This window comes from Pseudomonas sp. C9D1 (genome assembly GCF_056491235.1).
The window spans coordinates 2,254,888-2,310,875 of record NZ_JBSZIE010000002.1 but is presented as its reverse complement, the minus strand read 5'-3'; the positions used below and the strand labels follow the sequence as shown (position 1 = coordinate 2,310,875).

General features: G+C 67.6%; 52 protein-coding genes (1 of these 52 running past the window's edge). 23 read left to right on the top strand and 29 right to left on the bottom strand.

What is annotated here, in order from left to right; genetic code table 11:
* Positions 1 to 891, top strand: partial view of a LuxR C-terminal-related transcriptional regulator gene (locus tag ACXI0U_RS18875; RefSeq protein WP_479550680.1) — the 3' end only. The gene continues 1,659 nt to the left of window position 1, outside the view; only the last 891 of its 2,550 coding nucleotides appear in the window; the start codon falls outside the window, past its left edge; it ends in the stop codon at positions 889 to 891.
* A 180-nt stretch (positions 892 to 1,071) separates the two neighbouring features.
* Here ACXI0U_RS18875 and ACXI0U_RS18870 read toward each other — a convergent pair whose 3' ends face one another.
* Entirely contained in the window at positions 1,072 to 1,881 is an 810-nt protein-coding gene (locus ACXI0U_RS18870; RefSeq protein WP_316925780.1) for a SirB1 family protein, read from the bottom strand.
* A gap of 123 nt (positions 1,882 to 2,004) precedes the next feature.
* Between ACXI0U_RS18870 and ACXI0U_RS18865 the strand changes: the two genes are divergently transcribed.
* From ACXI0U_RS18865 to ACXI0U_RS18825, 9 genes are all read left to right on the top strand, one after another.
* Entirely contained in the window at positions 2,005 to 3,024 is a 1,020-nt protein-coding gene (locus ACXI0U_RS18865) for a Glu/Leu/Phe/Val dehydrogenase family protein (protein ID WP_043239942.1), read from the top strand.
* A 122-nt stretch (positions 3,025 to 3,146) separates the two neighbouring features.
* Complete coding sequence (gene pdhA / locus ACXI0U_RS18860; protein ID WP_479550679.1) at positions 3,147 to 4,241, top strand: pyruvate dehydrogenase (acetyl-transferring) E1 component subunit alpha; 1,095 nt, start codon at positions 3,147 to 3,149, stop codon at positions 4,239 to 4,241.
* Positions 4,234 to 5,232: an alpha-ketoacid dehydrogenase subunit beta gene (locus ACXI0U_RS18855; protein WP_111260054.1), complete on the top strand. Its 999-nt coding sequence runs from the start codon at positions 4,234 to 4,236 to the stop codon at positions 5,230 to 5,232. Before pdhA ends, ACXI0U_RS18855 begins: the two co-directional genes overlap by 8 nt.
* A gap of 18 nt (positions 5,233 to 5,250) precedes the next feature.
* On the top strand, positions 5,251 to 6,357 hold the full coding sequence (locus ACXI0U_RS18850) for a dihydrolipoamide acetyltransferase family protein (RefSeq protein WP_431482658.1): 1,107 nt from the start codon (positions 5,251 to 5,253) through the stop codon (positions 6,355 to 6,357).
* Positions 6,358 to 6,618: 261 nt separating this feature from the next.
* Positions 6,619 to 7,755 (top strand): PAS domain-containing protein, encoded by a 1,137-nt coding sequence (locus ACXI0U_RS18845; RefSeq protein WP_479550678.1) that lies wholly within the window; start codon positions 6,619 to 6,621, stop codon positions 7,753 to 7,755.
* 9 nt (positions 7,756 to 7,764) lie between these two features.
* Entirely contained in the window at positions 7,765 to 8,139 is a 375-nt protein-coding gene (locus ACXI0U_RS18840; RefSeq protein ID WP_479550677.1) for an STAS domain-containing protein, read from the top strand.
* Between the two features lie 3 nt (positions 8,140 to 8,142).
* A complete protein-coding gene (locus ACXI0U_RS18835) occupies positions 8,143 to 9,207 on the top strand; it encodes a SpoIIE family protein phosphatase (RefSeq protein WP_479550676.1) in 1,065 nt (354 codons plus the stop codon).
* Positions 9,208 to 11,877 (top strand): hybrid sensor histidine kinase/response regulator, encoded by a 2,670-nt coding sequence (locus ACXI0U_RS18830; protein ID WP_479550675.1) that lies wholly within the window; start codon positions 9,208 to 9,210, stop codon positions 11,875 to 11,877.
* An 11-nt stretch (positions 11,878 to 11,888) separates the two neighbouring features.
* Entirely contained in the window at positions 11,889 to 12,992 is a 1,104-nt protein-coding gene (locus ACXI0U_RS18825) for a response regulator (RefSeq protein ID WP_479550674.1), read from the top strand.
* 172 nt (positions 12,993 to 13,164) lie between these two features.
* Here ACXI0U_RS18825 and ACXI0U_RS18820 read toward each other — a convergent pair whose 3' ends face one another.
* A complete protein-coding gene (locus tag ACXI0U_RS18820; RefSeq protein ID WP_316925774.1) occupies positions 13,165 to 13,617 on the bottom strand; it encodes a BRO-N domain-containing protein in 453 nt (150 codons plus the stop codon).
* Between the two features lie 555 nt (positions 13,618 to 14,172).
* Here ACXI0U_RS18820 and ACXI0U_RS18815 point away from each other — a divergent pair.
* Positions 14,173 to 14,850, top strand: coding sequence for a helix-turn-helix domain-containing protein (locus ACXI0U_RS18815; RefSeq protein ID WP_479550673.1), 678 nt, complete (start codon positions 14,173 to 14,175; stop codon positions 14,848 to 14,850).
* Positions 14,851 to 15,108: 258 nt separating this feature from the next.
* Here the strand turns inward: ACXI0U_RS18815 and ACXI0U_RS18810 are convergent, their stop codons facing one another.
* From ACXI0U_RS18810 to ACXI0U_RS18800, 3 genes are all read right to left on the bottom strand, one after another.
* Positions 15,109 to 15,756, bottom strand: coding sequence for a transglycosylase domain-containing protein (locus tag ACXI0U_RS18810; RefSeq protein WP_374978876.1), 648 nt, complete (start codon positions 15,754 to 15,756; stop codon positions 15,109 to 15,111).
* Positions 15,757 to 15,819: 63 nt separating this feature from the next.
* Positions 15,820 to 16,704 (bottom strand): sterol desaturase family protein, encoded by an 885-nt coding sequence (locus ACXI0U_RS18805; protein WP_479550672.1) that lies wholly within the window; start codon positions 16,702 to 16,704, stop codon positions 15,820 to 15,822.
* A gap of 167 nt (positions 16,705 to 16,871) precedes the next feature.
* The gene (locus ACXI0U_RS18800) at positions 16,872 to 17,135 is read right to left on the bottom strand and encodes a YebG family protein (protein WP_316925770.1); all 264 of its coding nucleotides are present in this window, start codon (positions 17,133 to 17,135) and stop codon (positions 16,872 to 16,874) included.
* Between the two features lie 269 nt (positions 17,136 to 17,404).
* Here ACXI0U_RS18800 and ACXI0U_RS18795 point away from each other — a divergent pair, with 269 nt between their 5' ends.
* Positions 17,405 to 17,893 (top strand): phosphate-starvation-inducible protein PsiE, encoded by a 489-nt coding sequence (locus ACXI0U_RS18795; protein WP_021222037.1) that lies wholly within the window; start codon positions 17,405 to 17,407, stop codon positions 17,891 to 17,893.
* Positions 17,894 to 17,915: 22 nt separating this feature from the next.
* Here ACXI0U_RS18795 and ACXI0U_RS18790 read toward each other — a convergent pair whose 3' ends face one another.
* Positions 17,916 to 18,239, bottom strand: a complete 324-nt coding sequence (locus ACXI0U_RS18790) for a DUF3509 domain-containing protein (protein ID WP_021222038.1) — start codon at positions 18,237 to 18,239, stop codon at positions 17,916 to 17,918.
* A 229-nt stretch (positions 18,240 to 18,468) separates the two neighbouring features.
* On the opposite strand from ACXI0U_RS18790, the gene ACXI0U_RS18785 reads away from it, so the two are divergent.
* From ACXI0U_RS18785 to ACXI0U_RS18760, 6 genes are all read left to right on the top strand, one after another.
* The gene (locus ACXI0U_RS18785; RefSeq protein ID WP_374981946.1) at positions 18,469 to 18,963 is read left to right on the top strand and encodes a sigma-70 family RNA polymerase sigma factor; all 495 of its coding nucleotides are present in this window, start codon (positions 18,469 to 18,471) and stop codon (positions 18,961 to 18,963) included.
* Entirely contained in the window at positions 18,960 to 19,913 is a 954-nt protein-coding gene (locus ACXI0U_RS18780) for a FecR domain-containing protein (RefSeq protein ID WP_374978874.1), read from the top strand. Before ACXI0U_RS18785 ends, ACXI0U_RS18780 begins: the two co-directional genes overlap by 4 nt.
* A 163-nt stretch (positions 19,914 to 20,076) precedes the next feature.
* A complete protein-coding gene (locus ACXI0U_RS18775) occupies positions 20,077 to 22,506 on the top strand; it encodes a TonB-dependent siderophore receptor (RefSeq protein WP_374978873.1) in 2,430 nt (809 codons plus the stop codon).
* Between the two features lie 21 nt (positions 22,507 to 22,527).
* A complete protein-coding gene (locus ACXI0U_RS18770; RefSeq protein ID WP_021222039.1) occupies positions 22,528 to 22,824 on the top strand; it encodes a DUF3649 domain-containing protein in 297 nt (98 codons plus the stop codon).
* Positions 22,821 to 24,344 (top strand): PepSY-associated TM helix domain-containing protein, encoded by a 1,524-nt coding sequence (locus ACXI0U_RS18765; protein ID WP_479550671.1) that lies wholly within the window; start codon positions 22,821 to 22,823, stop codon positions 24,342 to 24,344. The genes ACXI0U_RS18770 and ACXI0U_RS18765 overlap by 4 nt, the downstream gene beginning before the upstream one ends.
* Positions 24,344 to 24,667, top strand: coding sequence for a DUF3325 domain-containing protein (locus ACXI0U_RS18760; protein ID WP_021222041.1), 324 nt, complete (start codon positions 24,344 to 24,346; stop codon positions 24,665 to 24,667). Before ACXI0U_RS18765 ends, ACXI0U_RS18760 begins: the two co-directional genes overlap by 1 nt.
* A 269-nt stretch (positions 24,668 to 24,936) precedes the next feature.
* Here ACXI0U_RS18760 and ACXI0U_RS18755 read toward each other — a convergent pair whose 3' ends face one another.
* From ACXI0U_RS18755 to ACXI0U_RS18745, 3 genes are all read right to left on the bottom strand, one after another.
* Positions 24,937 to 27,123, bottom strand: coding sequence for a TonB-dependent receptor (locus tag ACXI0U_RS18755; protein WP_350448768.1), 2,187 nt, complete (start codon positions 27,121 to 27,123; stop codon positions 24,937 to 24,939).
* A gap of 469 nt (positions 27,124 to 27,592) precedes the next feature.
* Entirely contained in the window at positions 27,593 to 28,555 is a 963-nt protein-coding gene (locus ACXI0U_RS18750; RefSeq protein ID WP_479550670.1) for a FecR domain-containing protein, read from the bottom strand.
* A complete protein-coding gene (locus tag ACXI0U_RS18745) occupies positions 28,555 to 29,064 on the bottom strand; it encodes a sigma-70 family RNA polymerase sigma factor (RefSeq protein WP_021222044.1) in 510 nt (169 codons plus the stop codon). The genes ACXI0U_RS18750 and ACXI0U_RS18745 overlap by 1 nt, the downstream gene beginning before the upstream one ends.
* A gap of 170 nt (positions 29,065 to 29,234) precedes the next feature.
* Here ACXI0U_RS18745 and ACXI0U_RS18740 point away from each other — a divergent pair, with 170 nt between their 5' ends.
* Positions 29,235 to 29,633, top strand: coding sequence for a PA2779 family protein (locus tag ACXI0U_RS18740; protein WP_263402730.1), 399 nt, complete (start codon positions 29,235 to 29,237; stop codon positions 29,631 to 29,633).
* Entirely contained in the window at positions 29,633 to 30,589 is a 957-nt protein-coding gene (locus ACXI0U_RS18735; RefSeq protein ID WP_350446972.1) for a PA2778 family cysteine peptidase, read from the top strand. Before ACXI0U_RS18740 ends, ACXI0U_RS18735 begins: the two co-directional genes overlap by 1 nt.
* 460 nt (positions 30,590 to 31,049) lie before the next feature.
* Here the strand turns inward: ACXI0U_RS18735 and ACXI0U_RS18730 are convergent, their stop codons facing one another.
* On the bottom strand, positions 31,050 to 31,922 hold the full coding sequence (locus ACXI0U_RS18730) for an AraC family transcriptional regulator (protein WP_316924939.1): 873 nt from the start codon (positions 31,920 to 31,922) through the stop codon (positions 31,050 to 31,052).
* A 150-nt stretch (positions 31,923 to 32,072) separates the two neighbouring features.
* On the opposite strand from ACXI0U_RS18730, the gene ACXI0U_RS18725 reads away from it, so the two are divergent.
* Together ACXI0U_RS18725 and ACXI0U_RS18720 are read left to right on the top strand one after the other, a co-directional pair.
* The gene (locus tag ACXI0U_RS18725; RefSeq protein ID WP_435635090.1) at positions 32,073 to 32,978 is read left to right on the top strand and encodes a DMT family transporter; all 906 of its coding nucleotides are present in this window, start codon (positions 32,073 to 32,075) and stop codon (positions 32,976 to 32,978) included.
* The gene (locus ACXI0U_RS18720; RefSeq protein ID WP_021220921.1) at positions 32,975 to 33,292 is read left to right on the top strand and encodes a cupin domain-containing protein; all 318 of its coding nucleotides are present in this window, start codon (positions 32,975 to 32,977) and stop codon (positions 33,290 to 33,292) included. Before ACXI0U_RS18725 ends, ACXI0U_RS18720 begins: the two co-directional genes overlap by 4 nt.
* Here the strand turns inward: ACXI0U_RS18720 and ACXI0U_RS18715 are convergent.
* Entirely contained in the window at positions 33,289 to 34,107 is an 819-nt protein-coding gene (locus ACXI0U_RS18715) for an AraC family transcriptional regulator (protein ID WP_479550669.1), read from the bottom strand. The genes ACXI0U_RS18720 and ACXI0U_RS18715 overlap by 4 nt on opposite strands.
* Before the next feature lie 160 nt (positions 34,108 to 34,267).
* Here ACXI0U_RS18715 and ACXI0U_RS18710 point away from each other — a divergent pair, with 160 nt between their 5' ends.
* On the top strand, positions 34,268 to 35,170 hold the full coding sequence (locus ACXI0U_RS18710; RefSeq protein ID WP_431482646.1) for a DMT family transporter: 903 nt from the start codon (positions 34,268 to 34,270) through the stop codon (positions 35,168 to 35,170).
* Here the strand turns inward: ACXI0U_RS18710 and ACXI0U_RS18705 are convergent.
* The 18 genes from ACXI0U_RS18705 to algD all read right to left on the bottom strand — a co-directional run bounded on the left by ACXI0U_RS18705 (position 35,167) and on the right by algD (position 55,360).
* Positions 35,167 to 35,403 (bottom strand): hypothetical protein, encoded by a 237-nt coding sequence (locus ACXI0U_RS18705; protein ID WP_431482645.1) that lies wholly within the window; start codon positions 35,401 to 35,403, stop codon positions 35,167 to 35,169. The genes ACXI0U_RS18710 and ACXI0U_RS18705 overlap by 4 nt on opposite strands.
* A 57-nt stretch (positions 35,404 to 35,460) precedes the next feature.
* A complete protein-coding gene (locus tag ACXI0U_RS18700; RefSeq protein ID WP_431482644.1) occupies positions 35,461 to 35,997 on the bottom strand; it encodes a GNAT family N-acetyltransferase in 537 nt (178 codons plus the stop codon).
* Between the two features lie 242 nt (positions 35,998 to 36,239).
* Positions 36,240 to 36,971, bottom strand: coding sequence for a hypothetical protein (locus ACXI0U_RS18695; RefSeq protein WP_479550668.1), 732 nt, complete (start codon positions 36,969 to 36,971; stop codon positions 36,240 to 36,242).
* Positions 36,972 to 37,155: 184 nt separating this feature from the next.
* On the bottom strand, positions 37,156 to 37,524 hold the full coding sequence (locus tag ACXI0U_RS18690) for a hypothetical protein (RefSeq protein ID WP_021220916.1): 369 nt from the start codon (positions 37,522 to 37,524) through the stop codon (positions 37,156 to 37,158).
* On the bottom strand, positions 37,521 to 38,360 hold the full coding sequence (locus ACXI0U_RS18685) for an SDR family oxidoreductase (protein WP_043239976.1): 840 nt from the start codon (positions 38,358 to 38,360) through the stop codon (positions 37,521 to 37,523). Before ACXI0U_RS18685 ends, ACXI0U_RS18690 begins: the two co-directional genes overlap by 4 nt.
* Positions 38,361 to 38,412: 52 nt before the next feature.
* Positions 38,413 to 38,877, bottom strand: coding sequence for a multidrug transporter (locus tag ACXI0U_RS18680; RefSeq protein WP_431482642.1), 465 nt, complete (start codon positions 38,875 to 38,877; stop codon positions 38,413 to 38,415).
* A gap of 166 nt (positions 38,878 to 39,043) precedes the next feature.
* Positions 39,044 to 40,489: a mannose-1-phosphate guanylyltransferase/mannose-6-phosphate isomerase gene (locus tag ACXI0U_RS18675; RefSeq protein ID WP_431482641.1), complete on the bottom strand. Its 1,446-nt coding sequence runs from the start codon at positions 40,487 to 40,489 to the stop codon at positions 39,044 to 39,046.
* A gap of 140 nt (positions 40,490 to 40,629) precedes the next feature.
* Entirely contained in the window at positions 40,630 to 41,274 is a 645-nt protein-coding gene (locus ACXI0U_RS18670; RefSeq protein ID WP_021220912.1) for an alginate O-acetyltransferase AlgF, read from the bottom strand.
* An 86-nt stretch (positions 41,275 to 41,360) separates the two neighbouring features.
* Complete coding sequence (locus ACXI0U_RS18665; protein ID WP_021220911.1) at positions 41,361 to 42,512, bottom strand: alginate O-acetyltransferase; 1,152 nt, start codon at positions 42,510 to 42,512, stop codon at positions 41,361 to 41,363.
* Between the two features lie 11 nt (positions 42,513 to 42,523).
* Positions 42,524 to 44,080, bottom strand: coding sequence for an MBOAT family O-acyltransferase (locus ACXI0U_RS18660; protein WP_043239986.1), 1,557 nt, complete (start codon positions 44,078 to 44,080; stop codon positions 42,524 to 42,526).
* 173 nt (positions 44,081 to 44,253) lie between these two features.
* Positions 44,254 to 45,360 (bottom strand): mannuronate-specific alginate lyase, encoded by a 1,107-nt coding sequence (locus tag ACXI0U_RS18655; protein WP_271658938.1) that lies wholly within the window; start codon positions 45,358 to 45,360, stop codon positions 44,254 to 44,256.
* Positions 45,361 to 45,373: 13 nt separating this feature from the next.
* Positions 45,374 to 46,804 (bottom strand): alginate O-acetyltransferase, encoded by a 1,431-nt coding sequence (locus tag ACXI0U_RS18650; RefSeq protein ID WP_184487464.1) that lies wholly within the window; start codon positions 46,802 to 46,804, stop codon positions 45,374 to 45,376.
* 11 nt (positions 46,805 to 46,815) lie between these two features.
* On the bottom strand, positions 46,816 to 48,375 hold the full coding sequence (gene algG, locus ACXI0U_RS18645) for a mannuronan 5-epimerase AlgG (protein ID WP_021220907.1): 1,560 nt from the start codon (positions 48,373 to 48,375) through the stop codon (positions 46,816 to 46,818).
* A gap of 28 nt (positions 48,376 to 48,403) precedes the next feature.
* Entirely contained in the window at positions 48,404 to 49,855 is a 1,452-nt protein-coding gene (locus tag ACXI0U_RS18640) for an alginate export family protein (RefSeq protein WP_479550667.1), read from the bottom strand.
* A gap of 10 nt (positions 49,856 to 49,865) precedes the next feature.
* On the bottom strand, positions 49,866 to 51,215 hold the full coding sequence (gene algK, locus ACXI0U_RS18635) for an alginate biosynthesis TPR repeat lipoprotein AlgK (protein WP_479551107.1): 1,350 nt from the start codon (positions 51,213 to 51,215) through the stop codon (positions 49,866 to 49,868).
* A gap of 40 nt (positions 51,216 to 51,255) precedes the next feature.
* Positions 51,256 to 52,425: an alginate biosynthesis protein Alg44 gene (locus ACXI0U_RS18630; protein ID WP_021220904.1), complete on the bottom strand. Its 1,170-nt coding sequence runs from the start codon at positions 52,423 to 52,425 to the stop codon at positions 51,256 to 51,258.
* 26 nt (positions 52,426 to 52,451) lie between these two features.
* On the bottom strand, positions 52,452 to 53,933 hold the full coding sequence (gene alg8, locus ACXI0U_RS18625; protein ID WP_265169681.1) for a mannuronan synthase: 1,482 nt from the start codon (positions 53,931 to 53,933) through the stop codon (positions 52,452 to 52,454).
* Positions 53,934 to 54,049: 116 nt separating this feature from the next.
* Positions 54,050 to 55,360 (bottom strand): GDP-mannose 6-dehydrogenase, encoded by a 1,311-nt coding sequence (gene algD, locus ACXI0U_RS18620; RefSeq protein ID WP_479550666.1) that lies wholly within the window; start codon positions 55,358 to 55,360, stop codon positions 54,050 to 54,052.
* Positions 55,361 to 55,988: the final 628 nt, after the last annotated feature.

Here is a 55,988-nt window from a genome sequence, read left to right as displayed (position 1 = left end):
GCCTTGCGTCGCGGGCGCCTGGCCCTGCGCCAGGGGCGTGACGAGGAGGCCCGCAAGCACTACCAGTACGGGCTGCAGGAAGCGCGCAACTGCGGCGATTACCGCGCCCTGTTCGGCTACCTCGGCCTGGCCACGCTGGACGCCAACCGCCGCGAGTTCGACCGCGCCTTCGACCGCCTGCGCGAAGCCGAGCGGCTGATGCAGATGCGCCACATCCCCGAGCGGGTCTACCGTGCCGTGCTCCTGCAGGTCAGCAGCAGCCTGCTGCTGATGCAGGGCCGGGCCGGCCAGGCCCGCCACGCGCTGCTGCGGGTGCTGCGGCACTTCCGGGGCGAGCACGCGGTGCAGGCGCCCCCGGCGACCCTCGACCTGATCCCGCGCATCGAATGGCAACTGGCCCTGGCCGAGCTCTACGAGGGCGAAACCTTCAATGCCCGCCAGCGCCTGCTGGGCCAGCTGCACAAGGCCCGGGAAAACGGCATGCACGCCCTGGAAGTGGAAATCCACCTGGCCCTGGCCGAGGCGGAGTACCTCGGCGGCGACCTGGACCAGGCCGCCACCACCCTGCGCGACGGCCTCACCCTGGCCGAGCAGTTCAACCTGCACCAGCCCCTGCGCGAACTGCAGCTGCGCCAGCCGGCTATGCTCAAGGCGCTGGACATGGACCCGGGCGAGGAGCCCGACGACGGCCTCGTCGGTGGCCCGCTGAGCCAGCGCGAACTGGAAGTGCTCGGCCTCATCGCCCAGGGCAGCTCCAACCAGGAAATCGCCGAGCGCCTGTTCATCTCCCTGCACACGGTCAAGACCCACGCCCGGCGCATCAACGGCAAGCTCGGCGTCAAGCGTCGCACCCAGGCCGTCGCCCACGCCAAGGCGCTGGGCCTGATGTAGGCCGGGAACGCGTGGTCGTTGGGTGGGGGAGTGAAATGCCTTGCCGTGTAACGATGGGTTTCGTGGGGCTCTACCCATCCTACGGTGGTCGCGTTCACTCGGCGGTTCGGGGTCGTTCCTGCAGTTCGTAGGATGGTGTAGAGCGAAGCGAAACCCATCACCACGGAGCGACAGGCCCACTCAATGCAACGCCGGCGTCGCCTCGTGGCCGAGCTGTTCCAGGCGCTGGGTCAGCAGCAGGCGCTGGGCCGTGTCTTCACAGAGCAGCAGGGCGCGCTGCAGGTCGAAGCGTTCGGCCTGGGGGCATTCCAGCTGCTTGTAGATATCGGCGCGGGCCAGGTGGTCCACCAGGTTGGCAACGCCCAGTTCCAGCACCCGCTCGGCGTCCTTCAAGGCTTCCAGCGGCTTTTCCGCCTGCAGGTGCAGCTGGCGCAGGTTGCGTGACAGCCGCTGCAACTGCTCGCGGGCGTCGCACTGGCGCAGGTGCGAAGCCTGCAGCTCGGCCTTGGGGCCGAGGGTGCGCAGCAGCAGGTCGCGGCAGTCGCGGGTATAGAGGCGGCGACCGCCGCAAGGGTCCAGCAGGTGATCGGCACCGGGTACGCGCAGCAGGAAGTGCCCGGGGAAGTTCACCCCCACCAGTGGAATATCCAGGCGTGCGGCCAGCTCCAAGGCCAGCAACGCGAGGGACAACGGCTGCCCGCGGCGGCGCAGCAGCACCTGGTCCAGCAGCGCGGCACGGGGGCGCAGCGGTTGGTCGTCGTCCTCGTTGAAGTCCAGCTCGCTCAGGCGGCGCAACAGCGGTTGCGCCAGCTCGATGGCGGGCAACTGCGGCAAGCCCGCCGCCACCTGCTGGGTGAGGCTCGCCACATCCCGCAGCACCGTTGCCGGGTTCACCGTCGGGTCATGCTCGGCGGCAACCCATAGCGCCGCCTCCAGGGGGGCGGGCGGGTCGGTTTCGAGGCAGGCGAGGCAACGTTGGCGAGGGTTCATGGCGCATCTCCGGTTCGCCCCACGGTTGTAGCTGGCGGCCGGATTTTCGTCCAGTGGGCGGGCGGCGACCCGGTGCCGCGCCCGCCGCCTATACTGGCTCCTAACCTCACCAAGGGGCTCGCCATGTTCAACATGATGGAGACCGCGCGGCTCGAAGCGCTGCATCTCGCCCAGGACCCGGTCACCGGGCTCAAGGCCGTGATCGCGATCCACGACACCCGGTTCGGCCCGGCCCTCGGCGGCTGCCGCTACCTCGCCTACCCCAATGAAGAAAGCGCCATCCGCGATGCCGTGCGCCTGGCCCAGGGCATGAGCTACAAGGCCGCGCTCGCCGGCCTCGAACAGGGGGGCGGCAAGGCGGTGATCATGCGCCCCGCCCATGTGGATAACCGCGCCGCGCTGTTCGAAGCCTTCGGCCGCATGATCGAGTCCCTCGGCGGGCGCTACGTCACCGCGGTGGACAGCGGCACCTCCAGCGCTGACATGGACTGCATCGCCCAGCACACCCGCCACGTCACCAGCACCAGCTCCGCCGGCGACCCCTCGCCGCACACCGCCATGGGCGTGTTCGCCGGCATCCGCGCCAGCGCCCAGGCGCGTCTCGGCAGCGATGACCTCGAAGGCCTGCGCGTGGCCATCCAGGGCCTCGGCAACGTCGGCTACGCCCTGGCTGAGCAACTGGTGGCGGCCGGAGCCGAACTGCTGGTCAGCGACCTCGACCCCGGCCGCGTGCAGCTCGCCGTGGAGCAGCTCGGCGCCCAGCCGGTGGCCAGCGAAGCACTGCTCACCACGCCTTGCGACATCCTCGCGCCCTGCGGCCTCGGCGGCGTGCTCAACCCGCAGACCATCCCCCAGCTGCGTTGCGCGGCGGTGGCGGGAGCGGCGAACAACCAGCTGGCCAGCGCCGACAGCGCCGACGGGTTGGAGGCCCGCGGCATCCTCTATGCCCCCGACTACGTGATCAACTCCGGCGGGCTCATCTATGTCGCCCTCAAGCACAAGGGCGACGAGCTGCCCGCCATCACCGCGCACCTGTCGCGCATCGGTCAGCGCCTGACCGAAATCTACGCCCACGCCCAGGCCGACAAGCGCTCACCCGCGCGCGTTGCCGATGCCCTGGCGGAGCGCCTGCTCTACCGTTGAGCAGGGCCTCCCGCGCCCGTCGCGGGAGCCGGGACCAGGGCCGTGATCCGGCCCACCGTCCCACCATGCGGCGCCACGAACGCCGCCACCCTTGAAGCACCCACGAGGTGAGGAGGAGTGACATGCACAACCCCAGGATCGACATCCCCTACACGCGCCACCTGGACCCCGAAGGGCGCCTGCTCGGCGAGCTGCCCGCCTGGGCCGACGACTTCAACCTGCTGACCCGGCTCTACCGGCAGATGGTCCTGACCCGCCTGTTCGACCAGAAGGCCGTGGCCCTGCAGCGCACCGGCCGCATCGGCACCTATGCGCCCACCCTCGGGCAGGAGGCGATCGGCGTCGCCATCGGCAGCCTCATGGGCGCCGAAGACGTGCTGGTGCCCTATTACCGCGACACCGCCGTGCAGCTCATGCGTGGCGTGCGCATGGAGGAAATCCTCCTTTACTGGGGCGGCGACGAGCGCGGCAGCGCCTACGCCGATCCGGCCGTGGCGCAGGACTTTCCTCTCTGCGTGCCCATCGCCACCCAGGCCCTGCATGCCTGCGGGGTGGCCACCGCGTTCAAGATCCGTGGCGAGCACCGCGTCGCCGTCACCACCTGCGGCGACGGCGCCACCAGCAAGGGCGACTTCCTCGAAGCGCTCAACGTCGCCGGCGCCTGGCAGCTGCCCATGGTCTTCGTGGTCAACAACAACCAATGGGCCATCTCGGTGCCGCGCAGCATCCAGTGCGGCGCCGCCACCCTGGCGCAGAAGGCCATCGGCGCCGGCTTCCCCGGCGAGCAGGTGGACGGCAACGACATGCTCGCCGTCTACGACCGCATGCGCGCGGCGCTGGACCGGGCCCGCCACGGCAAGGGCCCGGTGCTGCTGGAGTGCATCAGCTACCGCCTGGGCGATCACACCACCGCCGACGACGCCACCCGCTACCGCAGCGCCGACGAGGTGAAGAAGGCCTGGCAGGAGGAACCCATCAAGCGCCTGCAGGCCTACCTCGCCGCCAGCGCGGTGTGGGACGAGGGCCGCGAGCAGGCGCTCATCGCCGAGTGCCAGAAAGAGGTCCAGGCGGCGGTGGAGCGCTTCGAGGCGGCCGGCAACCAGCCGGTGGAATCCATCATCGACCAGGTCTACGCCCGTTGGCCGGCGGCCCTGTCCGAGCAGCGCGAAATGCTCCTGGAGCGGGCTGCCCGTCGCGAGGTGACCCGCCATGAATAAGCCTGTGACCCTGGAAAGGCGCGCCCTGCTGGAAGCCGTCAACCTGGCCCTGCACCGCGCCATGCAAGAGGACGAGAACGTCGTCGTGCTGGGCGAGGACGTCGGCGTCAACGGCGGCGTGTTCCGCGCCACCCTCGGCCTGCGCGAGGCCTTCGGCTTCAAGCGGGTGATCGACACGCCGCTGGCGGAAACCATGATCGCCGGGCTCTGCGTCGGCATGGCTGCCCAGGGCCTCAAGCCGGTGATGGAAATCCAGTTCCTCGGCTTCATCTACGCCGCCATGGAGCACCTGGTGTCCCACGCCAGCCGCATGCGCAACCGCACCCGGGGCCGCCTCGGCTGCTCCATGGTGCTGCGCAGCCCCATGGGCGCCGGCATCCGTGCGCCGGAACACCACAGCGAGAGCACCGAGGCGATCTTCGCCCAGATCCCCGGCGTGCGCGTGGTCATCCCCTCGTCACCGGCCCGCGCCTACGGCCTGCTGCTGGCGGCCATCGACGACCCGGACCCGGTGGTCTTCCTCGAGCCCACGCGGCTCTACCGGATGAACCCGCAGCCGCTGGTGGACGACGGCCAGCGCCTGCCCCTGGACAGCTGCTTCACCCTGCGCGAGGGCGCCGACATCACCCTGGTCAGCTGGGGCGCCAGCGTCCACGAAACCCTGCAGGCCGCCCAGCGCCTGGAAGAGCAGGGCATCAGCGCCGAGGTGATCGACGTCGCCTGCATCAAGCCCCTGGACCTCGACACCCTCGAAGCCTCGGTGCGCAAGACCGGGCGCTGCGTCATCGTCCACGAGGCGCCGCGCTCCTGCGGGGTGGGGGCTGAGATCGCCGCCAGCCTCTACGAGCGCGCGCTGCTCGACCTGCAGGCGCCCATCCAGCGCGTCACCGCGCCGGACATCCCGCCGCCCCTGTACCGCCTGGAGCAGCTCTACATCCCCAGCCCCGAGGACATCCTCGCGGCCTGCGAACTGGTGCTGGACTACGCCTGACGAGCCGAGGAGACGACCATGAAACACTTCAAACTGCCCGACCTTGGCGAAGGCCTGCAGGAGGCCGAAATCGTCGAGTGGCACATCAAGGCCGGCGACACCGTGCACGCCGACCAGATCGTGGTCTCGGTGGAAACCGCCAAGGCCCTGGTGGACATCCCCGCCCCCTACGACGGCCTGGTGGCCAAGCTGTTCGGCCGTGAAGGCGACATCCTCCATGTCGGCGAACCGCTGCTGGCCTACGACGGCGAAGACAGCGACGCCGGCACCGTGGTCGGGCGCCTGGAAGGCGGCGGTGATGCCCGTGCCGATGCCTTTTTCGTCGGCGCCGCCCCCTCTACCCGCGAGCACCTCGCCCCTCGCGCCACCCCGGCGGTGCGCCAACTGGCCCAGCGGCTCGGTGTCGAGCTGGCCGGGCTGCAGGGCAGCGGTGCCGAAGGCCTGGTGACCCGCGCCGATGTCGAGGCGGCGGCGCAGAGTGCCCGCGACCGCTTCGGCGGCGAACGCCTGCGCGGGGTGCGCCGCAGCATGGCGATCAACATGGCCCGCTCCCACGCCGAAGTGGTGCCGGTAACGATCTACGGCGACGCCGACCTGCACCGCTGGGAGCGGGCGCGTGACCCGCTGATCCGCCTCGGCAAGGCCATCGCCGCCGCCTGCGAGGTGGAGCCCATCCTCAACAGCTGGTTCGATGGCCGCGTGCTCTCCATCCGCCGGCACGACACGCTCGATCTCGGCATCGCCGTCGACACGCCGGACGGGCTCTTCGTCCCGGTGCTGCGGGATGTGGGCGGGCGCAGCGCTGAAGACCTCAAGCAAGGCATGGCGCGGCTGCGCGCCGACGTGCAGGCGCGCTCCATTCCGCCGCAGGAAATGATGGGCGCGACCCTCACCCTGTCCAACTTCGGCACCCTGTTCGGCCGCTACGCCAACCCGGTGGTGGTACCGCCCCAGGTGGCGATCATCGGCGCCGGCGGCATCCGCGACGAAGTGGTGGCCTGGGAGGGCAAGCCCGCGGTGCACCCGATCCTGCCGCTGTCGCTCACCTTCGACCACCGCGCCGTCACCGGCGGCGAGGCCGCGCGCTTCCTCAAGGCCCTGGTGGTGGCGCTGGAGCAACCCTGACCCATCGCGCCCCAGGGATGGGGCGCCCGAGCACCGCATGCCCCCGGTTCGGGGCCCGTTCCGTCGCCCCCGGCGAAGCGCTTGTCGATCGTTGGGCACTGCCCCTCGCAATCCGCGCCGCTGGGCTATAACTCCTGTAGCCCTGAGTCAACACCTCTTCCTGTCGGAGAGACCATGGACGTTCAAGCTTCCTCTGATCAGTTCGACTCTGCTTCTGCTTTTGCCTTTGCTCAGGCCCAGTTGGGCGCCGTCGATCAGGTGATGACCCGGTTGGAGGTCTCCCCGGACGGTCGGATACTGGACGCCAATCCACACTTCCTCCGTATCACGGGGTACGACCTGGCCGACCTCCGCGGTCAGTCCCATCGCATCCTGCTTCCTCCTGACGAGAGCCACTCCCCGGCCTACGAGGCGCTCTGGGAAAACCTGCGCAACGGCCAGGCCTGGGAAGGGGAGCTTCACTACCGCGACAGCCAGGGGCGCGACGTCTGGCTGCGTGGTGGCTGTTGCCCGTTGCGCGACGCCGAGGGTCGCACCCAGCGCATCCTCGAGTACGCCATCGACCTGACCGAGAAGAAGCAGGCCACCGCCAACTTCGAAGGCCAGATCGATGCCCTGAGCCGTGTGATGGGCAAGGTCGAGTTCGCCCTGGACGGTACCATCCTCGACGCCAACCCGCGCTTCCTGGAGACCGTCGGCTACCAGCTGGAGGAGCTGAAGGGCCAGCACCACCGCCTCCTGGTGGACCCGGACTACGCCCAGTCGGCGGACTATCGCGCCTTCTGGGACACCCTGCGGCGCGGCGAATACCTGGCCGGCGAGTTCTGCCGGGTGGCCAAGGATGGGCACGAGGTCTGGATCCAGGGCTCCTACAACCCGGTGCTGGACCTGGACCGCAAGCCCTGCAAGATCGTCAAATTCGCTACCGACATCACCGCCCAGGTCGAGCAGAACCGCCGCCTCAAGCAGGCGATGGAGGAGGCCGAGGAAGCCGCCCGGGTACGCGAGGAGCTGCACCAGTCGCTGCAGGAGATGTCCACTCCGGTCACCCCCATCTGGGACGGCATCCTCTTGCTGCCGCTGGTGGGCATCATCGACTCCATGCGCACCGCCGACGTGATGAACAAGTCGCTGACCAAGATCGCCGAGACCCGCGCCCGGGTCTTCGTGCTGGACATCGCCGGCGTCGCCACGGTGGACACCGGCGTCGCCAACCAGCTGATCAAGATCACCAAGGCCACCCAGTTCATGGGCTGCGAGGCGATCATCTCCGGGGTGTCCCCGGCCATCGCCCGGACCATGGTGGAGCTGGGCGTCTCGGTGGGCGACATCCGCACCACCGCCACCCTGCGCGACGCCTTCGAGATCGCCCTCAAGCGAGTCGGGTCCGCGCTCTAGGAGGCGGTCATGGAGCTGGAAAGCAACGACCTGGGCATCGCCGACGTCGCCGATTGCATCGTCGTCAGCATGCGCCCGGACCTGGGCGACGAGGGCATGCAGCGCTTCATGCAGGTGCTGTCGCAACGCCTGCTCTCGGGGCGCCCGCATGCCGTGCTGCTGGATTTCTCTGCGGTCACGCTGCTCGACCATCACGAGTTCAAGCAAGTGCGCAAGGTGGCGGACGTGTGCCGCCTGCTCGGCGCGAACTGCCTGCTGGTCGGCCTGAATCCCGGGATCGCTGCCTTCCTCGCACTGGCCGATGCCGACCCCGGCCCGTTGCGCTGCTTCATCGACATGGACGACGCCCTGGCCCACGCGCGCAGCTGCAAGGGAGCGGCCTAGGCCATGGCCGGGGAACGGGACGCCAGGGAGGCCCGCTACCCGTTGCGCCACGACGTGGACCTGCACCTGGCAGTGATGTCGGTGCGCCGGCTGCCCTTCCTGGCCGGCCTGTCCGAGGTGGACCGCGCGATGCTCTCCACCGTGGTGTCTGAGCTGGGCAGCAACATCCTCAAGTACGCGGTGAAGGGCGAGGTGACGCTAGCCTTCAACCAGGCCGAGGGGCGTCCCTGCATTGACATCGTCGCCCGTGACCAGGGCCCGGGCATCGCCGATGTGGAGCAGGCCGTGCAGGACCACTACAGCACCTCGGGCACCCTGGGGCTGGGGCTGCCCGGCGTGCGTCGGATGATGTCCGAGCTGTCCATCACCCTGCCGCCGGAGGGCGGTACGCAGGTACTGGCGCGCAAGTGGCTGGGGCCGGCCCCGAATACCGCACGCCTCTCCCTGCCGCTGCCGGGGGCGGGGCGGGCGCGCCTGCACCTGGAATGGGCCAGCGAGAACCGCCCCTGCCACCCGGAGCGCGTTTCCGGTGACCTGGCCTTTACGCGGGCAGGGCCGGACGGGGTGTCGCTGGTGCTGATCGACGTCAGCGGCCATGGCGCCTCGGCCCACCAACTGGCCCGAGCCCTCGAGGCGGTCCTGCAGCAGACCCCGGAGCAGGAACCCACCCGCCTGCTGCAGGTATTGCACCATCACTGCATCGGCACCCGGGGGGCGGCGGCCGGCGTGGCGCTGGTCAACGGCGAGCGCGGCGAGCTGAGCTACGCCGGCATCGGCAACACCCGCATCTGCCTGCGCGGTCGCGAGGCCTGGCGTGGTGTCTCCCGCGACGGCGTGCTCGGCGAGCGCTATCCCACGCCCTTGCTGCAACGCCAGCCGATCGATTCCGGGGATGTCGTGATGCTGTATTCCGACGGGATCAGCGAGACGCTGAACCTGCGCGACGGGCTGCTCGACCTGGCCGCCGATCCCGCAGTCCTGGCTCGCCAGGTGATCACCCACAGCGGGCGCAGCACCGACGATGCGAGTTGCATCGTGCTGCGCGTGCTGGCAGGCGAGGGCGGCTAGATGCGGCACGTGGTCGGCGACATCACCCTCAACGGCCCGAGCGCCGCGTTGGCGGCCCGGCGCAAGGTCGCGCAGGTGCTCGCTTGCATCGACCCGTCCCCCGCCTTCATGGCGCCGCTGGCGAGCACCACCTCCGAACTGGTGCGCCAGTTGGCGGCCACCGTGCCCGCCCTGCACCTGCAGCTTTGGCTGGACGACAGGACCCAGGAGGTGGGGCTTTGCCTGTCGGCGGACCAGCCGCTGCAGCACAGGCTGTCCAGGGCCTTGCAGGGCGGCGTTCGCCTGCTCGTCCTGGCGGAGGGGAGCCTCGTCCTGTCCTGCCTGTTGCCGCGCTGGCCCGATACCGAGTTGCAGCAGCGCATGCGCCAGCAGTTCGCCGAGCCTTCCCGTGACGAACTCTTCGCCCTGATGCAGGCCAAGAATCAGGAGCTGGAACAGGCCTATGTCCTGGCGGAAAGCGCCACCCGGGCCAAGAGCGATTTCCTCGCCAACATGAGCCACGAGATCCGCACGCCGATGAACGCCATCCTCGGCATGGCCCACCTCGCCCTGCAGGGCCCCCTCGACCCGCAGCAGTTCGACTACCTCAGCAAGATCCAGCGTTCGGCCCAGCACCTGCTGGGGATCATCAACGACATCCTCGACTTCTCGAAGATCGAGGCCGGCAAGCTGGACCTGGAGCGGATCGAGTTCGACCTCGACCACGTGCTGGAGAACCTCGCCACCCTGGTGGGGGAGAAGGCCGAAGCCAAGGGCATCGAACTGCTGTTCGAAATCGACCACCGGCTGGACACGCTGCTGCTCGGCGATCCGCTGCGCCTGGGCCAGATCCTGATCAACTACGCCAACAACGCGGTCAAGTTCACCGAGCAGGGCGAGATTCTGGTCAAGGTCAACTGCCTGGAGACCTGGCCGGAGGAGGTGCTGCTGCATTTCTCCGTGCAGGACACCGGCATCGGCATGAGCCCGGAGCAGCAGCAGCGGCTGTTCCAGTCCTTCCAGCAGGCCGACACCTCCACCACCCGCAAGTACGGCGGCACCGGGCTGGGCCTGGCCATCTCGCGGCGCCTGGCGGAACTGATGGGGGGCGAGGTGGGCGTGCACAGCGAGCCGGGCCAGGGCAGCACCTTCTGGTTCACCGCGAGGCTCGGCCGGGGGCGGCGACGCGCCCGCTACCTGCCCAGCCTGGACCTGCGCGGCCGGCGCATGCTGGTGGTTGACGACAGCCCCAGCGCGCGCAACATCCTCGCCACCCTGCTCGCCAGCATGACCTTTGCCGTGGATACGGCCGAATCGGGCCAGCAGGCGTTGCAGATGATCGCTGACGCCGAACAGGACGGGCGCCCCTACGACGTGGTGCTACTGGACTGGCACATGCCGGGGCTCGACGGCATCGAGACCGGGCGCCGGCTCATCGCGCGCGGCATGACCAGCCGGCCCCACCGCATCATGGTCACCGGCTACGGCCGCGAACAGGTGTTCCGCGAGGCCGAAGGCGCCGGGTTCGACCGGGTATTGGTCAAGCCGGTGTGCGCCTCCGTGCTGTTCGACACCCTCATCGGCCTGTTCGGCCAGCAGGCGACCTCCCTGCCCCCGCGCACCGCCGCCCCGCCCGTGCCCCAGCGCTTCGACGGCGCGAGGATTCTCCTGGCCGAGGACAACGAGCTGAACCAGCAGGTCGCCAAAGGGCTGTTGCGGCTGGTCGGCGCCGAGGTGGTGGTGGCCGAGAACGGCGCCATTGCGGTGGAAATGGCCGCCCAGGTGCCCGTCGACCTGATCCTCATGGACATGCAGATGCCGGTGATGGACGGCCTGGCTGCGACCCGTTGCCTGCGCGAGCGCGAGCAGGGCGGGGCGCGCATCCCGATCCTGGCGATGACGGCCAATGCCATGGCCGGCGACCGCGAGCGCTGCCTGGAGGCCGGCATGGACGACCACATCGCCAAGCCCATCGACCCCGAGAAACTCTATGCCGCCCTGCTGCGCTGGCTGCCCGCCTTCGCCCACCAGGCCGAGGCGCCGAGCGAGCCGCCAGCCCCGCATCCGGCCTCGCCGGAGCATGGGCTGGAGCCGCTGCAGGCACTGGGCCTGAACGCCGAGACGGCGTTGCAGCGCCTGATGCACAACTGGCAGTGGTACGAGGACCTGCTGCGCAGCTTCGCCCGTCAGGGCAGCCAGCCCATGCAGAACCTGGTCGCCGCCCTGCGGGCCGGCCAGCGGGAGGAAGCGCACCGTCACGCCCACACCTTGAAGGGCATCGCCGCCACCCTGGGCGCCGAGTCGCTGCGGGAACTCTCCGCCCGGCTCGAAGGCGCCCTGTCCGGGCAGGAAGACCTCGGCGGCCTCCTGGCCCTGGCCGAGGAAGGCGTGCAGCTGCAGCAGCGCCTGGCCGAGGGCCTGCAAGCGCTGCTGCCGGCGGAGAACGCCGCCCCGCCCGGGCAGGAGGCACCCGACATGCCCGGCCTGGTGGCACGCCTGATGGCCCTGCTGGCCGATGACGACGCCGATGCCCTGGCCCTCTTCCAGCAGCACCGGCCATCGCTCGACGATGCCCTGGGCGGCGCTGCGCCGGCCATGGCGGAGGCCATGACGCAGTTCCGCTTCACCGATGCCCTGGCACATCTGCACGAACTCCGGACCGCCAGGCCCGACCTGTTCAACATGGAGTGAGGTCACCTTCGATGCTCAACCTGATGGATCCCGACAGCAAACCCACCCTGCTGGTGGTCGACGACACGCCGGAGAACCTCTCGCTGCTCAGCGCCCTGCTGGGGCCCCACTACCGGGTCAAGGTCGCCATCAATGGCCAGCGCGCCCTGGACATCCTCGCCTCGGGCACCCGGGTGGATCTCATCCTCCTCGACGTGGTGATGCCCCACATGGACGGCTACCAGGTGATGCAGGCGCTGCAGGAAATCCCCCAGGCGCGCGGCGTGCCGGTGATCTTCCTCACCGCCCAGGTGGAGGAGAGCGCCGAGGCCCACGGGTTGGCCCTCGGCGCCGTGGACTACATCCACAAGCCCATCACCCCCGCCATCGTCCTCGCCCGGGTGCGCAACCACCTGGAACTGAAGACCGCGCGGGACTTGCTCTACAACCAGAACGCCTACCTCGAACAGGAGGTGGAGCGGCGCACCCGGGAGAACGAGCTGATCCAGAACATCACCATCCACTCCCTCGCGTCCCTCGCCGAAACCCGCGACAACGAGACCGGCAACCACATCCTGCGTACCCAGCACTACGTGAAGCTGCTGGCGGAGGAATTGTGCGACCACCCGCGCTTCCAGGATGAACTCACGCCCAAGACCATCGACCTGCTGTTCAAGTCCGCCCCCCTGCACGACATCGGCAAGGTCGGCGTGCCGGACCGGATCCTGCTCAAGCCCGGCAAGCTGGAGCCCGAGGAATTCGCCCAGATGAAGAACCACCCCATCCTGGGCAAGGAAGCCATCGTCCACGCCGAGGAGGCCCTGGGGGTGGAAGTGGAGTTCCTGCGCCTGGCCAAGGAGATCGCCTGCTACCACCATGAGAAATGGGACGGCAGCGGCTACCCGACCGGGCTGGCCGGTGACGAGATCCCACTCTCCGCGCGGCTGATGGCCCTGGCCGACGTGTACGACGCGCTCATCAGCAAGCGCTGCTACAAGGCCGCCATGCCTCACGAGGACGTGGTGCCGATCATCCTCGCGGGACGTGGCAACCACTTCGATCCGGACATCACCGACGCCTTCGCCCGCATCCACCCCCGGTTCCAGGACATCGCCCGGCGCTTCCACGACGACTAGACCAGGCGGCTCCGGACTGCTCCCACAGCAGGCGGCGTGCCCGTGGTCCGGGCTTCAGCCGGGGAAAGACCGAGCGGTACGAGCCTTCCCCGTGGGAGCGAATTCATTCGCGATCAGGCCTGGGGCACGGGACTTTGCGCTTGAAACCGCTTCCACCAAAAGCGACCTGCCTCTAGCCCAGCCGCACCAGACTCGGCATATCCCCCAGCGGCACCCAGAGTTCGCCCTGCCAGTTAAGCATCACCACCCGCGTACCCTGCCAGGCCAGCAACACCCGGCGCGGCACTTGGCCGTCGTGCTCATGGGCATCGCGCAGGGTGGGGATCACCTCGCGATTGAGCCAGCGCTCCAGCTGCGGATTCTCCGGGTGGCCGAAGCGCACCAGCGCCTTGTACAGGCCGGCCTCGCTGATCACATCCACCGGCTCCGCATGGCCGCTGGCGCACTCGATCAGCACCTGCCGGGCATGGCCGCTGCCAAGTCGGTGATGCAACTGCTGCGGGTGTTGCATGCCCAGGAGGCGGGCGAAATCCTCCGCGACGAACCAGGGCTGGTTATCCAGCATCAAGGCGCGCAGAGGGCGGTTGTGGCGGTAGAAGGTGAGGGGGATAAATGCATCGTGCATGGTGAAGCTCCATCTCCGGGTACAGGAGCCGCCACTCTGTTTCGTCAAGGTAAGGGTGGCGGACCACGCGGGGTTGACGAACCGGTGAGATGTAGACCGGCAGACCTGAGGGTCTCCCCGCGCAGTCCGCCATTGAGCGATGTGGAGGTTTGCAGGCACAACAGGCATACGCCGCCTTCCACATGTGCCAGTGGGCACGATGCGCCATCTCTTCGGGCCGTCAACGCCCGGTCGCGGGATTGACCGCGACCGCCGGAGGATAGGAAGGGGGGGCCACTCGAACAATCGGACTGCTGGGGAGATCGTCCCGTTTGCATGTCAGAAGATGGCGATGAAAGGAGGCGGAGCGCGTGAGGTTAGCGAACCGGCAAGACGGGAACCGGCAGACCCGAAGGTCTCCTCACGCGACCCGCCATAACGCCAGGCAAATCGACAAGGACAGCACCCTAGGCAGACGACCTTCGAACTGCAATGGGCTTGGGCTCGGCAGCTTCCTCTTGCCCTATCGGCCTCCGCCCCCAATGCTGTCCGCCCCGCAACTGGCAGGACGCCGTGATGACCGAATCCCCCTGGCAAGGCGCACTCTGGCTGGCCCGCGATTTCTGCCTGATCGACGGCGCCAGCGGTGATGCCCGGCCCCACGCCCACTACGCCCACCAGGTGCTGCTGGCGCGCCAGGCGCCCCTGCAACTGCTGGTGGAAGGCGAGCCGGTGAGCGGCCAGGCGGTGCTGGTGGAATCCATGCGCGAGCACGCGCTGGCCCTGCCTGGGCAGGCATTGCTGGCCGTATACGCCGAACCTCTGGCCTTCGCTCCGCAGGCCTTGCTGGCGTTGTTGGCCGACGCCGGTACGGACCTGCACGCCCTGGCCGAACGCCTGCTGGCCGCCCCGCGCCCGGGACTGGACGCCCGCCTGCAACGGGCACTGGACGAGGTGGATGAACTGCTGGCCGACAAGGTCAGCGCCCAGGCCCTGGCCAGCCGCGCCTGCCTCTCCCTCAGCCAGCTGGAGCGCCTGTTCGGCGAACAGGTCGGCCTCTCCGTCCGCCGCCTGGTGCTCTGGCGCCGGCTGCGCCTCGCCCTGCGCCTGGCCCTCGAAGGCCAACCCCTCACCCAGGCCGCCCACGGCGCCGGCTTCGCCGACGCCGCGCACTTCTCCCGCACCATGCGCACCACCTTCGGCATCCGCGCCGACCGCAACCTCGGCAACCTGCAACTGCGCCTGATCGGCTGAGCGGAAGCACCTGGGGCTGCCAGTGATGGGTTTCGCTGCGCTCTACGCCATCCTACGGGCCGTGCTTGCGAGGTTTCGTTTCACGGCCTCAACGGGAAACGCGGTGCCCGTAGGGTGGTCCACCCGACGGAGTTCGCCTCGGCAGGTCGCATCTGTAGGGGCGAATTCATCCGCCCGCTTTTCGGGACGTCGGGACAGACACGTAGGTCGGGTGCAACCCGACGTCTGTGGCGCATGGTTTCGCGGGTTTCACCCGCCCTACGGCGTTTCCGCGTTGTCTGTCATGGGTTGTCTACAGGCGGCCTCCAGGCCGGTTGCGCGGATACGTTCTTCCGAGGCCGCCGAACCGGGGGCGAAGCGCCTGGGGGCTCGGACCATCACCACCAGCGCCGCCAGGTCGTGGCACTCCAGTTCGTGGAGTGGGCGGTTGAAGTAGTGCAGCGCGGCTGCCTCCATTCCGGCGCCTGCAGGAGAGAACGCTTTGGCACTCCACAGGGATGTGATGGATTCACGGTCGTAGCTGATATTCAGCGACAGCTGCCACGCCAAATCGCCGAGGTGCCGTTGCAGCGTGGAGCGAGGGCGCTCTCCCTCCATGGATATCAAGCGTGCGAGGTAGCCCGTCAGCCGTACATCCGGCTCATTCATCCAGCTCGGCAGGCTGGGAAGCCGCATAAAGCCCTGGGCATCTGCCCAGACGATATCCCTCAACATTCGCAGGTGCGGCGCTGGCCCCTGATAAGGAGCCATTGCCGCATCCAGCCCGGGCTTGGCGGGCAGGAAGCGGGTGGCCACGAAGTACAGGTAGGCGACCACCGGGATGAGTAGCAGTACGAGCAGCAACCGGAGGAGCCAGCGCAGGAGAGCCCTGGCAATTGAGAGGGGCGTATAGGTCCGTGCGTTCATCGTTCATCCCTGCGTGCGGATGCGCATCCTATCGCAGGTTGCATCGCTGCTCTCGCGGCCGCCCTACGAACGCATCAATCCCTGCGGAATCTCCGGGGCGGGGTGTTCGCCCGTGCTTTCACGGAAGGGCTCGGCCAGTTGCGCGAGGTAGGCGTCGGGGTAGTCGGGGCGGCTGCCGATGCCGAGGTCGTCGCCGTGCATGCGGTAGTCGCTGTGGAAGGCTGTGCCCAGCAGGCGGTCCCAGAAGCTGAAGAACAAGGCGAAGTTCACGTCGCCCGCGCGGCCGTATTTCATGTGGTGGAAGCGGTGCACCGGTGCCCAGGCGAACAGGTGGCGCAGGGCGCCGATGCGCATGTCGACGTTGCTGTGCTGGAGCAGCAGTTGCAGGGTGATGGCCAGGGCGAGGAGGGCGGCGACCTGTTCCGGCATGCCCAGCAGCAACAGCGGCAAGGTGCCGGCCAGAGCCTCGCAGCCCAGGTGCAGCGGGTGTTTCATCAGCCCGTTGAAACCGTACATGCGCTTCACGCTGTGGTGCACCGCGTGCAGGCGCCAGAGGAAGCCGATGCGGTGGCTGGCGTAGTGCATCAGGGTGATGCCCAGGTCGGCGGCGAGGATGGCGACCAGCAGTTGCAGCGCCAGGGGCCAGTGGTGGGGCCAGACCCCGATGTCGGGCAGCAGCGCCGCACTCAACGGGATGACCAGGATGCCCAGGCAGTTGAGCCCTTCGTTGACCAGCGCGTGCAGCGAGTCGCGCAGGCGGTCGCCGTGGTTGCGGTTCCAGGCTCGTTCATAGGGCAGCCAGGCTTCGGCGAGAAAGCAGGCGGTGATGGCCGGGATCAGCAACAACAGCAACCAGGGCAAGGGCAGGTGCTCGGTCATCCACAGGGCCAGGGCGAGGAAGCTGAGGAGAAAGACCGGGGCATAGAGGCAGGCGAACAGACGGCGCATGGCGAAGCTCCTTCACAAGGGGCTTGCAGCATGCGATCGGGCGGTGGCCAAGGGCTTGAACAAACGGCGCAAGGTGACGGCGCGGGCTTTTGCCCGGCATAAAAAAAGCCCGCTGGGGCAGCGGGCTCGGTGCAGGACGGGCATGCCTGCAATGAGGGGTGTTCGGGTCACTCGTCGGCGGGAGGGGCATCCAGTTCGGCGAGGGCATCGGGTTGGTTCTTGAAGGCGCGGGCGAAGATGTCGCGGTTGCGGGCCATGAAGATGCCCAGCTCTTCGACCTGCTGCTCGCTCAGCGAGGGCACGGCCTTGTTCAGAACGGTGGCCAGGGATTCGGCCAGTTCGAGCATCTTGTCGTAACGGTCGGCTTCGGCTTTATCCATGAACAAGCGCTCCGGGTCGCGGCTGCTGCGGTACACCACTTCGACGGCCATTCATCACCTCTCACCTTTGAAATCGGTCTGTAAGATACTGGATGTGCGTACAGTATATGGGTCGGATTTCTCCGTCAACAGCTCTCATTCATAGGCCATGCCAGCGCCGCTGTCCTGCTCCTCGTCGCCCCCTGCGACAACCTGTCCCGTGGCGTTAGGCCGCACCCGCGCATCTCATGGGGCCGGGACCGCTGGCCTCCATCCTGCAAGGTCTGATCGTCATCCCGGTGATTCACCATCGCCACCAAGACGTACCGAGGAGCTGGATCGTGAAAATCAAATGGGCTGAAGAGTTGCGCGGCAACGTGCATGGGCTGGCCGAGTCGCTGGGCAACCTGCTGGTGGAGAGCTTCCACTACCTGGCGCTGTTCGCCATCGGGGGGATTACCGCCTGGGCGGCGGTGGTGGCATTCCTGGGGATGGTGGAGAAGGGGCACATCACGGTAGATGACATCCTGCTGCTGTTCATCTACCTGGAGCTGGGGGCGATGGTGGGAATCTACTTCAAGACCAACCACATGCCGGTGCGCTTCCTGATCTACGTGGCGATCACCGCGCTGACGCGCCTGCTGATCTCCGACGTTTCGCACCATAACCGCCCCGACGAGAGCATCGTGTATGTCTGCGGTGCGATCCTGCTGCTGGCGCTGTCGATCCTGGTGGTGCGCTTCGCCTCGTCACGCTTCCCCTCGGAAGCCAGCGACAGCGTCAACCCGAGGCGCCGCCTGCAGGTCACGCGCGGCGAAGAAGAGGCCTGAGCCCGAGCGCCCGCCAGGGCGCTCAGATGCCGACGGCGAGGGGGCCGGTGACCCGCCCGGGCTGGCGGTTGGCGATGGGCGGAATGCTTTTGCCGCTGGTCATCGCGCTGAGCATTTCGCCGACGTTATGCCCTTTTTCGATCGCGATCCCGAAACGGATGCTCTCGATCACCCGCTCCAGGCGCTTCTGGTCGTTGCGCTGCGCGGGGCTGATCATGCGCCGCGCCACCACGCCGCTTTCGTCCGTGAGGGTGAGCATGATGTTGCCGTCCAGGCGCTCCAGGCTGAGGTTGACCCGGTAATCGGCCTGGAAGGCATCGGTCAGAATCTGAAAGGGGTTGTACATGGCGAGCTACCTGAGTTGTTGACGCATGGAGCGATTGACTGGGTGTGGCTCTGCAAAGTTCGATCCGTGTTGACGAACGGAAAGCCGAGCGTCTGACGGGCGTCGCCAATGGCCAACCCAGGGTCGTACTCGTACTGGTACTTGCGTGCCCGGCTGACGGCGTGACAGCATTCGCAACTGCAATTATTTCGCATTTGCGATCAGCTCCCGTCCGAGGTCAGCCGTGCCGCTGCAACCCGCATCTCCCATCGCCGATCTCTACCGGGGCCACCACGGCTGGCTGCTGGGCTGGCTGCGCCAACGCCTCGGCTGCCCACACAACGCCGCCGACCTGGCCCAGGACACCTTCGTGCGTGTGCTGCTGCAGCGGGAAAGCCGCGAGGTGCGCGAGCCCCGTGCCTTCCTCGCCACCATCGCCCGAGGCCTGCTGGTGGACCATTACCGCCGCGCCAGCCTGGAGCGCGCCTACCTCGAAGCCCTGGCCGGGCTGCCGGAGCACGAGGCGCCTTCGCCCGAGTCCCGCGAGCTGATCCTCGAAACCCTGCTGGAGATCGACCGCCTGCTCGACGGCCTCAAGCCCCGCGTGCGCGAAGCCTTCCTGCTGTCGCAGCTGGATGGCCTCACCTACCCACAGATCGCCGAGCGCATGGGCCTGTCCATCAGCTCCATCCAGCAGTACATGACCCTGGCCCTGACCCACTGCTACAAGGCGCTCTATTCATGAGCACGCTGAACCCGCAGGTGGTGGAGCAGGCGATCGCCTGGCGCGTGCGCCTGGCTTCCGGCACCTGCCCGGCCGAGGAATTCGCCGCCTGCCAGCACTGGCGCGGCATCGACCCCGAACACGAACTCGCCTGGCAGCGCCTGGAAGCCCTGGGCGGCCGCTTCTCCACCATTCCCGCCGCCCTCGGCCATGCCGCGCTCGATGGCGCCCAGCACGACCCGCAACGCCGCCGCGCCCTCAAGGCCCTGGCCTTGCTGGTCGCCGCCGGCGGTGCCGGGGTGCTCGGCGTACAGGGCCCGGCGGCCTTCCAGCCCTGGCTGGCCAGCCTGCGCACCGGCACCGGTGAACGCCGCTCGGTGACCCTGCCCGATGGCGGCCGCCTGCACCTGAACGCCGGCAGTGCGGTGGACATCGATTACGACGCCGACCGCCGCCTGCTGCGCCTGTACCAGGGCGAGATCCTCGTCGAGACCGCCGCCGACCCGGCGCGCCGCCTGTTCCTCGTGGATACCGGGCCCGGCGAGCTGCGTGCCCTGGGCACCCGCTTCCTGGTGCGCCAGCGGCCGGACCGCGTCCAGCTCGCCGTCTATGCCGGTGCGGTGGAGGTTCAACCCCGCGAAGGCGCCACCCGCCTGCTGGGGGAGGGCTGGCAGAGCCAGTTCGACGCCCATGGCATGGCCGAGCCGCAACGTGCCGAAAGCGACCGCGCCAGCTGGGTGGACGGCGTGCTGGTGGCCCGCGACATGCGCCTGGACGAGTTCGTCGCCGAGTTCGATCGCCAGCGCCATGGCGTGCTGCGCTGCGACCCGGCTGTCGCCGCGCTGCGCATCTCCGGGGTCTTCCCCCTGGACGACAGCGAGCGCGCTCTGGCCGCCCTGGCGCGCACCCTGCCGGTGCAGGTCATCTATCGCACCCGTTGGTGGGTCACCCTGGCACCCGCCACGGCCTGATGCGCGACGCCCGCATGATTGACGGATTTCTGCGTCGTTCCGGCAGAAAGGAATTGCATTTCCTTAGCAGGTGAAAATAATTCTCAGAAAGTTCTGCAGGTTTCCGGGTTTCGTTCGGCCTCCCCCTCGCAAACCAACTTTCATGGCTTTCGAAGGACTCAACATGGCCGTTCAACGCTCCCCGGATTCCCTCGCCCGCGCCGTGCGCGCGGCGCTGCTCAGCCTCAGCCTGCCCCTGGTGGCCCTGCCGGCCATGGTGCTCGCCGCGCCGGCCACCCAGGGTTACCAGATACCCGCCGGTTCGCTGGATGCCGCGCTCAACGCCTTCGCCCGCCAGGCCGGGGTGCTGCTGAGCTTCGACCCGGCGCTCACCTCCGGGCGGCGCAGTGCCGGGCTGCAGGGGCGTTACCCGGTGGAGCAGGGTTTCGCCCGCCTGCTCGCGGGCTCCGGTCTGCGTGTGGTGCAGGCGGCGGATGGCGGTTATCGGCTGGAGGCGGCCAAGGTCGAGGACGGACAGGTGGAACTGGACAGCGTGAACATCACGGGCAACCAGGTGGGCGACTCCGCAGTCGGCACCGTGGGCGGCTATGTGGCCAAGCGCACCCGCACCGGCACCAAGACCGACGCTTCGATCCTCGAGACCCCGCAGTCCATCACCGTGATCAGCCGCGAGCAGATGCAGGCCCGCGGCGTCGCCACGGTGGAAGAGGCCCTGCGCTACAGCCCCAGCGTCAGCACCCCCTACGGCTACGACCCGCGCTACGACTGGATGAGCCTGCGCGGCTTCGACGCCAAGGGCTCCACCTACCGCGACGGGCTGATGCTCAACCGCAGCACCTACGGCCTGGCGCGCCCGGATGCCTACCTGCTGGAGCGCGTGGAAGTGCTGCGTGGCCCGGCTTCGGTGCTCTATGGCCAGAGCGAGCCCGGCGGCATCGTCAACCTGGTGAGCAAGCGCGCTCCGGACACCCCGTTGCATGAAGTGCGCCTGCGCGCCGGCAGCGACGACCTGGGCGAGCTGGCCGGCGACTTCGGCGGCCCCCTCGACGACCAGGGCCAGCTGCTCTACCGCGTCACCCTGCTGGGCAACGACGCCAACGGCCAGGTGGACAAGGTCGGCAACCAGCGCCAGGCCCTGGCGCCGACCCTGACCTGGCGCCCCAGCGACGACACCGAGCTGACCCTGTTCGGCATGTACCAGAAGGACGAGGGCGACTTCGCCTTCAGCCGCCGCTTCTCCCCGGTGCTGGTGAAGGCCTTCCGCCTGCCCTACAACCGCGACGAGGATTTCTACGAGGGCGAGCCGAGCTTCAACCGCTTCTACCGCGCCTACACCTCCTTCGGCTACGAGCTCTCCCACCAGTTGAACGACAGCTGGACCCTGCGCCAGAACATGCGCTACGAGCGGATGAACTTCGACTACCGCTACCTCAACAACAGCGGCGTGTCCTTCGGCACCACCACCCTGGCGCGCACCGCCAACGACAAGGACGAGCAGTTCGACGGCTGGACGCTGGACAACCAGGCCCAGGTCGACTTCGGCACCGGCGCCCTGGCCCACACCCTGCTGCTGGGCGTGGACTGGCGCCGCGTCTCCTCCAACGAGATCAGCCGCTTCGGCAGCGCGCCGACGCTGAACCTGCTCAACCCCGTCTACGGGCAGGCGGTGCCCTGGCCGGCCAAGGACGCCGACAACGACATCACCCGGCGCCAGACCGGCTTCTACGCCCAGGACCAGATCAGGTTCGACGACCACTGGCACCTGTTGCTGGGTGGCCGCTACGACCTGGCCCGCAGCGACACCGAAAGCAACCTCAACGGCTCGCGCACCAACCGTGACGATGAGGCCTTCACCGGCCGCGTCGGCCTGGTCTACGTCGCCGACAACGGCCTGGCGCCCTACGTCAGCTACAGCGAATCCTTCAACCCCAGCACCTCCAGCGACCCGGTCAGCGGCCAGCCCTTCGACCCGGAAACCGGCAAGCAGTACGAGGTGGGCATCAAGTTCCAGCCCGAGGGCGCGCGCAGCTTCGTCAGCCTGGCGCTGTTCGACATCACCAAGCAGAACGTCGTCAGCAGCAACCCCAACAACCCCAGCGAGCGTCGCCAGGTGGGCGAGGTGCGCAGCAAGGGCCTGGAGATCGAGGCACTGGCCAACCTCGCCGACGGCCTCGACCTGACCGCCAGCTACAGCCGTACCAATGCGCGTATCCAGAAGAGCGTCAACGCCTGGGAAGAGGGCGCACGCCTGCAGTTCGTACCCCGCGAGCAGGCTGGCCTGTGGCTGGACTACACCCTGCAGGGCGGTCCCCTGGCGGGCTTCGGCGTCGGCGGCGGCGCGCGCTACATCGGCGCCACCTCCTTCACCGGGCAGAACCCCTTCTTTGGCCTTTACGGGCCTCGCGTAATGGAGGTGGAGACCGGCGGCTACACCCTGTTCGACGCCAGCCTCCATTACGAACTGGACGGCGTGCGCCTTGCGCTCAACGCCAGCAACCTGGGGGACAAGTCCTATGCCAGCTCCTGCGACACCCAGGCCTGCTACTACGGCTACGGTCGCACCTTGACCGCCAGCGCCACCTACAACTGGTAAACCACTGATGAAAGGAACGACGTGAGCAAAGCCAACCCCTCCGCGCCCTGGGCCGTCGCCTCGCGCGTGCTGGCGGCGATCCTCGGCGGATATGCGGTGGCCTACGCGGCCACCGCCTTCCTCGCCGTCTATCTGCCGCTGATCCGTGCCGACCGGGTCACCTTCGCCAGCCTGGGCTGTTTCGCCGTGTACGCGGTGGCCATCCTCTACGCCTTCGGCGCCCGCTCGGCCCTGCGTGCCTGGCTGGTGCTCGGCGGCCTGACCCTGGTGCTGGCGCTCGCCGCCTTCGTCCCGGAAGGCTACGGGGTGCGCCCATGAGCCTGCGTCAATCCATGGCCGGCCTGCACACCTGGGGCGGGCTGCTGCCGTCCTGGCTGCTCTTCGTCATCCTCTTCGCCGGCAGCATCGCCTGCTTCGACAAGGAGCTGGAACGCTGGATGCGCCCGACCCTGCACGAGGGGGGCGAGCACACGCTGTCCATCGACCAGGTGCGCGACTGGCTGCTGGCCAAGGCGCCCGATGCCCACGCCCTGTGGATGCGCCCGCCGAGCGAGCGCGAGCCCTTCTGGTGGGCCGGCTACGAGCCGGCGGACGAGAGCGATTTCCAGCGCTTCGCCCTCGACCCGGCCACGGGCGAGGTGCTGCCGGAAACCCTCGGCGGCAGCTTCTGGTTCGTCCTCCACTACAACCTTCACGCCGGGATGGTCGGCCTCTACATCGTCGGCCTCGCCGGCATGTTCATGCTGGTGGCGCTGATCAGCGGCATCATCATCCACCGGCGCTTCTTCAAGGACTTCTTCACCCTGCGGCCCAAGGCCAACGGCCAGCGTGCCTGGCTCGACGCCCACAACCTGTTCGGCGTGCTGGGGCTGCCGTTCCACCTGCTGATCGCCTATACCGGGCTGGCGATCTTCGTCATCTACTACATGCCCGCCGGCATGCAGGTGGCCTACAAAGGCGACACCACCACCTTCTTCAACGAGGTGATCGGCCAGTACAGCCGCGAGGACGTGAAGCGCCCGGCACCGCCGCCGGTGTCCCTCGACGGCCTGGTGCTGGACGCCAAGCAGCGTTGGGGCGGTGGCGAGCCGGGCTGGATCAGCATCCACCACCCAGGCGACGAGGCGGCGGTGGTGGACATCCGCCGCTATGAGCGCAGCCGCGTGGTGGACTTCCTCTGGACCCTCTCCTACGACGCCGGCAGCGGCGAGCTGCTGCACGAGCAGAAACCCTACCTGGCCGGCTACCAGAGCTTCGTCTGGCTGAGCAACCTGCACATGGCCCAGTTCGGCGGGCAGATCGTCCGCGCCCTGTACCTGCTGCTGGGCCTGATGGGCTGCGCCATGGTGGTGGGCGGCCTGCAGGTTTGGCTGACCAAGCGCGAGGCGCGCGGCAGCCGGGGCATCGGCCTGGTGTGTGCACTGAACGGCGCGGTGGTGGGCGGCCTGCCCATCGCCAGCCTGGCGCTGCTCTGCGGCAACCGCCTGCTCCCTGCCGACCTGGCCGCTCGTGCCAGCGCGGAGGCCTATGTCTTCGTCGGCGCCTGGTTGCTGGTGGCGCTCTGGGCGGTGCTGCGGCGCAACAGCGGCCAGGTGGCGCGCGACCTGCTCGCCGTCTTCGCCCTGCTGGCCCTCGGCGTGCCGCTGCTCAATGCCTTCACCGGTGGCCAGGCCAGCCTGCTGGCCAGCGCCGCCCGTGGCGACTGGGCGCTGGCCGGCATCGACCTGAGCCTGCTCGGCTGCGGCCTGCTCTGCGTGGCGCTGGCCTGGCGCCGCTCGCAACCCCGTGCCGTGCCCGCCCCGCGCGTGCGCCGCCAACTGGCAGAGGAGGGCGCCTGATGTTGCTGCTCGGATTCGCGTTCTGCTACCTGGCCATGACGGCGCTGAGCCTGGCCATGTCCCGCCACCACAAGGTGCTGTTCCAGGGCCCGCTGCCCGAGGCGCGGGTGCGCCTGCTGCGTGTCGTCGCAGTGTTCGCCTTCGCCATCGGCCTGGCCCTGGCGGTGAGTGACCAGGGTGGCGAGATCGGCACCATCCTCTGGCTCTGCCAGGTGATGCTCGCCGCTCTGCTGCTGGTGGCCCTGCTGGCCTGGCAAAGCCGCTGGGTGCTGCCCCTGGTGGCGCTACTGCCGCTGGGCGGTGGGGTGATGGCGCTGCTCTGATGGTCTGACGCTGGCGGGCCTGCGGCCCGCTTGGCGACTGAAGTCGCCCCTACAGGGGCGGCGCGGCGGGGAGGTGGTTGGCGCCGTTGGGCCTCGCTGCGCTCGGCGCCAACCTACATACAGCCCGTAGGATGGGTAGAGCGCAGCGAAACCCATGCTGTTTTGAAAGCCGGCTAAGTGCCGGCTTTTTCGCGAATGAATTCGCTCCCACGAAGTGTGGCCAACCTACACGCGTAGCCCGGGCTTCAGCCCGGGGCCTGCAAGGGGCATCAGAACTCGACGCTGTAGCTCAGGCTGTAGGTGCGGCCACGGCCGTGGTAGTCGAACAGGTCGGCGGTGGCGGCGGTGCCGTAGAACACCTGGGCGCGCTGGCCCCAGACGGTGGTGTAGTCCTTGTCCAGCAGGTTCTGGATGCCGACGTTGAGGGTGCCCACCGGCAGGACCTGGCTGCCCAGCAGATCGAAGGTGGTGTAGCCATCGATCTTGTGGTCGTTGCCGTCGAAGTTGCCGTTGGCCAGGACGTTGCCGTCGTCGCTGAGGTTGAAGCTGCGCACGGCCTGCAGGCGCAGGCTGGTTTCGCCGTTTTGCCAGCCGGCGAAGGCGGTGAGCTTGGATGGGCTGGCGGCGGTGACGTCCTGCTTCTGCCAGCGCTTGGCGATCTTCTGCTGGGAACGGATACCCAGCGCGCTGGCGCCGATCTGCCAGTTGTCGTTCAGCCAGTAGTTGGCCTGGCCTTCGAGGCCGTAGTTGCGCTTCTTGTTGTCCAACTGTTCCACCAGCAGGGTGGTGCGGTTGTAGGTGATGCTCTTGTCCGACCAGGCATAGAAGGCCGCCAGCTGGGCATCCAGGCCGTCGGCGTAGTGGCGCCAGCCGAGCTCGATCTGCTTGGTCTTGATGCCGTCCAGGGCGGAGTCCTTGACGTTGACGTGGCGGCCCAGGGTCCAGTGGTTACCCACCAGGGTGTAGCTGCCCTGGCCGTAGTACTTGGCCGGGTCGGGCAGTTCGAAGCCCTCGGAGTAGTTGGCCCACACCTGCTGCGCCTTGCTCAGCTTGTAGACGGCGCCGGCGTTGTACAGGTCCACCTGGTAGTCCTTGGATCCGCCCGGCACGGCGTCGGCGCTGGTGCCGTTGCCTTTGCTGATCTGCACCTGCTGGGCGGCGGCGACGAAAGAGCCCACGTCGTTGCCGATGCGCTGGTGGCGGATGCCGGCGGACAGGGTCAGGTCGTCGGTGGCCTTCCAGCTAGTCTGGGCGAACAGTGATTTGCTGTCGGTGTCGATGCCTGGGTAGCGGCCGATGCGCGCGTACTCATCGGCCACCAGCCCGCCGGTGGCGGCGGCGGTGGTCAGGTTGAACAGGGCCTGGTCGGAGTCGAAGCTCTCCCACTCGAAGTCGGCGCCGTAGGTCAGGCTGACGCGATCCCATTCCTTCACCAGCACGGACTTGAGGCCGAAGTAATCGGTGTCCTGCTGCGAGGCGGAGTAGTAGGAGCGCGCGGTATCGATGGCGCCGCCACTGCCGAAGGCGACGCTTGGGTACGGCTGGAAGGCCATTTCCTCGCTGCGGTAGTAGGCCTGCAGGTAGAAGTCGTGGCCGAGCACTTCGGGCACGTGCCAGGTGGCATTGAACTGCTGGCGCTCGGTGTGCGGTTCGCGGTCGAAGCTGGCGCCGCCTTCCACCTCGAAAGGCACTTGGCCGCGCAGGCCCTGGAAGTTGCGCCCCAGGTTCACGCCCTTGTCGCCGTCGTAGCCGGAGTCGTACCACTGCATACCGAGGTTGAGGCTCTGGCCGTTGGCGAAGGCGAAGTCCAGGCTGCCCATCACGTCCACCGCCTGGTTGTACTGCAGGTCGGTCTGGGTGATGTCGAGCATCACCTGGTCGCCGTTGCCGTCGTAGGCGGCGCCGTTCTTCTGGTAGGCCACCGAGAGGCGGCCCTTGACCTGCTCGCTGCCGCCGCTCACCGACTGGGCCACGCGCCAGTCGTGGTCCTGGTGGGTTTCGAAGCCGGTGCGCACGCCGACCTCGCTGTTGAAGCGCACATCACCCGCTTCGGCGCGCTTGGTGACGATGTTGATGATGCCGCCGGTGGCGCCGCCGCCGTACACGGCACTGGCACCGGAGAGCACTTCGATGCGTTCGATGTTGAACGGGTCGATGGAGTCGAACTGGCGGCTGATGCCCCGGGAGCTGTTCAGCGACACGCCGTCGATCATCACCAGGGCGCTGCGGCCGCGCATGTTCTGGCCGTAGTTGGTGCGCCCCTGGGGGCCGATGTCCATGCCCGGGATGAGTTGGCCGAGGGCTTCCTTGAAGGGCACGCCGGCCTTGGTCTGTTCCTGCAACTGGTGGCTGTCGATCACCCACACGGTGCCTGGCAGCTCGCTGATGCTCACCGGTGCACGGGAGCCGATCACCACCTGGCGGTCGATCTCCAGGGCCGCGCCTTCGGTGGCCATGTGCAGGCTGAAGCCGCCTTCACCGGCCTCGGCGCGCAGGCCGCTGCCAGCGAGCAGGCGGTCGAGCCCTTCGGCCACGGCGAACTCGCCCTTGAGGCCCTGGGTGCTGCGGCCCTGGGTCAGCTCCGGGCTGAAGGAGAGCAGCACGCCGGCTTCGCGGCCGAAGCGGTTGAGCGCGGGCTCCAGGCCGCCGGCCGGGATGTCGAAGGCCTGGCGGCGCTCGGCGCCGATCACCAGGTCCTGGGCGCTGGCAATGGCGGGCAGCCCAGCGGCGGCCAGGCTCAGGCCCAGCAGCAGCGGTTGCATGGCGCGGGCCAGGGGCGTGCGGGCGAAGCGGCGAAGGGTGGGGTCGGCGGTCATGGCGGCACTCGTTCGGGAGAGGGAAAGGGGTTTTGCCTTCCCTGTCACGCGAGGCCGGGAAAAAGGTTCAGGTCGGTGAAAAAAAGTTTTCGCGGTGCCGGTGCGCGGCTCAGGACGCGGCCCTGGGGTGCACGCTGATCCAGTAGCGGGTGACGCTGCGCACCTCCACGGGCAGGGTGCGCGGCAGCATCGCGAGAATGCTGTCGGTGTGGTCCAGCGGGTAGGTGCCGGAGAGGCGCAGGTCGGCGATGGCCGGGTCGCAGCCGATGCGCCCGTGGCGGTAGCGGCTCAGTTCGGCGAGGAAGTCCCCCAGGCGCATGGCGCTGGCCACCAGTATGCCGTTGATCCAGGCCACGCTGTTCTCGTCCGCCACCTGGGCCGCTCCGCTGCCACGGGCGTCGAGGTTGAGGCGCTGGCCGGGTTGCAGCGCCAGGCGCTGGCCATGGCTGAACACCTGGGCGTCGCCGGTGAACAGGCTGACCTGGCTGCGGCGCTCCTGCAGGCGCACGGCGAGGCGGCCGCCGTGGAGCAGGATCAGCCCCTGGGGCGTTTCCACCCGCAGTGGCCGCGCCTCGTCCACGGCCTCCACCAGCATTTCGCCCTGGCGCAGGTGGAGCAGGCGCTGGCGGGCGTCGAAGCGGATATCCAGCGCGCTGTCGGTGTTCAGTGACAGGGTCGAGCCATCGGCCAGGGTCAGCTTGCGGCGCTCGCCCACGGCGGTGCTCTGGTCGGCGCGCAGGGCCAGCAGCGGGTCGCTTTCGCGTACCGCCAGGGCACCGCCACCGGCGATCACCAGCAGGGTGAGCAGCTTCAGCGCATCACGCCGGCTGCGCGAGGAGGGCGCGTCCAGGGCGGCGAGGGCGCTGGGGGTGTTCAGCCCGCGCAGGCCCTGGTTGACCGATTCGATGCGCTGCCAGGCGCGCTCGTGCTCCGGGTCGGCGGCGCGCCAGCGTTGCCAGGCGTCCTGGCGCTGGCGCGAAGGTGTGCCGCCTTGCAGCTCCACCAGCCACTGCACCGCCTGGGCGGCGATGGCGGGGGCGATGCGTTGTTCGCCGGGCTTGCGCAGGGCCATCAGAGGCACTCCGCGAAGTAGCAGCGCTCAGCGGCCTTGGCCATGTAGCGCTTGACGCTGGAAAGGGAGAGGCCGAGCTGCTCGGCGATCTCGTTGTAGGTGCAGCCGTCCACCTGGGCCAGCAGGAAGACCTTTTTCGCCAGAGGGGCCAGGCCGTCGAGCAGGCGGTCCAGCTCCATCAGGGTTTCCAGGATGATGGCGCGGGTTTCCTCGCTGGGCACTTCCTCTTCCGGCAGCGCGGCGAGGGCCTGCAGGTAGGCGCGCTCGATGTCCTGGCGGCGGTAGTGGTTGGCCAGCACGCGCTTGGCGATGGTGGTGAGGAAGGCGCGCGGTTCGAGGATGCGGTGCGCCTCGCGCCCCAGCAGCACCTTGAGGAAGGTGTCCTGGGCCAGGTCGGCGGCGCTCTGCGGGCAGCCGAGCTTGCGCTGCAGCCAGTTCCGGAGCCAGCCGTTGTGGTCGCTGTAGAGCTTGTGCAACGCCTGCTCGGGGGCGGCCTGGCTGCTGGTCAAGGAAGGCTCCGGGAGGGATTCGGGGATGGATCAAATAGGAATGCTTCGCATTCTATTTGTGCCGTGGCCGTTGCGCAATGCGGCCGTGCACCCCACTTGATCGGTGGGTGGAACCCGGGAAGCGAGGCGCGGGTCAATCGATCACAACAACATGATCCAGGAGAACCACCATGCTCAGTCCCGCCACCAACCGCCGACTCGCCGCCGTGCTGGTCGCCAGCCAACTCACCTTCTTCGCCCAGGTACCGCTGGCCCAGGCCGCCATGATCGGCACGCCCCAGGCGCTGCAGGAACAGCAGCAACAGGTCGACCGCGCCCAGCTGCGCGGCATGCTGGATAACCAGGACGTGCAGAAGAAGCTGCAGGAGTACGGCGTGCCCCGTGAGCAGGTGGAGGCGCGCATCAACAGCCTCACCCCCGCCGAGCTGGCGCAGTTCAACCAGCAGCTGCAGCAGGAGCCCGCCGGTGCCGGCATCGTCGGCATCATCGTGCTGTTCCTGGTGATCTTCATCATCACCGACATGCTCTGCGCCACGGACATCTTCAGCTTCATCAAATGCATCCGTTGATGCGCCTGCTGCGGCCGGGGCTCCTCGCCCTGGCCGTGCTTCTCACCGGTTGCGCCAGCGGCCCGCTGCTGCCGCCGCAGAGCGAGCGGCTGCCCGAGCGCATCGAGCTGGTGGACGTGCCCTTCTACCCGCAGGAGGACTACCAGTGCGGCCCGGCGGCGCTGGCCACGGTGCTGGTGCACCGCGGCGTGACCACCTCGCCCGAGGCGCTGGTGCCCAAGGTCTACCTGCCCGAGCGGCGCGGCAGCCTCAAGCTGGAACTGGTGGCGGCGGCGCGACAGAGCGGCATGCTGGTCTACCCGCTGCAGCCGAGCCTGGATGCCCTGCTGGCCCAGGTGGCGGCGGGCAACCCGGTGCTGGTGATGCAGAACCTCGGCCTCGACTGGTACCCGCAATGGCACTTCGCGGTGGTGGTCGGCTACGACCGCGCCAAGGACGAGCTGGTGCTGCGCTCGGCCACCACGCGGCGCTGGGTCACCGACCTGCGCAGCTTCGATCGCACCTGGGCCCGCGCCGAGCGCTGGGCGGTGGTGACCCTGCCCCCCGAACAACTGCCGGCCGAGCCGCGCCTGGAAGCCTGGATGCAAGGCGCCAGCGACCTGGAGCAGACCGGACAGCACGAGCGCGCCGAACGCGCCTACCTGACCGCTTCCGGCCACTGGTACCGCGAGCCGCTGCCGCTGTTCGCCCTGGCCAACGCGCGCTACACCGAAGGCGACCGCGACGGCGCGGAGAAGGCCCTGCGCGAAAGCATTGCCCGCAAGCCGGACTACGCCCTGGGCTGGTTCAACCTCTCCGAGCTGCTGGCCGAACGCGGCTGCCCGAACCAGGCCGGGCAGGCCCGCGCCTGCGCCCGCCAGTTGGCCCCGGACGATACGCGCATGGCCGCACCCCTCGGTGACGCAGCCAAGGCCGGCGGCCGGTGTGAAGCCCTGCCGGCGTGCGGGGGGCAATGATTTCCCTGTAGGGGCGAATTCATTCGCCCAATTCGTAGGGTGGGCTTCAGCCCACCGCTTTGGATTTATTCGGAGCCTGGTTGGTTATCGAGTTCTGTGGATGCTTTCCGTTTCGCCCCCCCGGGCGAGTCCCTTTTTTCAATCGTCGGGATGCCGAACCACAAAAAAGGAACCAAAAACGCTTGCCCCATCATCCGGCCCCGGCTTCGCCGGGGTTCCTTCACTCCATCGCCGCTCTGGGGGCCGGCGCGATGGGCCATCCATGGCCTGGCGCGCCTCTCGCGGCATCCATGCCGCTCGTCCCCCGGCGCAACGACTGCGTTCAGCCTCCTGGAGGGGCGTTGGCGGCTGCTCCAACTTTCTTCGTCCAGCGCATCTCCACGTGGTGCGCACGGACTTTCGTAGGATGGGTAGAGCTCCGCGAAACCCATCACGTCGGTGCCACCAGGAGGCCCGTCGCTTACCCCATCGCCGCCCGATAGTCCCCCGGCGTGCCGCCGACCGCGCTGCGGAAGCGGTTGCTGAAGTGGCTGGCGCTGGCGAAGCCACAGGCCAGGGCGACCTCGCCCAGGGGCAGGGCGGTGCGGGCCAGCAGGTGGCGGGCGTGGGCCAGGCGGCGGGCGAGCACGTACTGGTGCGGCGGCAAGCCGAAGCTTTCGCGGAACATCCGCGCGAAGTGGTATTCCGAAAGCGCCGAGAAGGCCGCCAGCTCGCCCAGGCTTAGCGGCTCGGCCAGGTGGGCGTCGATGTACTCCATCAACCGCTTGCGCACCGCCGGGGCCAGGCCGCCCCTGAACTGCGGGCCCTGGCGCAGGCCGACCTGGGTCAGCAGGGTGTGGCCGAGCATCTCGTGGGCCAGGCTGCTGGTGAGCATGCGTTCGCCGGGTTCGTTCCAGTCGAGCTGGATGAGGCGGTGGAAGCGCGCGGCCTGCTCGGCGTCGTCGAGGAAGGTCGCTTCGCGCATCTGCAGCTCGCGGGGTTCGCGGTCGAGCAGGGTGACGGCGGCGTGGGCGAACTGCGCCGGGGCGATGTACAGGTGCGCCAGGCGGATCTCGCCGTTGATCACCCAGGAGGACTCGTGCCCGGCGGGGAGAATGCACAGCTTGTCCGGCGCGCCCTTGGTGTCCGGGCGCTCGCGGCGGAAGGTGCCGGTGCCGCCGGCCAGGTAGCACGACAGCGTGTGCAGGCGGGTGCCCTGGTAGTCGCGGGCGTCGTGGTGGTTGCTCCACAGCGCCGCGCCCATGCCATCGCCCAGCTCGGCGGCATGCTCCAGGCGGGCATGGGGCGAGCTGGCGAGGGACTGGAAGACCTGGTTCTGCAGGAGTGACGACATGCGCGGGGCAACCGGGTGGCTTGGGTGACCATGCTAGCGCGGGCGCCCGCGCGACGCAGCGGGGTGGCGCAGATAAGCGCAAGTTTTTGCAAGCGCGCCGACGGGCTGCGCGGGAGACTGGCCCCTCGACGCACCACCCGGATGACCGCCATGAACCTCTCGCTGTACCTGCTCACCGTCCTGATCTGGGGCACCACCTGGATCGCCATCAAGCTGCAGATGGGCGAGGTGGCCATTCCCGTGTCCATCGCCTACCGCTTCGCCCTGGCCGCCGTGGTGCTGTTCGCCATCCTCCTGCTCAGCCGCCGCCTGCAGAAGCTCGACGGCCGCGCGCAGATGATCTGCCTGGCCCAGGGGCTGTGCCTGTTCTGCGTCAACTTCATGTGCTTCTACACCGCCAGCCAGTGGATCCACAGCGGGCTGATCGCCGTGGTGTTCTCCACCGCCACCCTGTGGAACGCGCTGAATGCGCGGGTGTTCTTCGGCCAGCGCATCGCCGCCAACGTGCTGGCGGGTGGTGCCCTTGGCCTGGCCGGGCTGGCGCTGCTGTTCTGGCCGGAACTGGCCGGCCACCAGGCCAGCCGTGAAACCCTGCTGGGCCTTGGCCTGGCGCTGCTGGGCACGCTGTGCTTCTCCGCCGGCAACATGCTCTCCAGCCTGCAGCAGAAGGCCGGCTACCGGCCGCTGACCACCAACGCCTGGGGCATGTTCTACGGCGCCTCGCTGCTGGTGCTGTGGTGCCTGGCCAGTGGCACGCCCTTCGGCATGGAGTGGAACACCCGCTACCTCGGCTCGCTGCTGTACCTGGCGATCCCCGGCTCGGTGATCGGCTTCACCGCCTACCTGACCCTGGTCGGGCGCATGGGGCCGGAGCGCGCGGCTTACTGCACCGTGCTGTTCCCGGTGGTGGCGCTGAACATCTCGGCCTTCGCCGAAGGCTACAGCTGGACCGCCCCGGCGCTGCTCGGCCTGGTGCTGGTGATGGCCGGCAACCTGCTGGTGTTCCGCAAGCCCAAGGCGCCGGTGGCCGCCGCGCCCCTGGGGAGTCGCGCATGAGCCAGCGCGTGGTACGCAGCCGCGACTTCACCGCCGAGCGCGCCTGGGGGGCGCTGGATATCGCCAACCTTGACGGCACCACGGTGCGCCTGCACTGGACCGACCAGCCCTACATCTGGCACGTCAACGACGGCAGCGAAGTCTTCGTGGTGCTCGATGGCGAGGTGGAGATGCGCTACCGCGAGGGCGGCGAGGAGCACGCGGTGCTGCTGGGCGTCGGCGACCTCTTCCATGCCGGCCCCGGTTGCGAGCACGTGGCCCACCCGCGTGGGGCGGCGCGCATTCTGGTGGTGGAGCGCGAAGGCAGCGTCTAGCGGCGCAGGGCCCGCGCCAGCACACCGGGCGTGTAGCCGTAGGCCCGGGTGAAATGGCGGTTGAGGTGGCTCTGGTCGGCGAAGCCGGTGGCCAGGGCGGCCTGGATCAACGGCTCGCCGGCGAGGATCAGGCGATGGGCCTTGTGCAGCTGGCGCTGCAGGCGATACGCGTGGGGCGGCAGCGCGGTGACGGCCTTGAAGGCGCGGAGGAAATGATGCGGGCTGACGCCGGCCTCGAAGGCCAGTTCGGCGAGGCTGACGGCCTGCTCCGGCGCTTCGTCCAGCCGTGCCCGTGCCCGGGCGATGGCCTGCCGGGGCAGTGACAGCGGCGGCGTGGGGGCGCTTTCCACCAGCGGCCCGAGAATCGACAGCAGTTCCTGCTCCGCCACTTCCCACCAGGGTTCGCTGGCCGGGCCGGTGAGGGCCGCGTGGAGCCTGTGGAAGGCCTGGTTGGTGGCGCTCCGTGGCAGCACCGGGTAGGCGAATTCGCAGCCGGGGCTTTGCCCCAGTGCCTGGGCCACGTGCCCGATCAAGGCAGTGTCGAAATAGAGCATGCGCCAGCTGCGCGAGCCGTGCGCCACCGGGCGGCCGTCGTGCACTTCGTTGGGGTTCACCGCGATCAGGCAGCCCGGTTCCGCGCGTACCTCGCCCCGGCCGCTGGCCGAATCCTGGGCGCCCTGGAGGATTATGCCGATGCCGAAGCGGTCGTGGGTGTGACGGCCGAAAGCGCGACTGGAGGTGGCTTCCACCGCGAGAATGCCGGGCAGCCGGCAGGGCTGGATGTCGAAGGCATCGGGGGGTATCGCCTGCGTCATCTGCTCCCTCCTGTGGGGCCCGTTGCCCGTTCAGGTGCCGCAGTATAGGCGCGGTTTCCGCCTTCGCGGGGGGATCAATTTCGTTCAAGACCGGCCCTGGCGCTTGCTTCTCAATAGGCCCCTCTGCCCTGCATCCAGCAGGCTTTCGGGAGGACACCCGGTGTCGAGACGCCTACAGGGATATCTGCTGCTTTCGCTGGCGATGATGACGGTCGGGACCACGGTCATCGCCTCCAAACTCCTGGCCGGCGCCGTGCCGCCGTTCCTCGCCACCGCGGCGCGCTTCGCCTTGGCGCTGCCGGTATTGCTGTTGCTGCTGGCGCGCAGCCCGGTGCCCTGGCCGCGCCTGGGCTGGCGCGACCGCGGGCTGCTGGTGCTGCAGGCGGCGGCTGGCAGCGTGGGCTACACGGTGCTGCTGGTTTCCGGGCTGGAGCACCTGCCGGCGGCGGATGCCGGGGTGATAGTGGGGACCTTGCCCGCTGTTTCTGCGCTGTTCTCGGTCATGGTGCTCAAGGAGCGGCCCGGCCTGCGGCTGCTGGCCAGTGCCCTGCTGGCCACGGTCGGGGTGATGGCGGTGGCCTGGCAGGCGCCCGGGCAGTCGTCCTGGGTGGGGGTGCTCTATGTGCTCGGGGCGGTGTTCTGCGAGAGCGCCTTCATCCTGCTCAACAAGCGCATGGCGCAGCCGTTGGGTGCCTTGCAGCAGGCGACGGCGATGGTGGCGCTGGGGTTGCTGGTGCCGCTGCCGGTGGCCCTGTTCGAGCTGCCGGTGGCGATGCCTTCGACTGTGGCCCTGGCGGCGCTGGCCTGGTACGCGCTGGTGCCGACCGTGGGTGGTTTCCTGCTCTGGTATGCCGGCGCGGCACGGGTCAGTGGCAGCGAGGCGGCGACGCTGACGGCCGTCGCGCCCCTGACGGCGGTGGCGCTGGCGGCGGCCCTGCTGGGCGATGAGGTGGGGCTGGCGCAATGGCTGGGGGCGGGCGCGGTGGTCCTGGCGATCCTGATCCTGGCGCTGCCGGCCCGCTTGTCCGGTGCACGCTGGCGGTTGGGCCGCGCGGGCGGTTAGGTGGATGCCTCTGCCTTCTTCGCGCCGCGCATGTTCATCGCCGCCAGGCACAGCTGCAGCACGATCAGCGCCCAGGCGTGGGCGTACAGGCCCCAGGTTATCCACAGCAGGTTGCTGGCCAGGAACACCCAGAAGCCGATGTGGCGCCGGGCTGGCTTCTTCGAGCCGATCAGCCAGGCGGCGGCCACCGTCACCAGCATCGCCGGCCATTGCAGCAGGTCGAGATAATCCATCGGTTCCCCCTTGTTCTCTTTTTAGTGAGGCGGGGAGGGCGACGGTTCCAACGTTTTTCAGGCGCCCAGGGGCTGGCTGAAGAACAGCGCGACTTCCTCGGGTGCGGTCTCGCGCGGGTCGTAGAGGGCGGTGTTGAGGCCACTGAAGGCGAAGCCGGATTTCAGGTAGAAACCGATGGCCGGGTGGTTGCTGCTCTGGGTCTCCAGCCACAGGCAGCGCGCGTCGCTGGCGCGGGCGAAGGTGGTCGCCTCGTCCAGCAGCCGCCGGCCCAGCCCCTGGCCTTTGTGGGCCGGCGCGACGAACAGCGCGCTCAGCTCGGCGCTGCGGTTCCATTCCTCCAGCCGTACGCAGGCGAACCCGGCCAGGCTGCCGTCCTCGGCCACGGCGGCGAGGGCGAAGTCGGCGTCCTCGACATCCTCGGCGAACCCCTCGGCGTCATAGCGCTTGCGGAAGGGCTCCGCGCGGCGTTCCTCGACCAGCGCAAAGGCCAGGCCCTGCCGCTCCACGCGGTAGAGCAGGTGGGTGTCGTAGCCGGCATCGAAGGCGCTCAGGGCTTCGGCGTCGCGGGGGAACTCGATGGGGCGCAGGTGCATGGGGATCGTTCCGATGGGGGAGCCTGGGATTCTAGTGGGATCGACCTGCAACTGTGAGGGGGCGTGCCTCGGGGGGAGGTTGGTATTCGGGTGGGCGCCGCATGGTGGATGCAAAGAGCGGCATCCACCCTACACACCGGTGAGGTTCGAGCGGGGGGAGCTGGGCGTAGGTTGGCGCCGAGCGCAGCGAGGCCCAACGGGGCGGGGTTCGGGTCCGCTGCGTTGGTGTGGGGGGTGAGGTGTCAGTCCAGCAGGCAGGCGAGCAGGTCGGGCGGCACGCTGGGCGCTTCCTGCTCGAACAGGGTGCGGATGATCGTGCTGCGCTTGCCGCTCGGGGTGGTGCCGACGAAGTAGCTTTTCACGGCATAGCCTTGCTGGTCGGATTCCAGGAGGAAGCTCATGGGGCCAAGGCGTTCGTATTCGGCCTCTACCAGCAGCCAGCCATTGCGGTGGGCCAGCCTGTTCAGGCGCTTCATCGCGACCTTCTGCTGGCCATCCTCGGCGAGGCGTTGCCCGATGGCGTCGAATGCCTGGGTGTAGGCGCTCGGTGATTCACGGCGAGGGCAGGTGGGTTCGGGCGGTGGGGGCGGTGCCTTCTCGGCGATGACCCAGTCGGGCTCATGGCTCCGTCCCTTGCGTGGCTCCGTGCTGATCAGGCCCATGTAGAGGGTCGAGGCCTCGTCACCGAGGGTCACGATTTCCTGGCGGCTGGCCAGCAGTGTGCCGTCGTGGGCCTTGCAGTCGACGCGGACGGTGTATAGATCGTCGCCGAATGGCGACACCATCATGCCGTCGTAAAAGGTGGCCTCAAGGATTTCTGACGAGGATGACTTCCCCGTCGAGTTTCGAATGAAAGACTCGCATTTGGAGCGCGCGAACAGCCGGGGTTCGATGGTGCCTTCCACCGTGACAATGGCATCGCACCCCGCGAGTGTCGCAGCTACCAGCGCCAGCGCCGTCAGTCTTCCCTGCATTTTGCCGCTCCTTGTCCGCCGACGGGCGTGCCGACAGGTCGCGTTTATAGCCTGAGGCCGTGATGCTCGGGAAGAGGCCGCATGGTGGATGCAAAGAGCGGCATCCACCCTACGCAGCGGTGAAGCCCGTGCGGGGGATGGACGTAGGTTGGCGCGGGCGCAGCGAGGCCCAACGGGCGGGGCGTCAGCGGCGGGCGAGGAGGGTGAGCCAGGCGAAGGCGGGGTAGCAGAGGTAGTGCAGGAAGAAGAGGAAGACGGCCATGGGGCTGGGTTGGTCCTGCAGGGTCATCATGCCGAGCAGGCCGAGGTAGAGGACGCCGAGCAGGGCGCCGTAGCCGAGGACGATGCGCCAGGCTTCGCCGCGGCTGGGGGCGCGGCGCTGGATGAGGCGGAAGGCGGCGGCGAGGAGCAGGGCGACGGCACCGGCGATGACCAGGGTGGCGAGCAGGCCGCCGACCTTGACCAGGCTGCGCAGGGCGAGGTTGAGCACCATCGCCAGGGCTACGCCACCGATGGCGTAGCGCAGGGTGAAGGCCGGGCGCGGGTCGTTCACGGGCGTTCCAGGGCGACGTTGAGGCCGAAGCGCTTTCTCAGCACCGATTCCAGCAGGCCCTTGGGCAGCAGGGTGGCGAGCAGCGGCAGGGCGCGGCTGCCGTTGCCCAGGCGCAGCAGGCGCGGGCGCGGGTGGCGCTGGATGGCGGCGAACAGGTCGCGGGCGAATTCGGTGGCGGGGGTGGGGTTGTCCTGGGAGGCGCGGGCACGGGCGCGGATGCCGTCGCGGATCGGCCACCAGGGCGAGCCTTCGGCGATCACGGCTTCGGCTTCGCGGCTGGCGTTGGCGCCGAAGCTGGAGGCGATGGCGCCGGGTTGCACTTCCATCACTTCGATGGCGAAGGGCGCGAGTTCCAGGCGCAGGGCGTCGGAGATCGCGTGCACGGCGGCCTTGGAGGCGCAGTAGGCGCCGGCGAAGGGGGTGACCAGCACGCTGGAGACGCTGCCGATGTTGACCACCAGGCCGCGGCTGGCGCGCAGCACGGGGAAGCAGGCGCGGGTGAGGCCGATCAGCGAGAAGACGTTGGTTTCGAACTGCCGGCGCAGGGCGTCGGTGCCGCCGTCCAGCAGCGGGCCCATGGCGCCGTAGCCGGCGTTGTTGACCAGCACGTCGAGGCGCCCGGTTTCCCGTTGCAGGCGCTCGCCCAGCTGCGCCACCGCGTCCTCGTCGTTGACGTCCAGTTGCACGCCGATGAAGCCGGCGACATTGAGGGCGTCGACGTCATTGGCCTTGCGGGCGCAGGCCCAGACGCTGTAACCGGCGTGCTTGAAGGCATCGGCCAGGGCGCGGCCGATGCCACTGGAGCAGCCGGTGATGAGGGCAACGGGTTGGCTCATTGCTGGGTTCCTTGTTGGTCTTGTTGTGGTGGAGGCGACAGCGGGGGGGTGTTCAGTCGGTGAATCTGCCATGTAATCGCTCGGCGCGGAACTCCAGGGTCTGCGGGCGGTAGCCACTGCGCAGGGGCGGCAGGGGCAGGCAGTCGCTCCAGTCGGCGCTAGCCTGCAGGCGCGGCGGGCCGAGGGAACGTTCGGCCTCGTAGGTCGATTGGGTGAGGTTGATGGTATCGCCCGGGCGGTAGGCCTGGATCACCCAGGCGAGGTCCAGCAGGGTGGTGCTGCTGCCGTTGTGCACGCGGATCTGCAGGGGGCGGTCGGCGGGGCACTGGTCGGGGGCGTAGCCGACGCGCACGTCGAGCAGGGCCAGCTGGCGGTTCACCACGCGCTCCTCCCAGAGCACCCAGGCGGCGACCAGACCGATGCCGAGCACGGCGACCAGGGAGATGGGCAGGGCCTTGGCGGGGTGGCGGATGACCAGGATCAGCCAGGTCAGGATGAGGATCGCACCGATCAGCATGGGAACGCCCGTGGGGTTTCGAGGGGCTCAATGCTAGCGCATTACGTTGCGGCGATGCGGGGTGGGATGTGCCAGGCGCGGGGGCCCGGCTGGGCCCCCTGGGTTGGCGCACGCCATTCCCCCTGCTGGCACAGGGGGAATGGGCCTCCCGATGGGGGAAGGAGGCTCAGCGTGCTGTCACATGACTCACCGATACCGCGTCGCTGCGGCCGTAGACGTCTTCCAGGCGCTCGATGTCGTCCTCGCCCAGGTAGCTGCCGGACTGCACCTCGATGATCTCCAGGGGGATCTTGCCGGGGTTGGTCAGGCGGTGCACCGCGGTCATGGGAATGTAGGTCGACTGGTTCTCGGTGAGCAGGAAGGTCTTGTCGTCACAGGTCACCTCGGCGGTGCCGGAGACCACGATCCAGTGCTCGGCACGGTGGTGGTGCATCTGCAGCGAGAGCTGCGCGCCGGGCTTGACGGTGATGTGCTTGACCTGGAAGCGGCCGCCCATGTCCACCGAGTCGTACGAGCCCCAGGGGCGGTACACGGCGCAATGGTTCTGGGTTTCGCTGCGGCCCTGGGCGTCGAGCTCGTTGACCAGCTGCTTGACCTCCTGCACGCGGTCGCGGTGGGCGATCATCATGGCGTCCTTGGTCTCGACCACGACTATGTCTTCCAGGCCGATCACCGACACCAGCTTGCCGTTGCCGTGCACCAGGCAGTTGTGGCTGTCCTGCACCACCACGTCGCCCTTGGTGACGTTGCCGTCCTTGTCCTTGTCGTGGACTTCCCAGATCGAGCTCCAGCTGCCGACGTCGTTCCAGCCGGCGGACAGCGGCACCACGCAGGCGCGCTGGGTCTTCTCCATCACCGCGTAGTCGATGGAGTTGTCCGGGCAGCAGGCGAAGGTGGCGGCGTCGATGGTCACCGTTGTGCCTTCGCGCTGGCTGCGTTCCAGGGCCAGCAGGCAGGTGTCGTAGATGTCCACGTCGTGGTGTTTGAGTTCATCGAGGAAGCGGCTGGCGCGGAACAGGAACATGCCGCTGTTCCAGAAGTAGTCGCCGGAGTCCACGTACTGCTGGGCGCGCTCGGCGTCGGGTTTCTCGACGAACTGGGCGACGCGGCTGATGCCGTCCGGCAGGCTGCCGGCGGAATCCTTGCCACGGATGTAGCCGTAGCCCGTCTCGGGGCGCAGGGCCGGCACGCCGAACAGCACCATCTCGCCCTTCTCGGCGGCGATGGTGGCCAGGGCCAGGGCCTGCTGGAAGGCGCGCTGGTCTTCCAGCACGTGGTCGGCCGGCATCACCAGCATCAGCTCGTCGCGGCCTTCGGCCAGCAGCTGCATGGCGGCGATGGCGACGGCGGGCGCGGTGTTGCGGCCGAAGGGTTCGAGCAGCATGGCCTGCGGGGTGACCTTGATGGCGTCCAGCTGCTCCTGGACGATGAAGCGGTGATCCTTGTTGGCCACCAGCACCGGGGCTTGCATGCCTTCGAAGTTCAGGCGTTCCAGGGTCTGCTGGAACAGGGTGTGGTCACCGGTCAGGGCCAGGAACTGCTTGGGGTACTGCTTGCGCGAAAGGGGCCAGAGTCGGGAGCCGCTACCGCCAGAGAGGATCACAGGAATCATGGGTGTATCTCCTAAAATCGCTTGTCGTTTGTGGATAGATTGCTCATCACATCGATCACTGATTTCTGTCTTGTAGTCCCACTGTCTCTTGCGGCGGGTACGAAGCGTTGCCCGGGGCTCTCGGCCCCGGGCCGGGTACATCAGGATTCGGCCGGGCGCTTGACCCAGACCGGGGAGAGCTTGCCGCCGCTGCCGGTGATGTAGAGGCAGACGACTTCGCCGCGCTGCAGCGAGACCGGCTTGAGGTCACTGACCTTGCGGGTGCCGTCGAACAGGGCGAGGTTGACCTTCACCGGGTTGATCTCGCGCTCGCCACGGCCCTGGGCCGCAACGTCCTCGACCACGGCGGTCTTGCCGTCGGCGGTTTTCACGGTGAGCTTGGCGTCGGAGAGGTTCTGCACTCGCAGCAGGGCCTTCTGCTTGTTTTTGAAGGCCGGCTCTTCCACCAGCTTGGGCTCGGCGCCCGGCTGGTTGACCAGGGTGTAGTACCGGTCGGCTTCCAGTTTCACCGGCAGGTTGGTGGCGCCGATCTGGGCGCTGTAGTTGCCGGCGGGCAGGAACTTGAAGTCGCTGGAGCCGAGCGGGGCGACGTCGTTCAACGCGGTGTTGCCGACGTTGACGCTGAGTTCGCTGCTGCCGGCGTTGTAGGCGCGGACGAAGGCCGATCCCTTGGGTGCCTGGGGTCCGTAGAGCCCGCCTTCGTCAGCCTGTGCATGCACAGCGGCGAGGCCCAGGGCGATGGCGCAGGCATACGACGTCCAGTTGCGTTTCTTCTGTCGGTTCATGGTGTTCCTCCATCTTTCTTTCTTGAAATGGCCCGGTAGGGCCACAGTCGTCGAGGGCTCGCGGGGCGGGCCCTCACTGCTGGGTTTCAGTTGGCGGCGGTGGCTGCGAGGCGCTCGCCCGGGGTGCCGCCGCCCTTGCGCAGTTCGGCGATCCACTGCGGGTCGAATTCGCTGAGGTCGTTGGCCATCGGCAGGTAGCGTTCGGGGAATTCCCAGATCACCAGCTGCGGCGCGGCGTCCTTCAGCTCGTCGCTCTTGAGGTACTTGAGCATCGGCAGGATCGGCCCGTGGCCGTCCTCGGCGTGGTTGACCAGGTCGCGTTGCAGCGACTGGCGCAGGGCGCCGGCGAAGTTCCAGTTCTGGTTGGCGCTGTAGCTGGTGCCCACCAGCGCCACCGGCACCTGGCTGTCGGCGAACAGCGAGTCACCGCTGGCTTCACCTTCGACCGCGGCGCGGGTCTCGCGTTTCTGCAATTTGTCCGGTGCCGGCATGAGGTTTTCGAACATCGGGTCCAGGGGCAGGAAGCGGGTCAGGTCGCCCTTGTAGTCCTCGTTCTTCACCGCCTCGGTGACGTACTCCTGGGCATCGCCCGAGAGCGGCGCCGCGCTGCGCACGGCCTCGCCCACGGTGTTGGCCACCGCCTCGGCGCCCAGGGGCGTCCAGTGGGTGTCGGTGCGCAGGAAGACCTGGCCGTTGTGCTTGGCCTGCTCCAGGGTGCCGAGCAGGTCCGGGGCGATGATCCCGGCCTTGCGGGCGGCGCCGCGAAATTGCGCGTAGAGGTCCTGGCGCAGGGCAGTGGGGCGGGCTTCGCCGGTGTACTCGGGGTACAGGCGCGACTTGGACGGCACGATGGCCAGGACCAGGGTCACGCCGCGCCCGGCCAGCTCGTCACGCACGCCCTGGATCAGCGCCAGGTTTTCCTGCAGGTGGCGGCTGCCATCGGCGACCGGGTCGAACTCCTCGTCGGAGAACAGCCAGCCGTCCTTGCCGATCACCACGCCCTGGCGGCCTTCGCCGAACAGGCCGAAGTCCACCAGCGCCCAGAGGTTGGTGCCGATCTGCTTGATCGGGAATTCATCGTCGTAGTGCTTCTCGAAGGCGTGGGCCAGCTTGCCGTTGAGCACGGTGGTTTCCTTGGCGACGCTGAAGCCGACGATGCCGCGCATGGACCAGAGGCTCAGGGCCAGCAGCATGCCGGCGAAGACCACGATGTAGAGGGTGTTGGCAGTTCTGCTCATGGTTGCGCTCCTCAGAACTGGAAGTAGAGGAAGGGGGAGAAGCTCTGCGCCGAGAGCTTCAGGATCGAGGCGGCGAACAGCACCAGCAGCGCGATGCGGGTCGCCAGTACCGGCAGCTGGGTCATCCAGGCCTGTTGCCAGACCAGGCCGCCGCTCGGCGAGTAGGCGATGGCCGCCGGGTCGTTGGCGCCGCCCTGCTGGGTGCGCGGCTGGGCGGTGGCCGGGCCGTTGGCGTCGACCTGTTCCTCGGCGCGGGCCTTGGGCGCACCGGCCAGGGGCTTGGTGTAGAACTGGCGGATGCCGAAGATGGCCAGCACCACGTAGGCCAGCACCAGGGTGGCGATCTGCAGGCTGGTCAGCTGGGCGGCGTTGAGCTCGGAGAGCCCCAGGTCACCGAAGCTGAACATGGCGGCGTACATGCGCCAGGCGACGTCGAGGTTTTCGGCGCGGAAGATCACCCAGCCGACCACCACCAGAAGGAAGGTGAAGGCCCAGCGCAGCGGGTTGAGCACACGCGGCGCGGCGTCGACGCCGAGGGCACGTTCGATCGCGAGCCACATGCCGTGCCAGGCGCCCCAGATGATGTAGGTGAAGTTGGCGCCGTGCCACAGGCCACCCAGCAACATGGTGAGGAACAGGTTGCGGTAGGTCTGGAAGGTGGTGCCGCGGTTACCGCCCAGGCTGATGTAGAGGTAGTCGCGCAGCCAGGTGGAGAGGCTGATGTGCCAGCGCCGCCAGAACTCGGTGATGGACTGGCTGATGTAGGGCTGGTTGAAGTTCTCCATGAAGCGGAAGCCCATCATCAGGCCGAGGCCGATGGCCATGTCGCTGTAGCCGGAGAAGTCGAAGTACAGCTGCGCGGTGTAGGCCAGCGCACCGAGCCAGGCATCCCCCGTGGTCGGGTCGGAGAGGGCGAAGCAATGGTCGGCGATGGGCGCGATGCTGTCGGCGATGAAGACCTTCTTGATGAAGCCCTGCATGAACCGGGTGCAACCCTCGGCGAACTTGTCGACGGTGTGGGTGCGGTGGTTGAACTGGTCGACCAGGTCGCGGAAGCGCAACACGGGGCCGGCGATCAGGTGCGGGAAGATCGCCACGAAGGCCGCGAAGTCGATCAGGTTGTGGGTTGCCGGGGTGTCGCCACGGTACACATCGATGATGTAGCTGATGGACTCGAAGATGTAGAACGAGATACCGATCGGCAACAGGATGTGGGTGAGGACGAAGGGCTCCATGCCGAACGAGGTGATGATGGCGTTGAGGCTGTCGACACCGAAGTTGGCGTACTTGAAGTAGCCGAGGACGCAGAGGTCCACCACCACGCCGAGGAGCAGCCATTTCTGCGCCGCTTTCGTGCGCACGCCGGCTGCGCCTACACGCAGGCCGATCCAGTAGTTGAACACCGTGACCCCCGCGAACAGCGCGAGGAAGTCGATCCGCCACCAGGCATAGAACACGTAGCTGGCGATGAGCAGCAGGAGGTTGCGATAGCGCGTTCCGACCAGGTAGTACAAGCCGAGGAAGATCGGCAGGAACAGGAACAGGAACACGTTTGAAGAAAAGACCATCCGAGTCTCTCCACTTGTACGTAACTTTCTGGGCCGCCGCCGGGCATTCCAGCCCGGTGTGCGACCCGCCATTCCCTCCCCAGGGTGTGGCGTTCAAATCCTTGCGCCGCCGCGTCTGCTGCGCGGTCGGTTCATTCCGTCAGGCGCCTCCCCGGGTAGGGGAGGGCGCTGCATCAGCTACCGCTGCTGCCCTCCTTCTTTGGGTGGAAGACCTGGGTCACGTCGCCGCCGAGGCGGAAGGTCTTGTAGGGGCCCATGGAGTCTTTCCACTCGACCGTGTCGGGCTTGCAGCCATAGAGGGCACACCAGGGTTCGAGCCAGGCGAACTTGGCGTGTTTCTCCAGTTCGTCCATGTCCTGGTCCTTGCCGGTCTTGTCGTCGAAGGGCTCCTGGTCGTCGACACCGGCGATGACCTTCTCGCCGAGGCGGCGCAGGGCGCCGTTGTTCTCTTCGCGCAGGTCCACGCCATTGGCCTGTGCGAAGGCGGCGATCATCGCCAGCGGCGGCAGGCTGTAGTTGTGGTAGGCGAGGGCGCGTTGCTGGCGCTTGAGTTCGTTGGGCAGGAAGCCGTCGTTGTCGACCTGGCTGGCGGCCACGCGGAACTGGTCCACCGACCAGTCGAACAGGTCGCGGCGGTTGGTGGCGACGGCGGTGGCCATCACCGACCAGGCGGCCCAGTAGGAGTGGTTGTTGATCTTCTTCAGCGGCAGGCCGCTCCAGTCGTGCACCGTCTGGTCGGCCAGGCGCGAGAACCAGGATTCGATGACCTGGGTCTGGGTCTGGTAGGCGTTCAGCGGGTGGCTGTCGGAGAACTTCAGCCGCAGGTAGGCAGAGGACAGGCTGCCCAGCGCCCATTTGCGGATGGACTTGCCGGTGTGGTTGTACTCGGTGCTGAGCAGGGCGTTGGCCTGGGCCCAGCTGGTCATCCATTGCAGGGCGCACTCGAGCTGCGGACGCTGCCCTTCACGCATGTACGCCATGACCATCTTGTTGACGCCGCGCTCCATCTCGGTGATGTCGGCGGTCTTCTCGCGGAAGGCCTTCTCGGCCACCGGGTTGAGGGTCGCACGGGCCTTGTCGGAGCCCTCGTACTTGCTGCGGAAGTCGAGCTTGGCGGTGTAGGGCTGCGGCGGTGCCTTGCAGGCCTCGGGCTTCTTGTCGTCGATATCCACCGGGGCGTAGTAGCCGCGCGGTGGCACCAGGTCGGCCGCGCTCGCCTGGCCGGCGAGCAGGAAGCCGCCGAGCAGGCAGGGCGCGAGCAGGCTGAGTGGATGTTTCATGGGGCCTCCTTCCTCACTCGGCCTTGGCCGTGAGGGTGTCGCCACCGTTGCCGGGACGCTTGCACAGGGTCACGTCGACGCTGAGGTTTTCCGGCATCTGTTCGGGGCTGTGGATTTCCAGGGCGAGGACGTTGAGGTCCCGCCAGTCGGGGTCGTTGCGCAGTTCGAAGGCATAGCGACCGCCGGTGTCGACGCGGTCGCTCTGTTCGATCTTGAAGTTTTCGCGGCGGCCGTTGAGGTACCAGATGGTGGCCTTGGATTCGTGCACGGACGGGTCGCTGAAGGTCAGGTCGACCTGGTAGTCGCCACCGCGGATGTCCTTAACCGCGCCGTTCTGGCCGTTGACGAAGACCTCGTTGGCGCCGGGCTTCATCTTCACCTTGTTGTGCATCACCGCCTTCTGGCCTTCGCAGCCGTTGTTCACCAGCGGCAGGGCCTGGCGGTAGAAGCTCTTCTGCGCCATGTCGTAGTGGGTGGCGAATTCCCAGACGATGATTTTCGGCGGGTTCTCGTGGAATTCCTTGCTGCTCATGTACTGCAGCAGGGCGCTGTCGAAGCCGCCGCCGCTGACCGCCATGTTGAGCACCTCGGCGCCGCTGTGCTGCTGCAGGAAGCCGCCGAAGTTGTAGGCCGGGCCGCTGTTACTGGTGCCCACGAGGACGATCTGCGGGTTCGACTCGTCGCCGAACAGGCTGTCGCCGCCGGCCTCGCCCGAGGCTTCGGTCTCGTATCGCTCGACGTACTGGGTGGCGTAGGTGGTGCCGCACAGCTGGCCGGCGGTCTTGTGCAGGGTGCCGGCCTTGGGCAGCAGGCCGACGACCTTGCTGGAGAATTCCTTCTTGGGGATGTCGGCGAAGCCGGGCATCTCCTTCAGCGTCTCGGCCACCAGCTTGGCGGTGCGGTCGGCGCCGGCCGGGGTCCAGTGGTGGTCGGCCTTGAAGTAGTAGTCGGTGTCCACGCCCTGCTCGTCGAACAACGGCGAGAGGTCGGTGACCCAGATACCGGTCTTGCGGAAGTCCGCCACCGTCTTGAGGTAGTTCTTCTTCGCCAGCTCGAAGTCGAAGCGGGCCTTCTCTTCATCGGTCAGCTTCTCGCGGTTGATCAGCCCGCGGGTGGGCTGGTAGACCACCATCAGCTCGATGCCCTTGGCCTTGAGCGCGTCGCGCAGGCGCTTGAACTCGCTGTAGCCGTAGGGGGTGGTGCCGAAGTCGGTGCGCAGGTCGTTGCGCGAGCGGAACAACCAGTCGTCCTTGGCCTGCACCAGGGCGGTGAAGAAGCTCAGGTACTTGGTGTTGTAGGTGTTCGGGTTCTGCGCCGTGGCGCACAGCGGACCGGTGCGCTGCACGCTGTACTGCGGTTCGGCCGCCTGGGCGGTGTGGGCGCTGGCCAGCAGGGCGGCGGCCAGGGCGGTAGGGGCGAACCAACGGGTGGTGTTGTTGTGCATGATCTGTTGCCTCAATCCTGGAGTTCGGCCTGGCTTTCGACGGGGTCGATGAGCACCGCTTTCTTGCGGCGCACCATGAGGTCGAGGATTTCGTCCTGTTTTTCACCGAGCACGCCGGCGAAGCTGATGCCGGTGGATTTGCTCGGGGCGAGCATTTCCACGCGGTACAGCTCCACGGAGAGCGGCGAGTCGATGGACAGCGGGCTGGAGCCGTTACCGGCGAGCTTGCCGCCGACCACGATCATCGAGACCTTGGTGTCGAAGGGGTCGAGCTCGATGTCGCGGTCGGTATCGGAAAGGTCCTTGATGTGCCCGTACACGCCGGTCAGCCCGTTGGCGATGGCGAGGTTCTCGTACAGGCGGATGTTCACGCTGTTGCGCAGGCGGATGCCGTGGCGCTGGTTGTTGACGATCTTGTTGCCCCACAACAGGTTGTTGGAGCTCTCGTACAGGGTGATGCCGTCGGCATGGTTCTGGTAGACCTCGTTGTAGGCCACCAGGTTGTTCACCGAGTTGCGGTCGATGACGATGCCCGAGAGTTTGTTGTCGTAGGTCTTGTTGTTGATGATCCAGCTGTCGTCCACCTCGCGGGAGATGATGATCCCGTGCTTCTTCTTGGTCCCGTAGACGGTGTTCTCGGCGATGATCAGGCCGTGGGAACGGTCGTGGGGGTCGATGCCGTAGACGATGTTGTCGCGGTAGGTGTTGCCCTTGATCACCACGTCGCGGGCCTCGTAGCAGTAGAAGCCGTACCAGTGGTCGACGAACTCCGAATCCACCAGCCAGCCGGTGGGCTCGGGGCGCTTGAGGCGCTCGTGCATGCCCGGGGTGTACTGGGTGATGGAGACGCCGTAGGACTTGGAGTTGTTGTAGCCGAGGCTGGTGACGGTGCTGCCGACGATGTACAGCTCGCTGCCGCCCCAGGAGACCAGGAAGGGGCGGAATTCGTCGGGCGTGCGGAAGGTGGCCGGGCCCTTGTCCTGCTCGCGCCAGGCGGTGAGCTTGGTGCCGGTGATGAACAGCTTGCCGTCGTTGACCAGGAACGAGCCGCGCTCCTGGGAAAGGCGGAAGTCCTTGGTGTCCTTGCCGATCTCGAGGTTGGCGTCCTGGGCCACCACTACGGGCAGGCGGGCCAGGTAGACGCCCGGCTCGGTCTCGCTGAACTGGGTGTCGGGCAGGGCCTTGGCGATGTCGGCGGGGGTGACGTGGCCGCCCTCGATGAAGATCGCCTGGGGCATGCCGCGCTGGCGGGTGACCCATTCACGCATGCGTTCGTTGCCGCCGATGAAGTCCTTCAGGGCGTCCTGCTGCAGCATGCGCCGCACCACGACCTTGCCCTGTTTCGAGCGGTCGATCTTGGCGTCCACCGCTTGCGCGGTGTAGCCGGAGAGGTCGGGCAGCGTGGGCGCTTCCAGGTGCAACTGATCCACCGGCGCGCTGGTGACGGTGTAGTTCTTGGTTTCCTTGAGTTCCTTGGTCGGCTCGGCGGCCTGGACCCAGGGCGCTGCGATGAGCAGCGCGCCAAGCACCACACCGCTGAGCGGCAGGGGGGTTCCGATGGGGTTTCTCATGGCTGTTCTCCCTTCGCGCATGGCGGCCTCAGAAGCGCCAGATGAAGTCGACGAAGGCGCGGTGCATCAGCGAGTCGGTGCCGCTGCCATAGGCATCGCCCGGCTTGAACACGCCACCACGGAAACGCACCAGCGCGGAGGCGTCGTCCATGTGCTCGGCCATCGAGGCCGGCAGCAGGCCCTGCTTGAAGTACTTGGTGACGACGAAGTCGAGCTCCTGGCCGACGTCTTTCTCGCCGTCCTCCAGCGGGGCGATGATTCCGGCCTGGCCGACGTCCTGGTTGTCGTCGATACGCCAGAAGCGGTGGTAGACGACGCTGGCGTCGTAGTCTTCGCGCAGCTGCCAGGAGGCGAAGGCGGTGCCCACCTGGAGGTTGCTCAGCTCGCCGCGGAAGGCTTCGCCGAAGCGGTGCATGCGCGAGTTGGTGCCGGTGAAGTTGGAGCGGTTGCTTTCCATGCCGGTCTGGCGGAACTGCTCGGAGCTGTCGTCGTCACCGCCGCCGCTGCCACGGGCGTAGGCGCCACCGACCTTCCACTGGTCGTCGATGTTCCAGCGCAGGCCGAGGTCCAGCGCCCAGGCGTCGACGTCGACGTTGCGCGAGCCGTTGGCGACGCTGTCGTTGCCGACCACGGTCTGGTTCAGCTCGTCGATGTCGCCGGTGAGCCAGGTGGCCTGGGCCCAGTAGTTGAGGGTCTCGGGGGAGCGGCGGTCGAAGAAGCCGTTGTCGGCGTTGATGCCGAGCCAGGTCAGGTCGCCGGTGTAGCGCTTGTCCAGCGGGTCCACCACTTCGCCGTTGTCGGGCAGGCTGCCGTTGTCGCGGCTGTGGTGGAGCTTGAGGCCGACCCAGTGGTTGGGCATCCACTGGGTGGCGACGTCACCGAAGATGTGCTGGCGGTCCTTGTCTTCGGGGGCCAGTTCGTCGATGTCGGTGCGGTATTCGCTGAAGCGCTCGGCGATGCCGACGTTGGCGGTGAGCAGGGTGGTGTCGAAGGTCCAGCGCAGGGCTTCGATGTTGGTGTCCCACCAGGTGCCTTCGTCGCTGCGCACGCGCTGGCGACCGAAGCGCAGGTGCTCGCCCGGGTAGGCGGTGAGGCCGGCGTAGTCGACCCAGAACTCGCGCAGGGCGAGGTAGCTCTTGTCCGGTTCGCGGCCGTCGCTGTTCTGGCTGGATTCGCTGTCGATGTCGCTGGATTCGAGGGTGTCGGTCTCGACGATGTCGGTCGCGGTCACCGCCTGGCCCATGGCGAAGGCGCTCCACTCGCCGCGCTGGCCGTAGACCCAGGGACGCAGGTCGAGGCCGATGCCGTTGACGTCGCCGCCTTTCTGGGTGCCGAGGTCGCGGTCGTCTTCGGACTGCGCGGTGATCTTGATGTCGAGGCCGAAGTTCTTGTCACTCATCTGCACGGCGAAGGCGCTGCTCGCGGTGATCAGCGTGATGCCCAGGCCCAGGCTGGCATTCGTCCAGAGATTGAATTTCATAGCGGTTCCTTCAAGGGGTCTGCATGGCTTGCATCTGCGCGGCGTCTTGCAACGCGGTGCCTCTCAGCTGGCGCTCGTCGCGCAGCAGCTGCTCGGCCCGGGCACGTTCCGCAGGCTGCAGTTGTTGTTCCACCGCCTGGGCCAGTTCGGTGGCCTGGGGGGTGTTCTTGGGCAGCGCCAGCTGGCTGAAGACGTAGGCGTTGACCAGGTTGGGCTGGATGCCCTTGCCCTGGGCGAACATCTGGCCGAGGGCGAAGTCGGCGTTGATCTGGCCGCTGCGGGCAGCGCTCAGCAGGTAGTCCAGCGCCTTGTCCGGGTAGATGTCGCCGAGGTAGCCACGGATGTAGATCTGCCCCAGCAGGTAGTTGGCGCTGGGTTCGGTGGCGGAGGCCTTCATCAGGTGCTCCTCGGCCTTGTGCGGGTCCTGCGGCAGCAGCTTGCCTTCGTAGTAGAGGCGGCCCAGCAGCAGCTCGGCGCGCGGTTGCGCGGCTTCGCGGCCGTGGTCGAGGTACTCCATCATCTTGTCGATGTCGCCCAGGCCCGGGTATTCGTAGAGCAGCTTGGCCAGGCTGACCCAGGCGGCGGGGTAGGCCGGGGCGATCTCTTCGAGCATCTCCTGGGCCTTGCCTTCGTCGGGCTTGCCGCCGAGCTCGGCGTCGGCCAGCACCTGGGCCACCGAGTCGACGCGCTGGGCGGGGATGACGCCGGCGTGGTAGCCGTTCATCAGTTGGGCGACCAGGGCTTTCTGCTCCTCGGCCTTGTTCTGCTTCTGGTACACGGTGGCCAGCTCGACGTAGCAGACGTCGGCCTGGGCCAGGGTGCGCTTGCAGATGTCCTCGATCTCGCCCAGGTGCTGGTCGTAGGTGCCCTGGCTCCGATAGAAGAGGATCTGCGCCAGCTCGGCCTGGGGCTGGCCGTCGGCGCGCCACTGGGCGATGCGCTGCTGCACGTTCACGCCGGGGAAGTCCTGCGGGAAGGTGAGGTAGAGCATGACCAGGGGCAGCAGGCTGCTCGGCTCGCCGGCCTTGAATGCCTCGTCCAGCAGCTTGGCCGCTTCCTGGCGTTCGGCGGGCGTGGCGTCGGGCTTGCGCGCCAGGAGCTTGCCGAGGCGGGCCTTGGCGCGGGGCGATTCGTCCATGGCCTGGCGGTAGATCTGCTCGGCCTGGCGCATCTGCTCCGGGTCACCGCTGTTGACCTGCAGGTCGGCCAGGCCGACCTGGGCACTGACGTAGCCCAGGTCCGCCAGCTGGCGGTAGTTGCGCTCGGCGGTAGCGGTGTCGCCACGCTTGAGCGCTTCGTTGGCCAGGCGTTGGTCGGGCAGGCCGGCACAGCCGGCCAGCGCGACCGCGGCGCCGAGCATCAGGTAACGGGAGGGGAATGTCGCCACGTGGTCTCCCTCCTTAGAAGCCGGCGGCCAGGGCGCGGTCGACCATCCAGTCGAACGAGGGGCCGCGGTCGATGCTGACCTCGACCGGCTGGCCGGCGAGCTTGCTGTCCAGGGTCTGGTCGGGCTGGATGACCACGCGGATGTCGGAGGACAGGCCGCTGTCGATCAGGCTGGTGCTGATGATCTTGCCGTGGCGCGGGCTGTCTTCGCCGGCCACCTGGAAGGTGACGCTGGCGCCGGGCTTGGCCTGGGCGAAGTTGCGGTAGGGGAAGCGGGCGCTGACGGTGGCTTCGAAGTCCTGGGGCACCAGCTCGAAGATCACGTCGCCCTTGCCGGCGAACTGGCCGTCGGCGACCAGCTGGCGCGCCACCTTGCAGTTGCAGGGGCTGGTCAGGGTGCCTTTCATCTGCTTGCCGAACAGCTCTTCGACGTTGGCCGGGGTGAGCTGGTCGTCGGTCAGATGGCCCTTGAGCATCTCCAGCATGGTGGCGGAGAAGGAGGCGATGGGGGCGCCCTTGTCGACGTTGGTGCCTTCGCCGCCGATCAGGCTCTGCACGGTGCCTTCACGGGGCATGGTGACCTGCATGCTGGGCACCGCGACCATGCCGGATTCGGCGTGGGTGACGAAGTACAGGCCGTACAGGGACTTGAAGATGAAGCCGAAGGCGGCGAGGCCGACGACGAACAGGCCGGCGCTGAAGGTGACGGCCTTGAGGCGGCCGAACACGCCCATGCCGCCGCCGTTGCCACCGTTCTTGCGCGGCTTGGTGAAGTTCTCGCGCTGCAGGGTGTTGAGCATGTCGCCGGCGCTGATCACTTCACCGGACAGGTGGGCGCTGATCAGGTAGCGCAGGGTGGCGATGTCGCGCGGCTTGAGGCTGTGGAACTGGCAGCCGGCACGGCCGCTGTCCGGGTCCACGGCACGCACCTGGAATTCGACGTCCAGGCCCAGGGTCAGGCTGTCCAGCTGGAACAGCATGCGGCCCTGGTGGTAGTCGCCGACCTGGGCGCGGTGCTTGGGGCTGGTCTGGAAGGAGAAGCCCCCGGCGGAGAGGTCGACCAGGCGGTGCTCGACCCGTTCGTTGTTGGCCAGGTAGCGGATCTTGGCCGGTATCTTGACCCGGGCGTGCTGGCGCTGGGCTTCGGATTCGTGCACCACATTGACGTTGACGGCTGTATTCATGGCTTGGATTTCCTATTCAAGTTCTGTCACACGAACGCCATCAGCGTGGCGACGAATACGCTGGTTGCGGTGAAGGTCATGGCGCGTGAGGACCAGGTGTTGAACCAGCGCGTAAAGCTGGCGAGATCACGGTTGAGCTTGGTGTTCTGGCGCGTCCAGGACTGCTGGTCGAGGCGGAAGAAGACGTAGATCTTCACCAGGGCGCCGACGATCTGGTTGTAATAGAGGATCAGCGGGTAGGCCGGCCCTATGTGGTGCCCTGAAACGCTCAGCAGCAGGGTGAGGATGAAACGGGTGAGACCGATCCACAGCAGGTACACGAGCAGGTAGGCGATGCTGTACTTGATGCTGGCGATGATGGCGACGGCGAGGCCCAGCAGGCAGGTCCACATCGATACGCGCTGGTCGCTGAGCACCAGGGTGGTGAACCAGCCCAGGCGGCGTGGCCCCAGGCGCAGGGCCCGGGAGTTCTGCCGCAGGTTGTTGCCGTACCAGCGGAACATCAGCTTGCGGCTGGCCTTGATGAAGCTCTTCTCCGGCGGGTGCTCGACGGTGTTGATCGCCGCGTCCGGCACGTAGAAGGTGTCGTAGCCCAGGCGCATCAGGCTGTACCAGCTGGACTTGTCGTCACCGGTGAGGAACTGGAAGCGACCCAGGCGCCAGTGGTCCAGGTGGTCGCTTTCCACGTCGGCGATGAAGTCCGGGTCGGTCACTACCTTGGCGCGGAACACCGACATGCGCCCGGTCATGGTCAGCACCCGCTTGGAGAGCGCCATGGAGCACATGTTGATGTGGCGCTGGGCGAAGCGCAGCTTGTGCCACTCGGACATGATGTAGCTGCCCCGCACCTCGCAGAACTCGTTGGTGGTGAGGCCGCCGACATTGGGGAAGAGCTTGAACCAGGGCACGGTCTTGTTCACCACGCCTTCGGCGAGCACGGTGTCGCCGTCCACGACCGCGACCACGGCGTTTTCGTCCGGCAACTGGCGGGAGATGGCGCGGAAGCCATAGGCCAGGCCGTCGCGCTTGCCGGTGCCGGGGATGCGCACGAAGTCGAGGGCGACGTGCTCGGGCGGGTTCATCTTTTCCCACAGGCCCTTGACCAGCAGCTCATCGGACAGCTCGACGATCGAGCAGACCACTGTGGTGGGATAGCCGCAGCTGATCGCTTCCTGGATCACCGAGCGGTAGACCATGGCGGTGGTCAGCGCGTCGATGCGGAAGCTGGTCACCAGCAGGAATACATGGGACGGGTCGGCCGCCTTTCCTAGCTTGCGAACCTTGCGCCGGTAGTGCGGGTAGACCACATACAGGAACAGCATGCCGCGAATGAAGTGCAGGCCGCCCATGGAGTAGCGCCAGATGCCGACCAGGCCGATCAGCAGCAGGAAATGCTTGGAGTCGGGGTCGAAGACCGACTTGGGCAGGGCCAGTGCGAGCAGCCCCAGGCCCGTCAGGTAGAAAAGCCAACCCGCCGCCTCGTTGAGGCTTAGCTTGAGCTTGTCCATACGTTTATCCATTCCGTCGTTGGCGCCGGACAAACCTCGGGCGTGGGCGCGGCTTCTTGTTGTTCGCCGACCCGAGGTTGATCACTTGCGTTGCGCTTAGAAGCTGGTGTCCGGGATTACCAGCAGATGCCTTCGGCCTGTGCGTTGGTCGCCTTGGGCATGAAGCCCACGAGGTCGATCACGCGCTTGCCTTCGGGCGCCCGTTGCGCCAGCGGGGCGAAGAGCTCGTCGCGGTTGCCGAGGACGATGATGTCGGCATCGCCGACCACGCCGTCGAAGTCGCTGTCGAGCAGGGAGGACACATGGGGAATCTTCGATTCGATGTAGTCCTTGTTGGCGCCGTGCACGCGTGCGTACTCGACGTTGCGGTCGTAGATGCGCAGGTCGAAGCCCTTGCCGATGAGCATCTCGGCCAGTTCCACCAGGGGGCTTTCACGCAGGTCGTCGGTACCCGCCTTGAACGACAGGCCGAGCAGGGCGACCTTGCGCTTCTCCTGGGCGGCGATGATGTCGAACGCCTTCTGCACCTGGTAGGCGTTGCTGCGCATCAGCGAGCCGATCAGCGGGGCCTCGACGTCCAGCGAGCTGGCGCGGTAGTTGAGGGCGCGCACGTCCTTGGGCAGGCAGGAGCCGCCGAAGGCGAAGCCGGGGCGCATGTAGTACTTGGAGAGGTTGAGCTTGTGGTCCTGGCAGATCACGTCCATCACTTCGCGGCCGTCGACACCCACCGCCTTGGCGATGTTGCCGATCTCGTTGGCGAAGGTGACCTTGGCGGCGTGCCAGACGTTGCAGGTGTACTTGATCATCTCGGCGACCTGGACTTCCTTGCGGATGATCGGGGTGTCGAGTTCGCGGTACAGGGTTTCCAGCAGGTCGCCGGAGGCCTTGTCCAGTTCGCCGATGACGGTCATGGGCGGGAAATCGTAGTCCTTGATGGCGGTGCTTTCGCGGAGGAACTCGGGGTTCACCGCCACGCCGAAGTCGTCACCGGCCTTCTTGCCGGAGCAGTCCTCGATGATCGGGATCACCACGTTCATCACGGTGCCCGGCAGCACGGTGCTGCGTACGACCACGGTGTGGCGCTCGGACTTGTCACGCAGGGCGAAGCCGATCTCGCGGCACACGCCTTCGATGTAGTCCAGTTCCAGGTCGCCGTTCTTCTTGCTCGGGGTGCCGACGCAGATGAAGGAGACTTCGGTGTCACGCACGGCGGCGGCGACATCGGTGGTGCCGCGCAGGCGGCCGGTCTTGCGGCCTTGCTGCAGGAGCTCTTCGAGCCCGGGTTCGACGATGGGGGACTTCCCGTTGTTGATCAGGTCGATCTTGGTGGTGGAGACGTCTACACCGACAACTTCATGACCACGAGCCGACAGGCAACCGGCACATACTGCACCGACGTAGCCCAAACCAAAGATGCTGATACGCATCGCATTCACCTCATCCATTTAGCACGCTGTTAATTGGTGGCATAATCGCCACTTCCGTTTTGCAGCCGTTACATTCAATTCGTAACTTTCAGCTGCGTGCAGGCATGACAAACACCTGGCACCGAAACTGCGGGTACCTGAAGCGGAGCCTGTGAACAAGCTGGCTCCAAGGGTTCCTGGACTGATTACCTTACTGGCTCTTGTCCCTGGTTCTTGTCAGTCGATCCTGTGTCTAACTTCTCCTCTTAGTTCGCCTGTCTGGTTTCTGGCGCACAACTTCCCCCTCGGAGCATTCCGATACATGGGGGCAGTTTGGAATCACGCTGAAATATTGCGTGAAGAATTAAGTGACGGGGTTATGAGTGTTCGGGTTTTCGGATAGTTCCTACCGTTCGTCATCAATTTGATTTGTTGCAATTCATCGGCTACGGCCATTTGTAATTGCACTTTGATGGCAAACTTTGCGTATTTAAGCGCGCTGGAAAAGTTCCCTGTTTTTAACTTTGGCAAGCGCAGCGGTAGTTCGCTATGGCCCGTGCTAGAGCCTGCGCGTTGTTTACGCAACAGCGCGGAAGTTCCCTGGCCAGTTGTTAGGCAGGCGGTACGTTAGTTCCAGGGGGATTTAAAG

Coding starts and splice junctions, on each gene's coding strand:
- ACXI0U_RS18845 (WP_479550678.1), top strand. CDS start 6,619: ATGACCCGGTTGGAGGTCTCCCCGGACGGTCGGATACTGGACGCCAAT.
- ACXI0U_RS18820 (WP_316925774.1), bottom strand. CDS start 13,617: ATGCACGATGCATTTATCCCCCTCACCTTCTACCGCCACAACCGCCCT.
- ACXI0U_RS18830 (WP_479550675.1), top strand. CDS start 9,208: ATGCGGCACGTGGTCGGCGACATCACCCTCAACGGCCCGAGCGCCGCG.
- ACXI0U_RS18805 (WP_479550672.1), bottom strand. CDS start 16,704: ATGCGCCGTCTGTTCGCCTGCCTCTATGCCCCGGTCTTTCTCCTCAGC.
- ACXI0U_RS18735 (WP_350446972.1), top strand. CDS start 29,633: ATGCGCCTGCTGCGGCCGGGGCTCCTCGCCCTGGCCGTGCTTCTCACC.
- ACXI0U_RS18680 (WP_431482642.1), bottom strand. CDS start 38,877: ATGCTGATCGGTGCGATCCTCATCCTGACCTGGCTGATCCTGGTCATC.
- ACXI0U_RS18780 (WP_374978874.1), top strand. CDS start 18,960: ATGAGCACGCTGAACCCGCAGGTGGTGGAGCAGGCGATCGCCTGGCGC.
- ACXI0U_RS18810 (WP_374978876.1), bottom strand. CDS start 15,756: ATGAACGCACGGACCTATACGCCCCTCTCAATTGCCAGGGCTCTCCTG.
- ACXI0U_RS18815 (WP_479550673.1), top strand. CDS start 14,173: ATGACCGAATCCCCCTGGCAAGGCGCACTCTGGCTGGCCCGCGATTTC.
- ACXI0U_RS18640 (WP_479550667.1), bottom strand. CDS start 49,855: ATGAAATTCAATCTCTGGACGAATGCCAGCCTGGGCCTGGGCATCACG.
- ACXI0U_RS18740 (WP_263402730.1), top strand. CDS start 29,235: ATGCTCAGTCCCGCCACCAACCGCCGACTCGCCGCCGTGCTGGTCGCC.
- ACXI0U_RS18720 (WP_021220921.1), top strand. CDS start 32,975: ATGAGCCAGCGCGTGGTACGCAGCCGCGACTTCACCGCCGAGCGCGCC.
- ACXI0U_RS18855 (WP_111260054.1), top strand. CDS start 4,234: ATGAATAAGCCTGTGACCCTGGAAAGGCGCGCCCTGCTGGAAGCCGTC.
- ACXI0U_RS18835 (WP_479550676.1), top strand. CDS start 8,143: ATGGCCGGGGAACGGGACGCCAGGGAGGCCCGCTACCCGTTGCGCCAC.
- ACXI0U_RS18825 (WP_479550674.1), top strand. CDS start 11,889: ATGCTCAACCTGATGGATCCCGACAGCAAACCCACCCTGCTGGTGGTC.
- ACXI0U_RS18790 (WP_021222038.1), bottom strand. CDS start 18,239: ATGTACAACCCCTTTCAGATTCTGACCGATGCCTTCCAGGCCGATTAC.
- ACXI0U_RS18685 (WP_043239976.1), bottom strand. CDS start 38,360: ATGAGCCAACCCGTTGCCCTCATCACCGGCTGCTCCAGTGGCATCGGC.
- ACXI0U_RS18865 (WP_043239942.1), top strand. CDS start 2,005: ATGTTCAACATGATGGAGACCGCGCGGCTCGAAGCGCTGCATCTCGCC.
- ACXI0U_RS18765 (WP_479550671.1), top strand. CDS start 22,821: ATGAGCCTGCGTCAATCCATGGCCGGCCTGCACACCTGGGGCGGGCTG.
- ACXI0U_RS18665 (WP_021220911.1), bottom strand. CDS start 42,512: ATGAGCAGAACTGCCAACACCCTCTACATCGTGGTCTTCGCCGGCATG.
- ACXI0U_RS18760 (WP_021222041.1), top strand. CDS start 24,344: ATGTTGCTGCTCGGATTCGCGTTCTGCTACCTGGCCATGACGGCGCTG.
- ACXI0U_RS18630 (WP_021220904.1), bottom strand. CDS start 52,425: ATGAATACAGCCGTCAACGTCAATGTGGTGCACGAATCCGAAGCCCAG.
- ACXI0U_RS18870 (WP_316925780.1), bottom strand. CDS start 1,881: ATGAACCCTCGCCAACGTTGCCTCGCCTGCCTCGAAACCGACCCGCCC.
- ACXI0U_RS18730 (WP_316924939.1), bottom strand. CDS start 31,922: ATGTCGTCACTCCTGCAGAACCAGGTCTTCCAGTCCCTCGCCAGCTCG.
- pdhA (WP_479550679.1), top strand. CDS start 3,147: ATGCACAACCCCAGGATCGACATCCCCTACACGCGCCACCTGGACCCC.
- ACXI0U_RS18755 (WP_350448768.1), bottom strand. CDS start 27,123: ATGGCCACCGAAGGCGCGGCCCTGGAGATCGACCGCCAGGTGGTGATC.
- ACXI0U_RS18650 (WP_184487464.1), bottom strand. CDS start 46,804: ATGCACAACAACACCACCCGTTGGTTCGCCCCTACCGCCCTGGCCGCC.
- ACXI0U_RS18725 (WP_435635090.1), top strand. CDS start 32,073: ATGAACCTCTCGCTGTACCTGCTCACCGTCCTGATCTGGGGCACCACC.
- ACXI0U_RS18695 (WP_479550668.1), bottom strand. CDS start 36,971: ATGCAGGGAAGACTGACGGCGCTGGCGCTGGTAGCTGCGACACTCGCG.
- ACXI0U_RS18715 (WP_479550669.1), bottom strand. CDS start 34,107: ATGACGCAGGCGATACCCCCCGATGCCTTCGACATCCAGCCCTGCCGG.
- algD (WP_479550666.1), bottom strand. CDS start 55,360: ATGCGTATCAGCATCTTTGGTTTGGGCTACGTCGGTGCAGTATGTGCC.
- ACXI0U_RS18840 (WP_479550677.1), top strand. CDS start 7,765: ATGGAGCTGGAAAGCAACGACCTGGGCATCGCCGACGTCGCCGATTGC.
- ACXI0U_RS18655 (WP_271658938.1), bottom strand. CDS start 45,360: ATGAAACATCCACTCAGCCTGCTCGCGCCCTGCCTGCTCGGCGGCTTC.
- algK (WP_479551107.1), bottom strand. CDS start 51,215: ATGCTCGGCGCCGCGGTCGCGCTGGCCGGCTGTGCCGGCCTGCCCGAC.
- ACXI0U_RS18775 (WP_374978873.1), top strand. CDS start 20,077: ATGGCCGTTCAACGCTCCCCGGATTCCCTCGCCCGCGCCGTGCGCGCG.
- ACXI0U_RS18800 (WP_316925770.1), bottom strand. CDS start 17,135: ATGGCCGTCGAAGTGGTGTACCGCAGCAGCCGCGACCCGGAGCGCTTG.
- ACXI0U_RS18670 (WP_021220912.1), bottom strand. CDS start 41,274: ATGAACCGACAGAAGAAACGCAACTGGACGTCGTATGCCTGCGCCATC.
- algG (WP_021220907.1), bottom strand. CDS start 48,375: ATGAGAAACCCCATCGGAACCCCCCTGCCGCTCAGCGGTGTGGTGCTT.
- ACXI0U_RS18750 (WP_479550670.1), bottom strand. CDS start 28,555: ATGGCCCTGCGCAAGCCCGGCGAACAACGCATCGCCCCCGCCATCGCC.
- ACXI0U_RS18660 (WP_043239986.1), bottom strand. CDS start 44,080: ATGGTCTTTTCTTCAAACGTGTTCCTGTTCCTGTTCCTGCCGATCTTC.
- ACXI0U_RS18850 (WP_431482658.1), top strand. CDS start 5,251: ATGAAACACTTCAAACTGCCCGACCTTGGCGAAGGCCTGCAGGAGGCC.
- ACXI0U_RS18700 (WP_431482644.1), bottom strand. CDS start 35,997: ATGCACCTGCGCCCCATCGAGTTCCCCCGCGACGCCGAAGCCCTGAGC.
- ACXI0U_RS18675 (WP_431482641.1), bottom strand. CDS start 40,489: ATGATTCCTGTGATCCTCTCTGGCGGTAGCGGCTCCCGACTCTGGCCC.
- alg8 (WP_265169681.1), bottom strand. CDS start 53,933: ATGGACAAGCTCAAGCTAAGCCTCAACGAGGCGGCGGGTTGGCTTTTC.
- ACXI0U_RS18705 (WP_431482645.1), bottom strand. CDS start 35,403: ATGGATTATCTCGACCTGCTGCAATGGCCGGCGATGCTGGTGACGGTG.